Source organism: Streptomyces mesophilus (assembly GCF_040300965.1).
Lineage (GTDB): Bacteria > Actinomycetota > Actinomycetes > Streptomycetales > Streptomycetaceae > Streptomyces > Streptomyces mesophilus_A.
On sequence record NZ_JBEPEW010000046.1, the window covers coordinates 1 to 52,176 of the forward strand.

The 52,176-nt window shown below is 70.5% G+C and carries 36 protein-coding genes and 1 pseudogene; 16 read left to right on the top strand and 21 right to left on the bottom strand.

The window, feature by feature from the left end:
• The 3 genes from ABT367_RS18215 to ABT367_RS18225 form a co-directional block, all read right to left on the bottom strand.
• Positions 1-1,011 (bottom strand): Gfo/Idh/MocA family oxidoreductase (locus ABT367_RS18215; protein ID WP_352254095.1); only part of this gene is annotated, 1,011 nt, incomplete at its 3' end.
• Positions 1,008-2,120 (bottom strand): DegT/DnrJ/EryC1/StrS family aminotransferase, encoded by a 1,113-nt coding sequence (locus ABT367_RS18220; RefSeq protein ID WP_352254096.1) that lies wholly within the window; start codon positions 2,118-2,120, stop codon positions 1,008-1,010. The genes ABT367_RS18220 and ABT367_RS18215, both read right to left, overlap by 4 nt.
• 169 nt (positions 2,121-2,289) lie before the next feature.
• The gene (locus ABT367_RS18225) at positions 2,290-4,362 is read right to left on the bottom strand and encodes a bifunctional glycosyltransferase/CDP-glycerol:glycerophosphate glycerophosphotransferase (protein ID WP_352254097.1); all 2,073 of its coding nucleotides are present in this window, start codon (positions 4,360-4,362) and stop codon (positions 2,290-2,292) included.
• Positions 4,363-4,582: 220 nt separating this feature from the next.
• On the opposite strand from ABT367_RS18225, the gene ABT367_RS18230 reads away from it, so the two are divergent.
• Both ABT367_RS18230 and ABT367_RS18235 read left to right on the top strand, forming a co-directional pair.
• The gene (locus ABT367_RS18230; RefSeq protein WP_352254098.1) at positions 4,583-8,071 is read left to right on the top strand and encodes a bifunctional glycosyltransferase/CDP-glycerol:glycerophosphate glycerophosphotransferase; all 3,489 of its coding nucleotides are present in this window, start codon (positions 4,583-4,585) and stop codon (positions 8,069-8,071) included.
• Positions 8,072-8,190: 119 nt separating this feature from the next.
• Entirely contained in the window at positions 8,191-9,651 is a 1,461-nt protein-coding gene (locus tag ABT367_RS18235) for a hypothetical protein (RefSeq protein ID WP_352254099.1), read from the top strand.
• Positions 9,652-9,745: 94 nt separating this feature from the next.
• Here the strand turns inward: ABT367_RS18235 and ABT367_RS18240 are convergent, their stop codons facing one another.
• Together ABT367_RS18240 and ABT367_RS18245 are read right to left on the bottom strand one after the other, a co-directional pair.
• Positions 9,746-10,438 (bottom strand): hypothetical protein, encoded by a 693-nt coding sequence (locus ABT367_RS18240; RefSeq protein ID WP_352254100.1) that lies wholly within the window; start codon positions 10,436-10,438, stop codon positions 9,746-9,748.
• Between the two features lie 138 nt (positions 10,439-10,576).
• Complete coding sequence (locus ABT367_RS18245) at positions 10,577-12,433, bottom strand: glycosyltransferase family 39 protein (protein WP_352254101.1); 1,857 nt, start codon at positions 12,431-12,433, stop codon at positions 10,577-10,579.
• A gap of 91 nt (positions 12,434-12,524) precedes the next feature.
• On the opposite strand from ABT367_RS18245, the gene ABT367_RS18250 reads away from it, so the two are divergent.
• Positions 12,525-14,147 (top strand): glycosyltransferase family 2 protein, encoded by a 1,623-nt coding sequence (locus ABT367_RS18250; RefSeq protein WP_352254102.1) that lies wholly within the window; start codon positions 12,525-12,527, stop codon positions 14,145-14,147.
• Positions 14,148-14,300: 153 nt separating this feature from the next.
• On the opposite strand, the gene galE is transcribed toward ABT367_RS18250, so the two are convergent.
• Entirely contained in the window at positions 14,301-15,281 is a 981-nt protein-coding gene (galE, locus tag ABT367_RS18255; protein WP_352254103.1) for a UDP-glucose 4-epimerase GalE, read from the bottom strand.
• 157 nt (positions 15,282-15,438) lie between these two features.
• Positions 15,439-16,146 (bottom strand): TetR/AcrR family transcriptional regulator, encoded by a 708-nt coding sequence (locus ABT367_RS18260; protein ID WP_434975486.1) that lies wholly within the window; start codon positions 16,144-16,146, stop codon positions 15,439-15,441.
• A gap of 101 nt (positions 16,147-16,247) precedes the next feature.
• On the opposite strand from ABT367_RS18260, the gene ABT367_RS18265 reads away from it, so the two are divergent.
• From ABT367_RS18265 to ABT367_RS18290, 6 genes are all read left to right on the top strand, one after another.
• Complete coding sequence (locus ABT367_RS18265) at positions 16,248-17,165, top strand: ABC transporter permease (RefSeq protein WP_352254105.1); 918 nt, start codon at positions 16,248-16,250, stop codon at positions 17,163-17,165.
• A 52-nt stretch (positions 17,166-17,217) separates the two neighbouring features.
• Complete coding sequence (locus ABT367_RS18270; protein WP_434975488.1) at positions 17,218-17,997, top strand: ABC transporter ATP-binding protein; 780 nt, start codon at positions 17,218-17,220, stop codon at positions 17,995-17,997.
• A 119-nt stretch (positions 17,998-18,116) separates the two neighbouring features.
• Positions 18,117-19,217: an alpha/beta hydrolase gene (locus ABT367_RS18275; protein WP_352254106.1), complete on the top strand. Its 1,101-nt coding sequence runs from the start codon at positions 18,117-18,119 to the stop codon at positions 19,215-19,217.
• A 7-nt stretch (positions 19,218-19,224) separates the two neighbouring features.
• Positions 19,225-21,417: a bifunctional glycosyltransferase/CDP-glycerol:glycerophosphate glycerophosphotransferase gene (locus tag ABT367_RS18280; RefSeq protein ID WP_352254127.1), complete on the top strand. Its 2,193-nt coding sequence runs from the start codon at positions 19,225-19,227 to the stop codon at positions 21,415-21,417.
• Positions 21,417-23,057 carry a glycosyltransferase family 2 protein gene (locus ABT367_RS18285; protein WP_352254107.1) on the top strand — a complete coding sequence of 547 codons (1,641 nt, stop codon included), beginning with the start codon at positions 21,417-21,419 and terminating at the stop codon, positions 23,055-23,057. Before ABT367_RS18280 ends, ABT367_RS18285 begins: the two co-directional genes overlap by 1 nt.
• A gap of 23 nt (positions 23,058-23,080) precedes the next feature.
• Positions 23,081-24,157: an acyltransferase family protein gene (locus ABT367_RS18290; RefSeq protein WP_352254108.1), complete on the top strand. Its 1,077-nt coding sequence runs from the start codon at positions 23,081-23,083 to the stop codon at positions 24,155-24,157.
• 12 nt (positions 24,158-24,169) lie between these two features.
• On the opposite strand, the gene ABT367_RS18295 is transcribed toward ABT367_RS18290, so the two are convergent.
• The 4 genes from ABT367_RS18295 to ABT367_RS18310 all read right to left on the bottom strand — a co-directional run bounded on the left by ABT367_RS18295 (position 24,170) and on the right by ABT367_RS18310 (position 32,251).
• Positions 24,170-25,744, bottom strand: coding sequence for a hypothetical protein (locus tag ABT367_RS18295; protein WP_352254109.1), 1,575 nt, complete (start codon positions 25,742-25,744; stop codon positions 24,170-24,172).
• Complete coding sequence (locus tag ABT367_RS18300) at positions 25,725-26,204, bottom strand: GtrA family protein (RefSeq protein ID WP_352254110.1); 480 nt, start codon at positions 26,202-26,204, stop codon at positions 25,725-25,727. Before ABT367_RS18300 ends, ABT367_RS18295 begins: the two co-directional genes overlap by 20 nt.
• Before the next feature lie 39 nt (positions 26,205-26,243).
• On the bottom strand, positions 26,244-27,038 hold the full coding sequence (locus ABT367_RS18305) for a polyprenol monophosphomannose synthase (protein WP_352254111.1): 795 nt from the start codon (positions 27,036-27,038) through the stop codon (positions 26,244-26,246).
• Between the two features lie 260 nt (positions 27,039-27,298).
• Positions 27,299-32,251, bottom strand: coding sequence for an NAD-glutamate dehydrogenase (locus ABT367_RS18310; RefSeq protein WP_352254112.1), 4,953 nt, complete (start codon positions 32,249-32,251; stop codon positions 27,299-27,301).
• Positions 32,252-32,774: 523 nt separating this feature from the next.
• Between ABT367_RS18310 and ABT367_RS18315 the strand changes: the two genes are divergently transcribed.
• On the top strand, positions 32,775-33,341 hold the full coding sequence (locus ABT367_RS18315; protein ID WP_352254113.1) for a DJ-1/PfpI family protein: 567 nt from the start codon (positions 32,775-32,777) through the stop codon (positions 33,339-33,341).
• A gap of 23 nt (positions 33,342-33,364) precedes the next feature.
• Here ABT367_RS18315 and ABT367_RS18320 read toward each other — a convergent pair whose 3' ends face one another.
• Positions 33,365-34,024: an HAD family hydrolase gene (locus ABT367_RS18320; RefSeq protein ID WP_352254114.1), complete on the bottom strand. Its 660-nt coding sequence runs from the start codon at positions 34,022-34,024 to the stop codon at positions 33,365-33,367.
• Positions 34,025-34,394: 370 nt separating this feature from the next.
• Here ABT367_RS18320 and ABT367_RS18325 point away from each other — a divergent pair, with 370 nt between their 5' ends.
• Together ABT367_RS18325 and ABT367_RS18330 are read left to right on the top strand one after the other, a co-directional pair.
• Positions 34,395-35,495, top strand: coding sequence for an LLM class flavin-dependent oxidoreductase (locus tag ABT367_RS18325; RefSeq protein WP_352254115.1), 1,101 nt, complete (start codon positions 34,395-34,397; stop codon positions 35,493-35,495).
• Positions 35,492-36,160, top strand: coding sequence for a CE1759 family FMN reductase (locus ABT367_RS18330; protein ID WP_352254116.1), 669 nt, complete (start codon positions 35,492-35,494; stop codon positions 36,158-36,160). The genes ABT367_RS18325 and ABT367_RS18330 overlap by 4 nt, the downstream gene beginning before the upstream one ends.
• A 191-nt stretch (positions 36,161-36,351) precedes the next feature.
• On the opposite strand, the gene ABT367_RS18335 is transcribed toward ABT367_RS18330, so the two are convergent.
• Positions 36,352-36,858: a DUF6912 family protein gene (locus tag ABT367_RS18335; RefSeq protein ID WP_352254117.1), complete on the bottom strand. Its 507-nt coding sequence runs from the start codon at positions 36,856-36,858 to the stop codon at positions 36,352-36,354.
• A 299-nt stretch (positions 36,859-37,157) separates the two neighbouring features.
• Here ABT367_RS18335 and ABT367_RS18340 point away from each other — a divergent pair, with 299 nt between their 5' ends.
• Positions 37,158-37,595 carry an Rv3235 family protein gene (locus ABT367_RS18340; RefSeq protein WP_352254118.1) on the top strand — a complete coding sequence of 146 codons (438 nt, stop codon included), beginning with the start codon at positions 37,158-37,160 and terminating at the stop codon, positions 37,593-37,595.
• A gap of 140 nt (positions 37,596-37,735) precedes the next feature.
• Here the strand turns inward: ABT367_RS18340 and secA are convergent, their stop codons facing one another.
• A complete protein-coding gene (gene secA, locus ABT367_RS18345; protein WP_352254119.1) occupies positions 37,736-40,597 on the bottom strand; it encodes a preprotein translocase subunit SecA in 2,862 nt (953 codons plus the stop codon).
• A gap of 226 nt (positions 40,598-40,823) precedes the next feature.
• Between secA and ABT367_RS18350 the strand changes: the two genes are divergently transcribed.
• Positions 40,824-41,393 (top strand): GNAT family N-acetyltransferase, encoded by a 570-nt coding sequence (locus ABT367_RS18350; RefSeq protein WP_352254120.1) that lies wholly within the window; start codon positions 40,824-40,826, stop codon positions 41,391-41,393.
• Positions 41,394-41,518: 125 nt separating this feature from the next.
• Positions 41,519-42,700 carry a winged helix-turn-helix domain-containing protein gene (locus ABT367_RS18355; RefSeq protein ID WP_352254121.1) on the top strand — a complete coding sequence of 394 codons (1,182 nt, stop codon included), beginning with the start codon at positions 41,519-41,521 and terminating at the stop codon, positions 42,698-42,700.
• A 60-nt stretch (positions 42,701-42,760) separates the two neighbouring features.
• Here ABT367_RS18355 and ABT367_RS18360 read toward each other — a convergent pair whose 3' ends face one another.
• From ABT367_RS18360 to mtnA, 7 genes are all read right to left on the bottom strand, one after another.
• The gene (locus ABT367_RS18360) at positions 42,761-43,522 is read right to left on the bottom strand and encodes a response regulator (protein WP_199549334.1); all 762 of its coding nucleotides are present in this window, start codon (positions 43,520-43,522) and stop codon (positions 42,761-42,763) included.
• A 187-nt stretch (positions 43,523-43,709) separates the two neighbouring features.
• Positions 43,710-44,408 carry a ribosome hibernation-promoting factor, HPF/YfiA family gene (gene hpf / locus ABT367_RS18365; RefSeq protein ID WP_434975487.1) on the bottom strand — a complete coding sequence of 233 codons (699 nt, stop codon included), beginning with the start codon at positions 44,406-44,408 and terminating at the stop codon, positions 43,710-43,712.
• A gap of 352 nt (positions 44,409-44,760) precedes the next feature.
• Positions 44,761-45,528 (bottom strand): ComF family protein, encoded by a 768-nt coding sequence (locus tag ABT367_RS18370; RefSeq protein WP_352254122.1) that lies wholly within the window; start codon positions 45,526-45,528, stop codon positions 44,761-44,763.
• Between the two features lie 325 nt (positions 45,529-45,853).
• On the bottom strand, positions 45,854-47,725 hold the full coding sequence (locus ABT367_RS18375; protein WP_352254123.1) for an LpqB family beta-propeller domain-containing protein: 1,872 nt from the start codon (positions 47,723-47,725) through the stop codon (positions 45,854-45,856).
• Entirely contained in the window at positions 47,715-49,784 is a 2,070-nt protein-coding gene (gene mtrB, locus ABT367_RS18380; RefSeq protein WP_352254124.1) for an MtrAB system histidine kinase MtrB, read from the bottom strand. The genes ABT367_RS18375 and mtrB overlap by 11 nt, the downstream gene beginning before the upstream one ends.
• Before the next feature lies 1 nt (position 49,785).
• Complete coding sequence (mtrA, locus tag ABT367_RS18385) at positions 49,786-50,475, bottom strand: two-component system response regulator MtrA (protein ID WP_200904315.1); 690 nt, start codon at positions 50,473-50,475, stop codon at positions 49,786-49,788.
• Positions 50,476-50,637: 162 nt separating this feature from the next.
• Positions 50,638-51,798, bottom strand: coding sequence for an S-methyl-5-thioribose-1-phosphate isomerase (gene mtnA / locus ABT367_RS18390; RefSeq protein ID WP_352254125.1), 1,161 nt, complete (start codon positions 51,796-51,798; stop codon positions 50,638-50,640).
• A 149-nt stretch (positions 51,799-51,947) separates the two neighbouring features.
• On the opposite strand from mtnA, the pseudogene ABT367_RS18395 reads away from it, so the two are divergent.
• Positions 51,948-52,176, top strand: a pseudogene (locus ABT367_RS18395) (hypothetical protein); the annotation flags it as partial.

The window sequence follows — 52,176 nt, forward strand, 5'->3', positions numbered from 1 at the left end:
CGTCGCGGCCCGCCGGGCCCCCGGCAGCGGCACCACGCCCCGGCCGCGCGCCGCCTCGAGGACCGCATCAGCGACCTCCACGGTGCGCAGCCCCTCCGCGAGCGTCACGATCCCCGTTCCGTCCTTGCCGGCCACGGCGTCCCGGAACGTCTCGTGCTCCACGAGCAGCGGTTCCCGCTTGGGTGTCGCGAAACGGATCATGTCGCCCTCGCTGACCCCGCGGAAGGCCGCGATGGCCTCCCATTCGGTGGCGACGGCGCCGTTGGCGTGGAAGGTCAGGTCCGCGGTGAGGGTGTCCGCGACGAAGCAGCCGCGCTCTCCCGTCACCGCGGTGAAGCGCTCCTTGAGCGGGCTGAGCCAGTTGACGAGATGGCTGACAAGCGTGCCGTCGGCGAGGTCCCCGGTGACCATCACCATGTCCTCGTGCGGACGGCCGGACTTGGTGAGCGTACGGGCGGACACGCTCGTATAGGCCTGGCCGGTCACCCAGGCGGTGAGGTCGATGTCGTGCGTGGCCAGGTCCTTGACCACACCGACATCGGCGATGCGGTGCGGGAAGGGCCCCTGGCGGCGGGTGACGACCTGGAACAGCTCACCGAGTTCACCGGCCTCCAGGCGCCGACGGAGGTTCTGCAGCGCCGGGTTGAAGCGCTCGATATGGCCGACGCCGGCCACGAGACCGGCCCGCCCGAAGGCGTCGGCGAGGCCGCGCGCCGCCTGCGGGCTGTGGGCGAGTGGCTTCTCGATCAGGGCGCACACACCGTGCGCGGCGAGCGCGAGCCCCACCTCCTCGTGCAGCGCCGTGGGGCAGGCGACCACGGCATAGTCGAGGCCGAGAGCGAGGAATCCCGGCAGCGTCGCGACGACCGCCGCGCCCCGCGCCGCACCGTGCGGATCGCCCGCCGGGTCCATGACCCCCACCAGCTCCACACCGTCGAGACCGGCCAGGACGCGCGCGTGGTTGCGGCCCATCGCTCCGAGGCCGACGAGTCCGGCCCTGAGGGTGCTCATACGGTCGCCTCCGGCTGTGCCATGACCTCGTTCACTGCCTCGGCGATCCGCCGCAACTCCCCTTCCCCGACGCCGGGATGGACCGGCAGCGAGAGCACCGCCTCGCACGCCCGGTCCGTCTCGGGCAGCGGCGGGCGGGCGGGATCTTCGTACGGGCGAAGGCGGTGGATCGGGGTCGGGTAGTAGACCGCGCAGCCGATGCCGCGCTCCTGAAGCCGTGCGGCCAGGGCGTCCCGGCGACCGTCCGGCACCCCCACCGTGTACTGGTGGTAGACGTGCCGGGCGCCGTCCGCGACCTGCGGTGTCCGTACGCCTTCCAGGAGCGAGTCCAGGGTCTTGGCATTCGCCCTGCGCCGCTCGGTCCACTCGGGAAGCCGCCCGAGCTGTACGCGTCCGATCGCGGCGGCCACATCCGTCATCCGCATATTGGCGCCGACGATCTCGTTGGCGTACCGCTGCTCCATGCCCTGGTTGCGCAACAGCCGCAAGGTGCGGGCGAGTTCGGCGTCGGGCGTACTGATCATGCCGCCCTCCAGGGCGTGCATGTTCTTCGTCGGGTAGAAGCTGAAGGCCGCCGCGCCGCCGAAGCCTCCGACGGGCCGGCCGTGCAGCCGGGCGCCGTGGGCCTGGCAGGCGTCCTCGACGATGGCGAGGCCGTGGCGTGCGGCGAGGTTCACGATGCGGTCCATCGCGGCCGGGTGGCCATAGAGATGGACCGGCATCACGGCCACGGTCCGCGGCCCGATCACGGCGGCGGCGGCATTCGGGTCCAGGCAGTACGTGACGGGGTCGATGTCCGCGAAAACGGGTTCCGCGCCCACCAGGCGTACCGCGTTGGCGCTGGCCGCGAAGGAGAACGAGGGCACCACCACCTCGTCGCCGCGGCCGATACCGAGGGCCATCAGGCTCAACTGGAGCGCGGAGGTACCGGAGTTCACCGCGACACAGTGCAGCCCTCCGACGAGCTCCTCGCCGAACTCCTCCTCAAAGGCGGCCACTTCGGGCCCCTGGACCACCCGTCCGCTGCGCAGCACGCGTACGGCGGCTTCGATCTCGGCTTCGCCGATCACCGGCCGCGCGGCCGGGATGGCAGGGGCTGACCCGCTCATGGAATGGGCTCCGATTCGGCAGCAGGAAAAGCTGGGGAGAGCTGTGTGGACGGACTGGCTAGCTCTCAACTGCCGCCGGACACCTAATGTTGTGACCACTGTGAGGCGTTCCACCCCAAGTGATGATGCATACGATGAAACGACCCACCGGGGACACGGCGCACGGAGCTCACACCCCGAACACCGCCCGCACCACCCGCTCCGACGCCCGACCGTCCTCGTAGGGACAGAACCGCGCCCGGAACGCCTCCCGCAGCTTGGCCGTCTCCTCGGTGTCCCAGCCGCCGTCCCGCAGCAGCCCGATCAGTTCGTCCTCGGTCTGCGCCACCGCGCCCGGGGTCTCCCCCGCCGCACCCGACAGCAGGTCGAAGTAGGTGCCGCGGGCCAGCCGGTAGGCCTGCCAGTCGGGTGCGTACGTGATGATCGGGCGGTTCAGGCACGCGTAGTCGAACATCAGGGACGAGTAGTCGGTGATCAGCGCGTCGGCCACCAGGCACAGATCCTCCACGCGGGGATGGCCCGTGACGTCGAGGATCTGCGGGTGGGCGGCGAGGTCCGCGGAGGAGCCGTAGAAGTAGTGGGCGCGGACCAGGACGACGTAGGAGGGACCGAGCGTCCGGACGAGCCGGAGCAGGTCGAGGCGGGGCAGGAAGCCCTTCTGGTAGTCGCGGTGGGTCGGCGCGTAGAGCAGGATCTTGCGGCCCGCCTCCACACCGAGCGAGGAGCGGATGCGCGCGAGGTCGTGGGGGGTCGACGTGAAGTAGACGTCGTTGCGCGGATATCCGAGCTCCAGGGCCTGGTACGCGGACGGGTAGACCCGTTCCCAGATCTCCGTGGAGTGCGGGTTGGCGGAGAGGCTGTAGTCCCACTGGTCGGTGTGGTCGAGGACCTTCTGGAAGCTGATGCCGTGCGTGCCCGCGGGGTAGCGGCGCTGGTCCAGGCCCATCTTCTTGAGCGGGGTGCCGTGGTGGGTCTGGAGGTAGACCTGGCCCGGGCGCTTCACGAAACCGCCGGGGAACGAAGCGTTGTTGATGAGGTACGTGGCGCGGGCCATCGTCTGCCAGTAGCGGCGCGAGCCCTCGATCACATACGGGACGCCGGTCGGGACCTTGTCGCGGTGGCGGCTGCTGACCACCCAGACGCCCTTGATGTGCGGGGCGAGTTCGCGGGCCTTCTCGTAGACCGCGAGGGGATTGCAGGCCAGGCCCCGGTTCCAGTACGCGCTGTAGACGGCGAGGTGCGGGTCGAGCGCGCGGCGGCGGTCGGCGCGGTAAGCGAGCTTCATCACCCGCGCGCGCAGCCGCTTCTTGTGCCGTGCCATCGCCGAACGGGCCGCCCGCACACGTCCGTTGGCCGTACGGAGGGTTTCGAACGCGGTGTACGAGCCGGCGGCAAGCGCCCGCTGGGCGTCCCCGGACGGTTCGTGGCCGTCCGGGCGGTAGGTGCGGTGCAGCCGGGCGGCGGCGCGGAAGAAGTCGGCGCGGTCGGCGGGGCGGATCCGGCCCGGGTCGGCCAGAACGGTGAGCAGGTGGTCCACGGCGTACGGGAAGAGCCGCGCGCCGGTCGGTGAGCCGAGGAGCCGCTCGTACCGGTCCGTGATCGCGAAATGGGCGCGGCCTGGTGTGGTGGAGTGGCTGCCGCCCCGGCGCAGCCGCCAGCGGACGCAGACGCGGTCGAGCAGCCGCAGCCTCTCGCCCGCGAGCAGGGTCGCCCGGTGCACGGGGATCACGTCCTCGTACGGGCCGTCGTCGAAGCGCAGGGCGTGGGTCAGCCAGAACGAGCGGCGGATCACCCGGTTCCACGCGGCCGGTGTCACCGCGAGCGGATCGGCGGCGCCGGCGAGCCGGTCGCCGCCCGGCCGCACCGTCTCCCACCAGTCGACCCTGTCGTGCCCGAAGAGCAGGACGTCCGCCATCACGTCCAGGGCGTCGTCGATCGCGTCGAGCGCCCCGGGGAGCAGCAGATCGTCGCCGTCGAGGAAGAGCAGGAACTCGCCGTCCGCGCACTCGGCGCCCGCATTGCGGGCGGCGCCGGTGCCGCTGTGCCGTTCGAGTCGGACGAGCCGGACGCGTTGATCACGTTCCGCATACTCCGCGGCGATCGCCGCGGAGGCGTCCGGCGAGCAGTCGTCGACGACGATCAGTTCGATATCGCGAAAGGACTGCGCGAGGACGGATTCCAGGCATTCACGCAGGTAGCCCTGGACTCGATAGGCGGGTACGACAACAGAGAAGCGGGCCATACCTCACGAAGGTAGTCACGTGTGCGGGCACTGTCGAAGACATCGCAGGCCGTTGCGGAAAGGTTCCGCTTGGGAAGTTGGCGGCTGCGGTGTGCCTAATACGGCAATAGACCTCGCTCAGGTCACTCGTTCCAGGTAATGAGCGACAGGAGGTTGACGGAAACGGGCAAACAGGGCGGACGGCACCACCGGTCTCGCTCTGCGCAGAAAGGTCCGCCCCGTGCAGCACACGCCCGCCCCGTCCCTGCCCCGTCTCACCGTCGTCGTCCCCGTCTACAACGTCCAGGACTACCTCGAGGACTGCCTGCGTTCGATCGCCGGCCAGACCCTCAAGAACCTCGACGTCGTGCTCGTCGACGACGGCTCCACCGACGACAGCCCGCGGATCGCGCGCGCCTTCGCCGCCCGCGACCCGCGCTTCAGGTATGTCCGGCAGGAGAACGCGGGGCTGAGCGCCGCCCGCAACACCGGGGTGCGCCAGGCGGATCCGCAGGTGGAGTTCCTGACCTTCGTGGACAGCGACGACATCGTGCCGCACGACGCGTACGAGCGGATGGTCGCGAGCCTGGACGCCTCGGGCTCGGACTTCGTCAGCGGGAACGTATGGCGACTCAACGAGCGCGGCCGGCAGCAGGCCTGGCAGTACAAGTGGCTGACGAAGGACCGCACCCGCACCCACATCACCCGCGACCCCGAGCTGCTGGCGGACCGGGTGGCCTGGAACAAGGTGTTCCGGCGCGCCTTCTGGGACGCACACGAGTTCAGCTTCCCGGAGGGCCGGCTCTACGAGGACACCCCGGTGATGATCCCGGCGCACTTCCTCGCGGGGTCCGTCGACGTACTGGCCGACCACGTCTACTACTGGCGGGTGCGCGAGGGCTCGATCACCCGGCGGCGCACCGAGGTCAAGGGCGTACGCGACCGGATCGCGGCGTGCGACAGCGTGAGCCGCTTCCTGGGCGAGCGTTTCCCGAAGCACAAGAGGACGTACGACCTGTCGTGCCTGCGCGACGACTTCATCTACTTCCTGGAAGGCCTGCCGATGGGCGGGCCCGAGTACCGGACGGCCTTCCTCGAGGACACCGCTGCCTTCCTCGCGCGCGCCGACTCCTCACTGACCCGTGAACTGCCCGTCGATCTGCGGATCAAGTGGCAGCTGGTACGGGAGGGCCGCGCCGCCGAACTCATCGCGCTCCTGTCGTACGAGCAGCGCAACAAGACGGCCTTCGAGGTACGCGGGGGCCTGCGCAAGCGCGCCGTCTACCCGGGCGTCGAGGGCGTGCCCCGGCGCCTGTCCGGCCTGCGGAAGGGCGAACTGCCCGTCGTGGCACGGGTGAACGAGGCCCGCTGGGACGAGGACGGCAAGCTCCGGATCAGCGGATACGCGTATGTCCGCAATCTCGAAGCCACCCGGCCCGGACAGTCGGTCAAGGCCGGTCTGCTGAAGTCCGCGCACAGCCGTGGCCAGTTCCGCCGGGTGGCGACGCGGACCGTCCCGCGGCCGGAGGCGACCGTCAACTCCGGGCAGCAGCTGCACTGTTACGACTACTCCGGCTTCGAGATGACCATCGACCCCGAGCAGCTGAAGACCGGCGGCCGCTGGCGGCCCGGCAACTGGCTGCTCGGCGTGGTCGTCGCCGGCCACGGCGTGGTGCGCCGGGCGGCCGTGCGCGCCCTGGACGGCGCGTCCGCGCAGTCCGTCGTACGGGAACTCGGCGACGGACTGCGTCTCGTGCTCGGCTACTCGCAGGGGCGCCTCGTGCTGCGCGTCCAGGAGTACGCGGCCCGCGTCGAGGGCCATGAGCGCGACGGCGACGACCTGGTGCTGCGCGGCCGCCTTCGCGGGACCGCCCGGCCCGAGAAGCTGCGCCTGACGCACAAGGAGCACAGCTTCGACTATCCGCTGGCCCGCGCCGGCGACGAGTTCACGGTGCGGGTGCCGCTGATGGATCTGGAGCAGGTGCCGCCCACACCGCACCGCGCGCCCAAGGAGGTCGAACCGCAGCACGGCGACCGCTGGAGCGCCAACCTCGTCCTGCCCGGCGGCGCCCTCAAGTCCCTTGCGGCGAGCGCCGATCTGCCGCCCGGCCGCCATGCCACCGGCCGCGCCCGCTACGCCGTGGGCCGCGAACTGTGCGCCACCGCCAACGACAACGGGCAGCTGGTCGTCGAGCTGACCCGGCAGCCCGTCGCCGACGTGGCGCACTGGCCCGAAGAGGGCGTCCTGGTCATCGAGGGCACCGCGGCCCAGGACAGCTGGGGACCCGCCGAACTCGTCCTGCGGCACAGCACCGACCTCACCGAGGTGGCCGTTCCGCTGGAGCGCTCCGCGGGACGCTTCCGCGCCCGGCTCGTACCGGCCACCGCACACGGCGGCCTGCCGCTGCCCGAGGGCCGCTGGTATCTGTTCCTGCGCGAGAAGCACGAGGCGGGCGACGGGGTGCCGGTGCGCGTCCTCGCCTCGCTCGGCGCCGCGCTGCCGGCCGCCCGGGAGTGCGACGGCCGTGAGTTCAGCATCGGCCGGCGCTTCGGCGACCGACTGCTCATCGACTCGGGGTCGGCCCTCGCACCCACCGAACGCGGCGCCTACCGCCAGTCCCGGCTGCGCACCCGCCACTACCCGGTGCAGCGCGCCCTGCCGCTGCGCGAGGCGGTCCTCTACCTGGACGGCGAGTCACCCCGCGCGGTCCACGAGGAACTCCTCGTGCGCGGCGCCGAGTCGGAACACCTCTGGGTCACGCGCGACCAGCAGACCAAGGTCCCGCCGACCGCGCGCGGCATCGCCGAGGGCAGCCGCGAATGGTACGAGGCCCTGGCCCGCGCCCGCGTGATCGTCACCTCCGGTCACCTGCCCGACTGGTTCGAGCGCCGCGAGGGCCAGCGGGTCGTCCAGACGTGGCACGGCACCCCGCTCAAGCGCGTCGGCCTCGACCTCACCGACACCCTCTACGCCGACCACTCCCACCTCGACGCCCTGCCCCGCCTGTCCGCGCAGTGGAGCGTCCTGGTCTCCCCCAGCCGGCATGCCTCGTCGGTGCTGCCGCGCGCGCTCTCGTACGAGGGCGATGTCCTGGACGCCGGATCGCCGCGCAACGACGTGCTGTTCGCCGAGGACCGCGGGAAGATCGCCGACCGGGTGCGCGCGGAGCTGGGCCTGCCCCCCGAGGACGACCGCAGGATCGTCCTGTACGCCCCCACGTACCGTGACCACCTCGCCCACACAGCGGGCCGCTTCCGCCACGAACCGGCCCTGGACTTCCCGTCCCTGGAGCGCGCGCTCGGCGACGACCACGTCCTCCTCGTACGCCGCCACCCGCTCGCCGCGGGCCGGCTCCCGGGCGCGAACGCCCCCTTCGTACGCGACGTGACCACCTACCCGAACGCGGCCGAACTCCTCCTGATCGCCGATGTGCTGATCACCGACTACTCGTCGCTGATGTTCGACTTCGCACACACCGGCCGCCCGATGCTCTTCCACACCTACGACCTGGAGCACTACCGCGACACGGTGCGCGGCTTCACTCTCGACTTCGAGGCGGCCGCACCCGGCCCGCTGCTCACGTCGACCGGCGAGATCGTCGAGGCGCTGCGCGATCTGGACACGATGGCGGCGCGGCACGCGGACGCCTACGCCGCGTTCCGGCAGGCGTACGGGGACCTGGACGACGGGCGGGCGGCGGCACGGGTCGCGGACTGGATCCTGGCGTGAGCCGGACGGACCCCGCTCTCCCCGTAGGCCGGACAGACCCCTCCCTCCCGGGGGCCGAGCCCTGTCAAGGCTATCGGCGCCCACTGACAGCCGGCCTGGCCCGCGGCGCGACCGCCGTCATGGGCGGGCGCCGTTCGCTGCGGCCGAGCCCGTATCTGGTCTTCGGGACGCTGTTCTGGGTGCTGATGTCGGCGGCCGCCTGGCGGGTGCCGATCTGCTGCGACTTCGGACAGCACGCGGCCGTGGTCGAACGGCTCAAGGCCGATCTGTTCGACCCCGCGCACCCGATGGCCGCGGCGCCCGGCGACGGCAGCGCGTACTACTCCCCGTACGCCGTCCTGCAGGGCCTGTTCGCCGAGGTGACCGGGCTCGCGGGCTGGCAGGTCGTGAAGCTCTCCGGCCCGGTCAACCTCCTGGTGCTGCTCACCGGACTCGGCCGCTTCGTGAGGATGCTGACCCCCAACCGCTGGGCGCCGCTGCTCGCCCTGGCCTGCATGGTGTTGCTCTGGGGCACCAAGATGGCTTGGTGGAGCGGGTACTTGGGCCTGATGTCGATGACCGGGCACCTGCCGTTCCCGTCGACCTTCGCGATCGGTCTGACCTTCTGGGCCTGGGCGTTGACGGCACGGCTCGCGCGCGACGGCGGTTCGCTCCTCTCGTACGCGGGGCTCGGCGCGCTGTGCGGGGCGATCCTGCTCATCCACCCGATCTCGTCGGTCGCGGCGATGATCGGCGTGGTCGCGTTCGTGCTCGGGTGGGCGCGGCGCGTGGCCCCCGGCTGGGCACTGGCGGCCGCGGCGGCCGGCCTCGTCGTGATGACCTGGCCGTACTACTCGGTCTTCGCGCTGGTCGGCGACAGCAGCGTGGACGGTATCCACCGCCAGCTGTACGACGCGATGCCGGAGCGTTTCTGGCTCGCCTTCCTCGGGCTTCCCGCGCTCGTCGCGCGGTGGCGGCGGGACCGGCGCGATCCACTGGTGCTGATGTTCCTGCTCGGCTCCGCGACCATCGCGTACGGCTGGATCTCCGGGCATTACACGTACGGGCGGATCATGGGGCTCACACTGATCCCGCTCCAGTTCGCCCTCGCGATCGAGCTGACCGGGCCGCGGCCCTGGACCTGGGGGCGGCGGGTGCTCGCGGCGCTGTGCGGTGCGGGGCTCGCGCTGAGCTTCTTCTCCGTGCAGGCGGGCGCGGTCGTGCCGCGTGCATGGGACCCGGTGGGCTTCGACCAGCCGCCGCGCTGGCCTTCGTACAGCTGGGCCGCGCAGCGCATCGCACCGGGCGAGGTGGTCCTCACCAACAGCTATCGCGCCACGCGCTCCCTGCCCGGATACGGCCCGAACCTCCTCGCGCCCGCCTGGCCGGACGCTTCCATGACCGAGACGGAACGGGCACGGCGCTCGCAGGCCGTGGCGCGCTATCTGGATCCCGGGTCGACGCCTGCCGAACGGGCAACGGTGGTACGGCAGTTCGGCGTCCGCTGGCTACTGCTCACGACGGACCAGCGGGTGCCACGGGAGGCGCGTGTCGTGGCTTGGGGGCCTCGGACCGGTGAGGTGCTGGCGCGGGTGGGGTGAGTGAGTGTTCACGAGGGTGAGTGAGCGTTCACTGCGGTGAGTGAGCGTTCACTGCCGTGAGTGAATGCTCACTCCCGGTCCGGTGAGCATTCACTCACCGCAGCGAGCAGGACCCTCGGTCGTCACCGGCTCGTGTCACGTCGACGCCGCACAGCACCATCTGCCAGTGCAGCTCCAACGTGTACGGATGACCCTCGTGCCCGTCGAAGGTGTAGTCGATCCAGGCCCGGTCGATCACCGCGCCGCGTTCCGCGGCCTCCACCACGAAGAGCAGCTCGGTGAATCCTCGATCGCCCGCCGCGGCCTCCGCACAGGACTGCGTGATCCGGCGCCCCGGCATGAGCCGTTCGTAGCGGCCCGGTGCGCCCAAGAGGGTCCCGTGCTCGGGGTCCACGAAGTCCGGGGGCACTCCTCGGACGGAGATGATCCCGAACGACGGTGAGTCCACCGTGCGCAGCTGCCACGAGACATCGACCGGCCGCACGGACGCTTCGTGACGAACGCGCTGGAGCCTGATGCCCCTGCCATTCGTGCTGCAGAGCGTGTACGACCCGAAGGAAGCGGACCAGGGGTGCGTCCTCGGCTCGTCCACGACTATGAGTCCGCCGCCGGCCCGCGCGCTCAAGTACCCGGGGGCCACCTGCCTGCTGTCCGCCGCCGACGTGAAGGCCACGATGAGCGCCAGGAGCGTGAGCAGGGCGGGCGACCGCAGGCGGACGGCCCGTACGTCGCGCGCGCGAGGCGCACCGCGGCGGGGCGCCACTTCGGATGACGCGTTGACGGCCACCTGCCTCCCCCTTTGACGCGGGCGGCAAAGTAGCAGGCGCGAGGAACACTCACCAGGGCGTCACGGGCGGATGTGCCAGGTACCTGAGAGCCGGCCGTGAGGCGACCGGGCCACCGGGAAACAGGGAGGCCGCGAGCCTCAATGCGCATGCAACGGGGGCAGGTCCAGGTGGCCGGCCGCACCGGCCGCGGGCTCTCCGGGCGCAGGCTCTCCGACCGCGGGCGATCCGGGCGCAGCCGCTTCCGGCGCGGGCGCCTGTCCCGGTGCGCCCGCCGAGCCGACCGCGCCGCCACCCTGCTCGCGGCCCTGGTTCTTCTCGTACGCCTCGAGTACGGGATCCACGACCGGTACCGGCTTCCCCGCCGGCCAGTCGATCGGGCGCTCGGGAGCCCTGCGGACGTACATCCGCAGCACCCCGCTGCGCTCGGGGAACTCCCCGCGCAGCACGAACTGTTCGTTGATCACGGACAGTTTCGTGGTCTCCGTCGCGGAGGCGGGATTCCAGGACGGGTCCGCCGCACGCCGCTCGGTGAGCACCCAGACCCGGTCCACCCGGGCCAGCCTGCGCCGCAGTTCGATCGCGTCGGTCTCCTTGCCGTACAGCGTCCCGGACGCGGCCGGCGGCATTTGGAGCGCGAGGTCCTTGGTGCCCTCGAAGCCGGCCGGGTAGGTCAGCGCATGCCGACGGGCACCCGACGGCAGGAACAGCACCGGATCGCCTGGCCCCAGTTCACGTGCCGCGAGACGGGCGACCGCGGCCATGTCGTCCGGCCGCCCTTCGGCCGTCGCCTGGGCCCGGTGCTGCGGCAACTGCCACAGACAGGCCGCCGCCACCGCGGCCGCCCCGGTCAGCGCGGCCGTCGCGCGGTGCGGCGCCCGGCCCGGCGGCAGCAGCCGGCGGACCACAGCGGCGCAGCGCTCACCGCCCGCCGCCGCGAGCAGCGGCACTCCGGCGAGCGCGAACAGGACGGCGCCGCGGTCGTACAGCGGAGCCGACTGCGCGAGCACCATCAAGAGCGCGGGCGGCACCAGGAGCAGCGGCAGCGCGAGGGTGTTGAGCGAGATACGTCCCGTGCGCGGCAGCGGTGCGTTCAGGGCGATGCAGACCAGGAGCAGGGCCGCGGTGACCACGAGCGGCGCCGGTCCGGCGAAGGTCCGCAGCAGTTCCTCGGCGCTCGCGATGCCGGGCGCCGCGATCCCCTCGCCCTTCCCGCCGTACGTCAGGCTGATCAGCGGGACCAGCGCGGTGAGCGCGGCCGCTCCGGCGACCGCCCAGCCGCGCCACACTTCCGTGGAGACCCGCCGCCAGGAGACGAGCAGCGTGACGGCGTGCGCGGCGAGCAGCAGCGCGGCGAGCTGATGGAGATACGCGGTGCAGCCGACGACGGCGCCGTAGCGGCACCAGTCCCGTGGCCGGCCCCGTTCCACCGCGCGCAGGAACAGCCAGGTCGCCGCGGCGGCCCCCGCACAGACCAGCGCGTAGGGGCGGCCGTCGGTCGCGTAGTACCCGGTGGCCGGCGTCACCGCGTACAGCAGACCGGCCCACAGACCGACCCGTGCGCGCGACAGACGCGCGCCGATCGCGGCGACGAGCCCGGCGGTCAGCGCCACCGCGAGCACCGACGGCAGCCGCAGCATCACCTCGCCCGGGTGGACCTGGAGCACGAAGTGCATCAGCACGCAGTAGACGCCGTGCACCGCGTCGGCCGAGCCGATCAGCTGCGAGATCTCGGGCAGCGACCGCTGCGCCACCTGGAACGTGGCGCTCTCGTCCCGCCACATCGACCCCCGGTCGAGCCCCCACAGGCCGACCGCGAGCGCCGTGAGCGCCGGCACCGTCACGGCGACGACGGCCGGGCGGACGAGCAGCAGCCGGGCCAGAGTGCGCAGGTGCCCGGACGGAACGGCGGCCCTCGTCGGGGCCGTGGCCGGGTACGCGCGGTGCGCGGAGGCGGTCGGAGTGCCGGTGAACGCGGAGGCCTGCGTGCGGTACATGGAGTGGAGTTTGTGCGATTAACTGCCGATTGCTGCGTATTGACGCCCTCTTTAATCGGATAATTCAGGCATACGGCTAACATTTCCCTTCATGGAAAGCCTGCCGTCTCCCGAGCCACAGGTCTGCGTCGTGGTCATCGGCTACAACGACTCGGCCCATGTGGCCGACGCGGTGCGCTCCGCACTCGCCCAGGGCGGCGCCGTACGCGAGGTGATCGCGGTCGACGACTGCTCGGTCGACGACAGCCGCGAGGTGCTGCAGCGCCTCGCCGCCACCGAGCCCCGGCTCAGGGTGATCGCCCGCCCCACGAACAGCGGCGGCTGCGGCACCCCGCGCAATGACGGCATCGACGCCTGTACGTCCCCGTATGTGATGTTCCTGGACAGCGACGACGTGCTGCCGCCGGGCGCCGTGGACGCGCTGCTCACGGCCGCGACCGAGCACGGCACCCAGGTCGCGGCCGGTCTGTGTCTGCGCCGCGAGCTGCCGTCGGGCCGCGAGGTGCCCTGGGAGCCCGAGCTGTACGACACCCCGGCGATCGTCGAGCATCCCGGCCGGCGGCCGCGTCTGGTGCACGACACCCTCTGCGTCAACAAGCTCTACCGCACGGACTTCCTGCGCACCCGCGGCATCCGCTTCCCGGACGGCCGCTACGTCTACGAGGACTTCGTGTTCAGCGCGCGGGTGCTCGCGGCCGCGCCGAGGATCGCGCTGATCTCCAACCCCGTCTACATCTGGCACGTACGCCGCTCGGCCGCCAAGCTGTCGATCTCCCTCGACCGCGCGGGGATCGCCAACTGGCAGGCGCGGATGGACGCGCACCGCGAGGCCGTCGACATCCTCACCGACGCCGGCGAGAAGAAGCTGGCGCGGGCGGCGCGCGCCAAGTTCCTCGAGCGCGGCCTGCGGATGTACACGCGCGAGCTCGATCAGCGCACACCGGAGTACCGCGACGAGTGGTGGGGGCTCACGCGCGCCTATCTCGCCACGTTCGACGAGGCCGATGTGGAGCACGCCCCGGCCCCCGGCCGGGTGATCGCACGCGTGATCCTGGCCTCGCCGCAGCCCGTGGACCTGCCGCGCCTCCAGCAGGTCGCGGCCCGTCCGGCGCGCCTTGTGCCGCCGTACGCGCGCGGGGCGGACGGCACTCCGGTGTGGTCCGAGCGGCTGCCGCAGGTGGGTCTCGAGCATCTGCTCGTGCGCCCGATGCGGCTGCTCCCGCTCACCGTCGACGCGAGTCTGCTGCCTCGGGCCCGCAGCTCGGTGCTCACGCTCAGGCTGTACGAGTTGTACGGGCGCGTCGCCGGTGCCGGACCCACGACCGTGGACGTGGAACTGCGGGACCGGGCACGGGTCGCGAGCGGGATGCGACGGACGGCCGCCTGGCGTGCGGACGCGGATCCGCTTTCCCCGGACGGGAGTTGGACCGCCGAGGTGCTGCTCGATCTGGGTGCGCTCGATCCGACGGCCTGCGTGTGGGATCTGCGCCTGCGGGTGCGGTTCGCGGACGGTACGTACCGCGAGACCGCGGCGCGCGCGGTGGCCGGCCCCGGGGTGCTGCGGCGGACCGCGGTGCGCGATCTGCGGCGGGGGGTGCGCCTGGTGCAGCCGTACGCGACGAGCGGCGGGAACCTCGCGGTGCGGGTCGCGCCCGGGGTGCGCGGGGTGGCGCAGGTGGTGCGGCGGCGGGTGCGGCGGGTGCTCAGCCGGTAGCGGACGGGTGCCGAGCGCGCGGAAGGCGGCGCGAAGGGGCCGCCGCCCTTGCGGACGACGGCCCCTTCTGTGCCGAATGAGATGACTGGGTACGGGACCGTCGCGGACCGGAAGAGCGGAACGTCACGAACCGCAAGTCCCGTACAGGAAGCGCTAGTTGCGCGCCGCCTCGGGGTGCAGGCGCACCCAGCCCGCCCACGCCGACGTGATCATGTCGCGGACGTCGTGGCGGGCCTCCCAGCCCAGCTCGCCGGCGATGCGGTCGGCCGAGGCGACCACGCGGGCCGGGTCGCCGGGGCGGCGGGGGGCGACCTCGGGCTCGAGGTCGTAGCCGGTGACCTCGTTGATCAGATCGATGAGCTCGCGTACCGAAACACCTTCGCCGCGGCCGATGTTGACCGTCAGCTCGTCGCCGGGCGCGGTGGCGAGCTTGCGGGCCGCGGCCACATGCGCGTCGGCCAGGTCGGCGACGTGGATGTAGTCGCGTACGCAGGTGCCGTCGGGCGTCGGGTAGTCGGCGCCGAAGATCCGCGGGGCCGCGCCTTCGGTGAGCTTCTCGAAGACCATCGGGACGATGTTGAAGACACCGGTGTCGGCGAGTTCGGGGCTCGCCGCGCCCGCGACGTTGAAGTACCGCAGGGACGCGGTCGCGAAGCCGTGCGCGCGGCCGGCCGCGCGCACCAGCCACTCGCCGGCCAGCTTGGTCTCGCCGTACGGGTTCATCGGCAGGCAGGGGGTGTCCTCGGTGACGAGGTCGACGTCGGGCATACCGTAGACGGCCGCCGACGAGGAGAAGACGAAGGAGCGCACTCCGCCGGCGGCGACGGCGGCGAGCAGGACGCGCAGGCCCTCGATGTTCTGGTGGTAGTAGTGCAGCGGCAGTTCGACGGACTCGCCGACCTGCTTCTTGGCCGCCAGGTGGACGACACCGGTGACGCCGTGTTCGGCGATCGCCTTGTCCAGCGCGGCGCGGTCGAGCACCGTGCCCTCGACGAACGGGACGCCCTCGGGCACTCGCCCGGCGATCCCCGTCGACAGGTCGTCGAAGACGACCGCCTGCTCGCCGGCCGCGAGCAGGGCACGCACGACGTGCGCTCCGATGTAACCGGCGCCGCCGGTGATCAGCCAGGTCATGGTCACCCTGTTTCCGTAACGGTTTGTTCCAGTTTGTTCGACGCTTGGCGTGCGCTTCGGGTTCCGGCGGCGTTCGGCCGGTTCCGGCGGCGTTCGGCCGGTTCCGGCGGGGTCCCGCGGGTTCCGGCGGCGTTCCGCGGGTTCCGGCGCGGCAGGCTCAGACCCCGGGACCCGGCCCCCGCATCACACCCGGGCCCTGTATCGCCCGCAGCCCCGCCGCCGTGGCGGCGGTGAGCCGGTCCAGGTAGCCCTTCGGCAGCGGGGAGCGCGTGACCACCGAGCGCCAGTACAGCGGCCCCGAGATCAGGTCGAGCGCGAGCTCGTCGTCGACGCCGGCGTCCAGTTCGCCGCGGGCGACCGCGGCCTGGACGATGCCGCTGGCCACCGAGTGCTGGCCTTCGCGCAGCGCCTTCTCCAGGGCTTCGCGGATCTCCGGATTACGGGCCGCCTCGGCCTGCAGGTCCGGGATGATCTGGCCGGCCACGGGGTGGCGCAGGGCGCGCGAGGTGACCTCGTAGAGCAGCCGCAGATCGCCTTCGAGCGTGCCGGTGTCGGGGGCGGGCAGGCCCTGGACGGCGACGGCCGAGACCAGGTCGAGCACGAGGTGCAGCTTGGAGCGCCAGCGGCGGTAGACGGCGGTCTTGCCGACGCCCGCGCGGCGCGCGACGCCCTCGATCGACATCCGCCCGTAGCCGACAGCGGCGAGCTCCGCGAAGACCGCCGCCCGAATGGCTTCGGTCACATCCTCGCGCAGCACCGCGGCCCCGGCCGGAGCCCGGCGGCGGGCGGGCTTGGCCGCTTCCGCTCCGGGTGCGGAGAGGGCCGGATCGGGTGCGGAGGTCGAGGACGTCATGGCCCCCAGCATACGGCCGTGACGACGAAACGGTTGCGTTGCGACGTCGATCCGTCCTACGCTCCACGAAGCGACGATACGGGTCCGTCCCGACGTAAAAGCGAGGTAAGTCAGTGAGTCAAGTGCTCGAGGCGCCGCCGGAACACCCGGCACCGACCCCGGCCCCGTCCGCGCAGGAGCTCGCCGCGCGGTACGGGCTCGCCGTGAGCAACGCCCGTCCCTCACTGGGCCGTTACGCCGGCCAGCTGTGGCAGCGACGGCACTTCATCACCGCGTTCGCCACGGCCAAGCTGACGACGCAGTACAGCCAGGCGAAGCTCGGCCAGCTGTGGCAGGTGATGACCCCGCTGCTCAACGCGGCGGTCTACTACCTCATCTTCGGCGTCCTGATGAACGTCAAGCGCGGCGTACCGGACTACATCCCGTTCCTGGTCACCGGCGTCTTCGTGTTCACCTTCACGCAGTCGTCGATCATGGCGGGCACCCGGGCCATCGCCGGCAATCTGGGGCTCGTACGGGCGCTGCACTTCCCGCGGGCCGCACTGCCGATCTCGTTCTGTCTGCAGCAGCTCCAGCAGTTGCTCTTCTCGATGATCGCCCTGGTCGCGATCGTCCTCGGCTTCGGGCTGCCGCTCACACCCAGGTGGCTGCTCGTGATCCCGGCCCTCGTGCTGCAGTTCGCCTTCAACGCGGGCCTCGCGATGATCGTGGCGCGGCTGTGCGCCAAGACCCCCGACATCGGCCAGCTGATGCCGTTCGTGCTGCGCACCTGGATGTACATGTCCGGCGTGATGTTCTCGCTGCAACAGGTCACCAAGGGCAAGAGCGTCCCGCACGCGGTCCACTTCGCGCTCGAGCACAACCCGGCCGCCGTCTTCATCGACCTGATCCGGTACGCCCTGATCGACAGCTTCCACAGCAACCAGCTCCCGCACCACGTCTGGGCCTGGGCCCTGGGCTGGGCCCTGCTCGTGGGCGTCGGCGGGTTCATCTACTTCTGGAAGGCAGAGGAGACCTACGGCCGTGGCTGACACTCTGATCACCCCCCTGGTGAACCCGAACCCGCTCGCCGAGCCCTCCCCCGTGCCCGCCCAGCGGACCGGGGAGCGCGTCCCGACCGTGATCGTCGACGGCGTCGACATCGTCTACCGGGTCATCGGCTCGGGCGCGGGACGCGGCAGCGCCACCTCCGCCCTGAGCCGGATCGTCGGCCGCGGCAAGCGCCCCGGCGTGCGCGAGGTGCACGCGGTCAAGCGCGTCTCCTTCACCGCGTACCGCGGCGAGGCCATCGGCCTGATCGGCACCAACGGGTCCGGGAAGTCGACTCTCCTGCGCGCCGTCGCCGGACTGCTTCCCTGCGAGAGCGGCCGGATCTACACGGACGGCCAGCCCTCCCTGATGGGCGTGAACGCCGCCCTGATGGACGATCTGACCGGCGAGCGCAATGTGACCCTCGGCTGCCTGGCCATGGGGATGTCCCGCGAGCAGGTACGGGAGCGCTATGACGAGATCGTCGAGTTCTCGGGCGTGAACGAGAAGGGCGACTTCATCTCGCTGCCGATGCGCACGTACTCCTCGGGCATGAAGGCCCGGCTCCGCTTCTCGATCGGCGCGGCAAAGGACCACGACGTCCTGCTGATCGACGAGGCCCTCGCGACCGGCGACCGCCGCTTCCAGAAGCGTTCCGAGGACCGGATCCGGGAGCTGCGCACCAAGGCCGGCACGGTCTTCCTGGTCAGCCACAGCAACAAGTCCATCCGCGACACCTGCGACCGCGTCCTGTGGCTGGAGAAGGGCGAGCTCCTGATGGACGGGCCCACCGAGGAGGTCCTCGAGGAGTACGAGCGGTTCACCGGCAAGTGAGCGTCCGGCGGATCCACGGGCCCGTGACCGGCGTCACCCACGACTCGTAGAACCCAAATAGGACAATTAGCCTCTTCTTGTCGGGGGCAGCCCCTCGCCCCCAGCAAGGAACGCACCCGATGGGACTCACCAGCAAGAAGCTGCTGCTGCTCGCGGTCCTCGTGGCGATCGCGCTCTTCGCGCTCACCATGTGGCTCTGGCCGCGCCTGGCCAAAAGCAGTGTCCGGGCCCTGCTCGGCCGCTTCCTGCTGCTCGTCTGCACCCAGATCGCGGTGCTGTCCGTGGTGCTGCTCTATGTGAACGACAAGTTCGAGTTCTACGCCTCGTGGGACGACCTCTTCGGTACCGAGCAGGGCGAAGGCGTGGTCCAGGAGGTAGGCCCCGGCGGCAAGCTCGTGGCCCTCCAGTCGGACCAGGCGCTGAGCGGCGGCGGCCGCCTCGAGTCCGTGAAGATCACCGGCACGAGCTCGAAGATCGCCGCGGACGCCAAGGTCTATCTGCCCCCGCAGTACTTCCAGAAGGGCAACAAGGACAAGAAGTTCCCGGCCATCCTCGCCATCACCGGCTACCCGGGCACGGTCGACGGGATGATCAACGAGCTGGGCTTCGTGGACACCGCCCGCGACAAGGCCCGTACGGGCAAGATGCCGCCCGCGGTGATGATCTTCATCCGGTCGGCGGTGACCCCGCCACGGGACACCGAATGCGTGGATGTCCCGGGCGGCCCCAAGGTCCTGACGTATTTCGCGAAGGACCTGCCGAAGGCGATCACCCAGCACTACCGGGTGGGCACGGGCACGAAGCAGTGGGGCGTGACGGGCTACTCGACCGGGGGCTACTGCGCGCTGAAGCTCCCCATGACGTACCCGGAGAGCTTCACCGCGGGCGCCGCGCTCTCCCCGTACTTCGCGGCGAAGACCGACGACACCACGGGCGATCTCTTCCACGGCGACAGGAAGCTGGAGCAGGAGAACGACCTGATGTGGCGGATGGAGAAGCTGCCGCAGCCGCCCGTCTCGCTGCTCGTGACCAGCAGCGCCCGGGGCGAATACGACTACCACCACACCCTCGACTTCCTGTCGAAGCTCAAGGAGGGGCGCATGCGGATGGCGCGCATGATCCTGGACGAGGGCGGCCACAACTTCAACACCTGGAAGCGCGAGGTGCCGGCCGCCCTCGTCTGGCTCGGCGGCAAACTCGACAAGCCCGCGAAGGCGTGAGGACGACCTGGTGAAGCTCAGTGTGATCGTGACCGGGCCCGATGTGCAGGGCCATCTGCGGGAGTGCCTGGACAGCGCGGCCGGCCAGTCGGGCGCCGAGTCCGAGCTGCTCGTCGTGCCCGCCGACGAGGCGGCCCGGGACCAGTGCGACGGGTATGCCGCGCGCGTCCTGCCCGTGGAGCCCTCCGCCGCGGCGGCCCGGCACGCGGGCGCGGCCGCGGCGAGCGGTGAGTGGCTGCTGTTCCTGGACAGCAAGGACCTGCTGCTCCCGGACGCCGTCCGCACCCTCGTCGAGCACGCCGACACCCCGGCTGACGTACTGCTCTTCGACCATGTCCGCGCCTACTGGTGGGACCCCGCACGCCCCAGCACCGACACCAAGCTCCTGGCCGCGGCAGGCCACGAGGCACGGGCGCTCTCCGCCGCACCCGCGCTGCTCGATGTCACCCCGCTGCTCGGCAACCGCGCGCTTCGTGCCGGGTTCTTCCGCGAGCGCCTCGACAGCGGTCTGCTCGACGATCCGGCACCGGCCGGTGAACTCGCCACCGCCTACGCCTCGTTGCTGCTCGCCGAGCGCATCGCCTGCCTCGACACCGCACTGCTCGCCGAGCGCCGGCTGCGCCGCGCGAGCCTGCCGCCCCTCACCGCCGAGCAGCACTACGCGCTCTTCGACGAGTACGACGAGATCTGGGCGCTCGCCGAGAACGCCCCCGCGTCCGTACGCGGGGTGCTGTACGACCGGATGACGGCCGACTATCTGCGGATCATCGCCCGGCCGGGACTGCTGCCCGAGGAGCTGGCCCCCGAGTACTTCCGCCGCGCCTCCGAGCACGCCGTCCACTACCGTCCCGAGGGGCACGCAGCCCCCGACGGGCTGGCCGGGGTGCGGCAGAACCTGCTGGTCAAGGGCCAGTTCGCCGCGTATCGCACCCTGCAGAAGGCCAATCGCAAGCAGCGCGATCTGACGGCGACGCTGCAGAAGAGGAAGCGCAAGCTCGGCGCGAACGTGCGCCGCCGCCGCTACGACAAGGCGCGCAGCCGGCCGGTCGACCGGGAGCTCGCGCTGTTCTCCGCTTACTGGGACCGGGGCGTGGCCTGCAACCCGGGCGCGATCGCCGCGAAGCTCGCCGAACTCGCCCCGGAGATCCACCCGGTGTGGGTGGTGAGCGCGGACAAGGTGCCGCTGCTGCCGCCGGGCACGGACCATGTGGTGCCGGGCAGTAAGTCCTACCTCGACGTCCTGGGCCGCGCGGGCTTCCTGGTGAACAACGTCAACTTCCCCAACATGCTGGTCAAACGCCCCGAGCAGACCTACATCCAGACCCATCACGGCACCCCGCTCAAGCGCATGGGCCTGGACCAGATGGACTTCCCGGCGGCTTCGAAGGGCCTCAACTTCCGTGCGCTGCTCGCCCGCGTGGACCGCTGGGACTACAGCCTCTCGGCCAACAGCCACTCCACCCGGATGTGGGCGCACGCCTACCCCTCGCACTACACCCCGCTCGACTACGGCTATCCGCGCAACGACGTGTTCTACCGGGCGGACGCCGCCGACGTACGGGCCGTACGCGCGAAGCTCGGCATCGCCCCCGGCAAGCGGGCCCTGCTGTACGCGCCGACGCACCGCGACTACGAGGCCGGCTGGACCCCGCGCCTCGACCTCGCCGCGCTCGCCGAGTCGCTCGGCGAGGACACCGTGCTCCTGGTCCGCGGACACTACTTCTACGGCGGCAGCGCCTCGCCGCTCGCCCGGCTGCGCGGCACGGGCCGGGTCATCGACGTCTCCGCGTACGACCCCGTCGAGGACGTCTGCCTCGCGGCGGATGCGCTGATCGCGGACTACTCCTCGATCCAGTTCGACTACGCCAACCTCGACCGGCCGATCGTGATCTACGCCGACGACTGGGAGATGTACTCCCGCACCCGCGGCGTCTACTTCGATCTGCTCGCCGAACCGCCGGGCCAAGTGGCGCGCACCCAGGACGAGTTGACGGAGATCCTGCGCGGTGACGCCTGGCGCGACAGCGGCTCCGCCAAGCTGCGGGCCGCGTTCCGGCAGCGCTTTTGCGAGTTCGACGACGGGGCGGCCGCCGAGCGCGTGGTGCGCCGGGTCTTCCTCGGCGAACGGCCCGAGGCCCTGCCGAAGATCATTCCCGTCGAGGACCGTACGCCCGCACCGAGCCCACAAGAGGCGGCCTGATGAGCACCAAGCCGGATGTGACGGTCACCGTGATCGTCTACAACGACGCCGACCGGCTGCCCCGCGCGGTGGCCTCACTGCGCGAGCAGACGCACGCGAACATCGAGATCATCATCAGCGACGACTGCTCCACCGACCACACCCCCGAGGTGGCACGGCAGTTGGAGGCCGAGGACCGCCGGGTGCGCTATCTGCGCCTCCCGGTCAACAGCGGCGGGTGCAGCGCACCGCGCAACCGGGCCATGGAGATCGCGCGCGCCCCGTATCTGATGTTCCTCGACAGCGATGACGAACTGCCGCCGCGCGCCGTCGAGTTGCTGCTCGAGGCCCACCGCGAGCGGGAGATCGACTTCGCGATGGGGCAGGTGGAGCGGGTCCGCGTCGACACCGGCAGGCGCACCCTGTGGATGCCGGACCTGGTCGCCGAACGCCGTACGGTCGAGGGCATCGACGCCGAACCGCGGCTGCTCTTCGAGCACCTGTCGACGTCGAAGATGTACACCAAGGACTTCCTCGACCGGCACCAGCTGCGCTTCCCGGAGGGCATCCACTACGAGGACCAGCTGTTCTCGGCGCAGGCGTACTGCCTGGCCAAGGCCTTCACGATCGTCCCGGAGCCGGTCTACCGCTGGTACATCGAGCCGTTCGCGGCCGCCGGCGCCGCGTCCATCTCCAACCAGCGCCACAAGATCAGCAACGTACGGGACCGTATCCACGTCCAGACCCTGATCGACGAGTTCCTCGTCTCCAGCGGGCATGCCGGGCTGCGCGAGGACAAGGACTACAAGTTCCTCAAGCACGACTTCCGGATGTACGCGGGTGACCTGCCGTTCCGCGACGAGGACTGGATCCGTTCGTTCGCGGGCGCCGTCGTCCCGTATCTGGAGTCCGTCTCCCCCGCCGCGCTGGCCCGGCTGCCGCGCGCCGAGCGCGTGGTGATCCAGCTGCTGCGCGACGGGCGCCTGACCGATGCGCAGATCGCCGCGCGCGGCATGGGCCACGGCGTGGCACCGCGCGAGACGGTCACCGACGGGACCGGGCGGGTGTACTGGGGTGCGCGCATCCCCGTCACCGAGCAGACCAAGGGTGAACTCGACCTCAGCGACGAGGAGTTGTCGACCCGGCCGTTCACCACCGCGCACTTCCGCCATGAGATCACCTCGGTCACGGCGGGCGCTCCGGGCACGCTCGACCTGACGGTCCGCACCTACGACCCGGGCCGCCAGCTGGCCGTCGGCCCGCATGTGGCAGCCGTGCACATCGCGCCCGGCGGCCGGCGCCACACCGAGCGCTTCCGCCTCGACGTGGTGAGCCCCGGCGTCTACGAAGGTTCCGTACGCCTTGATCTGTCCGCGGCCGAACTGCCGCTTCAGGGCTTCTCGGGCGTCCGCCACCCGATCCTCGAGCTGGAGCAGGACCGGCAGCGCAATACGGGACTGCTGCTCGCGCCACTGGAGTTCACGCCGCTGACGACGGTGCTGCGGTCCCGGTTCGGGGTGCCGCATCGTGTGACGGTGGAGCCGGAGGGCCGTAACTCCGGGCGGCTTCAGGTGCGTTGGGCGCCGGTTGGCGCGGTGGTCAAGGCGCTGCGGCCGGTGAAGCGGCGGGCGGGCGCGCTGCGCAAGCTGGCGCTGCGCTAGGCGCGCGTTCCGGAGAAATCACTGTGTCTGTACTCACTGCCCCCTCCCTGTCCACGCGCGCGCCCGAAACGCCCCGCAAGGGCGGCCGGCTCCGCGTGCTCGACGGCCTGCGGCTGCTCGCGGCGCTGCTCGTCGTGCTCTTCCACTACACCCGCCTGGGCGGCTGGCCCGACGCCGAGCGGACCTTTCCCGTACTCGGCGCCATCGCCCCGTATGCCTGGCTCGGTGTCGAACTCTTCTTCCTCATCAGCGGGTTCGTCATCTGCATGTCCGCCTGGGGCAAACCGCTGACGGCCTTCGTACGCAGCCGGGTCGTGCGGCTGTTTCCCGCGTACTGGTTCTGTGTGCTCGCCACCGGAGCCTTCCTGCTGCTGCCGGGGCTGCCCGTCGAGGGCGACCGGCCGACGGTCAGCCAGATCCTCAGCAACCTGACGATGGCGCAGAGTTCGCTGGGCGTCGACGATGTGGACCACTCGTACTGGACGCTCTGGTCCGAGCTGCGCTTCTATCTGCTCTTCGCGCTGGTGGCCTGGTTCGGCGTGACCCGCAAGCGGGTCGTCGCCTTCTGCTGGCTGTGGACCCTGGCCGCGGTGCTCGCGCCGGCGGCCGGTCTCCCCGTGTTCTCCCTGCTCGCCAACCCGCTGTACGCGCCCCTGTTCATCTCGGGCATCGCCTTCTATCTGATCCGCCGGGACGGCCCGCGCCAGGGCTCGCCCTGGGCGCTGCTCGGGGTGAACTGGCTGCTCGCGCAGCACAGCATGATCGAGGTGGCCAAGGTCTACAGCACGGACACGCACCGTATGTCGTGGACAGTGTGCGTGGCCGTGGTGACGGCGTTCTATGTGCTGATGGCGGCGGTGGCGCTGGGGTATCTCGACCGGGTCGACTGGCGCTGGCTGACGACGGGCGGGGCCATCTCGTACCCGCTGTACCTGATCCACCAGGCGATCGGTGTGCACCTCATCCACCTGTGGCGCGAGCACTTCCCGCCGTGGACACTGCTGCTCACCACCGTCGCCCTGATGGTGGCGGTGGCCTGGCTGATCCACCGCTACGTCGAACGGCCGGGCGGGGCGCTGCTGCGGCGGGCGTTCGGCTGACCGGGCTGGTGCTCAGTCCACGACCCGGTACAGCACCTGCCCGTTCGGCCCTACGGCCACCTGTTCCAGCGCCGGGTCCGACGCCGGCAGACCACCATCGCTGCGCCACTGGAGCACCCACCGCGCCCCGTAGCGGTGCAGCGCGTCGAGGCGTTGCGCGCGGGAGGCGTCCGGCGCGAAGTACTCGGCCACCGTGGCCAGACGCTGCTCCTGGTCCGGCAGGAAGAAGTCCGGGTAGCCGGGCGCGACCGTATAGGGCCCGTACGCCGGGAGTTGGCGCGCCGCCCGCCCCTTGACCATCACCGTGTCCCCGTACGGCACATGGCGGGTGATCCACGCGTATCCGGCCCACGGCTGTCTGGTCTTCTCGCGCACGGCCGGCGGCAGGGCGTCCTGGCGTACGACATAGCCCAGCACGCCCGACTGGGTCCACGCGCCCGCGACCAGCGCCGCTCCCACCACGGCGGCGAACGCGTTGCGCACGAGCCGGGTGCCGCCCGTCACCATGGCGAGCGCGGCGGCCAGTTGGGCCGGAATCAGTACGGCGGGCAGCGCCCTGCCCCAGGAGTAGTGGCCGGTGAGACCGCCGGCCGTCACCATCAGCAGGCCGAGCGCGAAGAAGACCACCAGCGGATCGCGGCGGTCGCGCCGCAGGCGCAGGACCAGGGCCACCACACCGATCAGCGCGAACCCGAAGTGCGGCAGCAGATCGCTGTACAGCGGACGGTGGATCTCCTCGAGGCCGCCCACGCCGAGCAGCCCGAAGAACGAGTAGTACGGCCACCCGGCGAGCAGCACGAACCCGGCCGCCATGCCCGCCCCGAGCCTCAGCCAGGCACCGCGCTCGGGCCAGGGCCGCGCGCCGGTGAGCACACCGAGCGCCCCGAAGGTCGCGACCACCCCGGTGAACTGGTGGCTGAGCATGATCACGGCCCACAGCAGACCGAGTGCGACACAGACCGGCCAACTCGCCGAGGAGCGCACGGCCTTGGTGAGCAGGGCCCAGAAGTGGAAGGACAGGCCGAGCGCGAAGGTGCTCGGGTAGGCGACGGTGAGCGCGAGCGAGTTCAGTCCGAGGAAGCCGCTCCATTCGAAGACGGCGGGACCCCACAGGAGCAGTACGCAGAGGACGGCGAGCGCGGGCGCGGAGCGGCGCCGTGTGAAGGTCCGGATGAAATGCGGGATGCCGGTCAGCAGCAGGGCGAGCGAGACCAGAGCGGCGATCCGCAGGACGGTGAACGTACCGAGTCCGGTGAGCTTCGCGAGGATGCCGAGCAGCAGCATCCACGGCGAGTAGTACGGGCTGTCACCGGCGGCGTCGACCATCGGGTTGCCCGGCGACAGCAGATCCGTGCGCAGCCGCTCGATCGTCGCCGCATGGACACCGAGGTCGCCCACCCACGGCAGCCGTACCACCACGAGCAGCAGCAGGGCCCCGATGAGGAGCACCGCCCCACGTGCCACCGCCCGCGGCGCGGCCGAATCGGCGGCGGGCGCGAGCGGAGGGGACGCTGCGGGACGGTGCGGATCCGGCGCGCCGGGCTGTTCGGCCGCGGCGCGCGTCACCTCACCCCCGCTGCGCGTCATGCTGGAAGACCCAGGTCCGGTACACCAGGAAGCGGAACGCGGACGCCAGCACGATCGAACCGGCCTTGGCGATGTTCGAGCCGAGGGGTCCGTCCATCGCCATGCCGTGGTACGCCACGTAGAACAGGCCGCTCTCGACCGCGACCCCGATCCCGCTGAACACGAAGAACAGCAGGATCTGCTGCTTGGTGCGCTTGTCGCGGTCCCGGTAGGCGAAGAAGCGGAAGCCGAGGTAGTTGGTGCCCATGGCGATACAGCTCGCGAGCACCGTGGCCGTCATCGCGCCCCAACCGAGGCCGTGCAGCAGCAGGTTGAAGACGACGAAGTTGACGCCGACACCGCTGCCGCCGACGATCGCGAACTTCGCCAGCTCCTTGCCGTAGCGGACCATACGGCGCGCGCGAGGGCGCGGCGCCGCCTCCGGCAGCGCCACGGTGGGGGTGTCCTGCAATGTGGTCATCGTGGGATGCTCACCAACTCGTCTCTGCGCGGCGGGTGTTCAGCGCCGGCCCCGGGCGGCGGCACGCAGCTTCCACGGCATCGCCATGGACTCCAGCTGCACCGCGAAGTTCATCTTCGACTCGCCGACCGTGCGGTCCTCGAAGTGGATCGGCACCTCCATGACGCCGAAGCCGCGGCGCAGCGCCGCGTACTTCATCTCGACCTGGAAGCTGTAGCCCGCGCTGCCGACCGACGCGAGGTCGATCGCGCGCAGGGTGTCCGCACGCCAGAGGTTGAAGCCGCCGGTGATGTCGCGGACGCGGGTGCCGAGGATCGCGCTCGCATAGGTGTTGGCCCAGCGCGAGAGCAGCTTGCGGTGCGCACCCCAGGTGTCCGAGAGCGAGCCGCCCGGCACGTAGCGGCTGCCGACCACGACACCGGCGCCGGTGGACAGCGCGACGCCGAGCAGCTCGGCGATCTTCCCGGCGGGGTGGCTGCCGTCGGCGTCCATCTGCAGCACGTATGCGGCGCCGTTCTCGACGGCACGAGTCATGCCCGCCGCGTAGGCGCGGCCGAGGCCGTCCTTCTCGGTGCGGTGCAGCACGCGCATCCGGGTACGGCCGGTGTTGTAGCGCTCGGCCAGGGACTCGGCCAGGTCGCCGGTGCCGTCGGGGCTGGAGTCGTCCACGACGAGCAGGCTCAAGCCCGGCAGCTCCTCGCCGAGCGCCATCAGCGTCTCGGTCATCCGCGGCAGGTTGCCCGCTTCGTTGTACGTGGGCATGACGACGGTCAGCGCGGTGTCCGCCCAGGCCGCAGGCAGGGGCGTCGGTGACTCAAGGGTCTTCGTCAGCATCTGAGGTCCTCGGTGCGCGTACACAATCGCACCCACCTTAACCCAAATGCCCGATTTAACAGCATAAAGACCGTGTAGGGGCGTCAGCTCCATGGCACCCGGCGCCGGAAACCCAGGGACCTCGGCGCCGGAAACCCAGGGACCTCGGCGCCGGAAACCCACGGACCTCAGCACCGGAAACCCACGGCCATCCCCGCAAAAAGGGCCGAGCACCTCGGAGCGGTCGGCTCCGAGGTGCTCGGTCAGGAGGCGTTATCCCGTTACGAGTGCGTGCGCAACAGCGTCCGCATCGTGCGCATCGCCACCGACAGATTCGCCAGGTCGAACGAGTCCGAGCCCTGGATCTCGTCCAGGGTCGTCTTCGCACGGCCCAGGATCGCGGCGTTCTTCTCCTGCCAGGACTTGAACCGCTGCTCCGGCGTCGAGCTGCCGTTGCCCACGGACAGGACGTCCGAGGTGAGCGCCGCGTGCGCCGCGTACAGGTCCTCGCGGATCGCCGCGCGGGCCATGGACGACCAGCGGTCCGCACGGGGCAGGGCGCTGATCCGGTCCATCAGCTGCGTGATGGTGAGCCGGTCCCCGAGGTCGTAGTAGACCTCGGCGACGGCCATCGGGTCCTTGCCCACACGGTCGGCGATCAGCACGATGTCGAGCGTCGGGAACGCCGAGGAGAACCCGGCCACGCGCTGCGCCAGCTCCTCCGGGACGGCGGCCGCGGTCAGCTCCTCGAAGATCTGCTGGTACCACTCGAGGTCCGCGCCGCGAAGCAGCTTCGGCAGCTCGGCCCACACCTGGTGGACGCCCTCGCTGAAGAAGCCGATGGTCTCGGCCAGCTCGAGCGGCTGCGGGCGGTTGTTGAGCAGCCAGCGGGTGCCGCGCTCCACGAGCCGGCGCGAGTGCAGCCGGATCCGGGTCTGGACGTCGGCGGCGACCACGTTGTCCAGGGCCTCGACCGCGTCCCACACCTCGGAGAGCCCGAAGATCTCACGGGCCGCGGTGTGCGCCCGTACGACCTCTTCGAGCGAGGCGCCGGTCTCCTCACGCATCCGGTGCAGGAAGCTGGTGCCGCCCGCGTTGACCGTGTCGTTCACCAGGACCGTCGTGACGATCTCGCGGCGCAGCGCGTGCGCCTCGATCTGCTCGGTGAACTTGCTCCGCAACGCCGTCGGGAAGTAGGCGTGCAGCAGGCTCTGCAGATACGGGTCGTCGGGGAGCCCGGTGGAGATCAGCTCCTCGGCGACGGTGATCTTCGTGTACGCGAGGAGCACCGCCGTCTCCGGCTGGGTCAGACCCAGGTCGTTGCCGAGGCGCTCGCGGATCTGCCGGTCGGTCGGCAGGAACTCGATGGCCCGGTCGAGCCGGCCCTCGCGCACCAGCGTGCGCATGAAGCGCTGCTGGGCGTGGAGCATGGACGAGGACTGCGCGAGGGCGTTGGCCAGGGCGGTGTTCTGCGCGTAGTTGTTGCGCAGCACCAACTGGCCGACCTCGTCGGTCATTTCGGCGAGCAGCTTGTTGCGCTGCTTGACCGTCATGTCGCCGTCGGAGACGACCGCGTTCAGCAGGATCTTGATGTTCACCTCGTGGTCCGAGGTGTCCACGCCCGCGCTGTTGTCGATCGCGTCGGTGTTGACGCGGCCGCCGTGCTGCGCGAACTCGATGCGGCCGAGCTGGGTCAGGCCCAGGTTGCCGCCCTCGCCGACGACCTTGACGCGCAGGTCCGCGCCGTCGACACGGATCGCGTCGTTGGCCTTGTCGCCGACGTCCGTGTGCGATTCGGCGGACGACTTCACGTACGTGCCGATGCCGCCGTTCCACAGCAGGTCGACCGGCGACTTGAGGATCGTCTGCATCAGCTCGGCCGGGGTCATCTTCGCGATCCCGGACTCGATGCCGAGCGCCTCGCGGATGTGCGCGTTGAGCTGGATCGCCTTGGCCGTACGGGGGAAGATCCCGCCGCCCGCGGAGAGCAGCTCGGTGTTGTAGTCGGCCCAGGAACTGCGGGGCAGCTCGAACAGACGACGGCGCTCGGCGTAGGAGACGGCCGCGTCCGGGTTCGGGTCGATGAAGATATGCCGGTGGTCGAAGGCGGCGACCAGGCGGATGTGCTCGGAGAGCAGCATCCCGTTGCCGAACACGTCACCGCTCATGTCGCCGACGCCGACGACCGTGAAGTCCTCGGACTGGGTGTCGACACCGAGCTCGCGGAAGTGCCGCTTCACGGACTCCCAGGCGCCGCGGGCGGTGATGCCCATGCCCTTGTGGTCGTAGCCCGCGCTGCCGCCGGAGGCGAAGGCGTCGCCGAGCCAGAAGTTGTACGACTCGGCGACCTGGTTGGCGATGTCCGAGAACGTCGCCGTGCCCTTGTCGGCCGCGACCACGAGATACGTGTCGTCCTCGTCGTGCCGTACGACATCGGCGGGCGGCACGACCTCGCCGGCCACCATGTTGTCGGTGATGTCGAGCAGCGCCGAGATGAAGGTCTTGTAGCTGGCGACACCCTCGGCGAGCCACGCGTCGCGGTCCTTGGCGGGGTCGGGCAGCTGCTTGGCGACGAAGCCGCCCTTGGCGCCGACCGGCACGATGACGGTGTTCTTCACCATCTGCGCCTTGACCAGGCCGAGGATCTCCGTACGGAAGTCCTCACGCCGGTCGGACCAGCGCAGACCGCCGCGCGCGACCTTGCCGAAGCGCAGGTGCACGCCCTCGACGCGGGGCGAGTACACCCAGATCTCGTACGCGGGGCGGGGCGCCGGCAGGTCCGGGATGGCCTGCGGGTCGAACTTCATCGAGACGTAGGAGTGCGGCCTGCCGCCCGCGGCCTCCTGGAAGAAGTTTGTGCGCAGGGTCGCCTTGATGACCACGAGGAAGGACCGCAGGATCCGGTCCTCGTCGAGGGATGCGACCTGGTCGAGCGCGCCGTCGAGCTCTTCGAGGAGCCCGTCGGTCAGCTCGGTGCCGGCGCGCTGGCGGTCCGGGGACATCCGGGCCTCGAACAGCGAGACCAGCAGGCGCGTGGTGTGGACGTTGTTGCGGAGGGTGTCCTCCATGTAGTCCTGGCTGAACGTGGCGCCCGCCTGGCGCAGGTACTTGGCGTACGCGCGAAGCACCATCGCCTGCCGCCAGTTCAGACCGGCGCGCAGGACCAGGGAGTTGAAGCCGTCGTTCTCGGCCTCACCGGTCCACACGGCGGCGAAGGCCTGCTGGAAGCGCTCGCGGGCGTCGTCGGCGAGGTAGTCGCCGTTGCCGTTCGACTTCGGCATGCGCAGACCGAAGTCGTAGATCCAGGCGTCGTTGCTGCGGTCGCTGCAGCGCAGTTCGTACGGACGCTCGTCGACGACCTCGCAGCCGAGCCGCTGCAGCACGGGCAGGACCGCGGAGAGCGAGACCTGCTCGCCGGAGCGGTAGATCTTGAAGCGGCGCTCGCCGGGCCCTGCGCCCACGGGCTCGTAGAGCGAGAGCGCGAAGTCCTGCTCGCTCTTGCCGAGGGCCTCCAGGTGCACGAGGTCGGCGACCGCGGAGCGCGGCGAGTGGTCGGCCTTGTAGCCCTCGGGGAAAGCGCCCGAGTACTTGCGGAGCAGCTCGGCCGCGCGCTCCTCGCCGCACTCGGCGTTGAGCGCCTCGGCGAAGCCGTCGGCCCAGGAGCGGGCGGCCTCGACGAGCCGCGCCTCGATCCGCTCCTTGTCCGCGTCGGAGAGCTCCGGCAGCTCGGTGCCCGGCGCGACCCGGACGACGAAGTGCAGCCGGGACAGGATCGACTCGGTGTTCCAGGCGGTGAAGTCGACGCTGGCGCCGCCCAGTTCCTCCTTGAGGATGTCGATGATCCGCAGCCGCACACCGGTGGTGTAGCGGTCGCGCGGCAGGTAGACGAGGGCCGAGTAGTAGCGCCCGTACTCGTCCTTGCGCAGGTAGAGCCGCAGGCGCCGGCGCTCCTGGAGGTAGAGCACGCTGGTGGCGATCTCGCGCAGCTCGTCGACCGGCGTCTGGAAGAGCTCGTCGCGCGGATACGTCTCGAGGATCTGCATCAGGTCGCGGCCGTCGTGGCTGTTGGGCGAGAAGCCGGCGCCCTTGAGCACCTCCTCGACCTTGCGGCGGATCACCGGGACGCGGCGCACGGACTCGGTGTACGCGGCCGACGAGAACAGGCCGAGGAAGCGGCGCTCGCCGACGACGTTGCCCTCGGCGTCGAACTTCTTGACGCCCACGTAGTCGAGGTAGCTCGGTCGGTGCACGGTGGCGCGGCTGTTGGCCTTGGTGAGCACCAGGATCTTGTGCTCACGGGCCTTGGCGCGGGCGTCGGCGGGCAGCCGGTTGAACGACGGGCTGACCGGATGGGCCTCGTCGCCGCCGGAGTGCTGCGGGTCGGAGCGCAGGATGCCGAGGCCGGTGCCGGGCACGGCGGTGAGCGAGTCGTCGTCGGTGAGGTCGTACTCGCGGTAGCCGAGGAACGTGAAGTGGTCGGCGGCCAGCCAGCGGAGCAGCTCGCGGGCCTCCTCGATGTCCTGCTCGCGCAGGTCGTCGGCGGTGGGCTCGGAGGGCAGGTCCTCGGCGATGCGCAGCGCGGAGTCGCGCATCTTCTCCCAGTCCTCGACGGCCTCGCGGACGTCGGACAGGACGCGAAGGAGATCGTTGGTGATCTGCTTGAGGTCCGCGCGGTCGGTCTCGCGGTCGATCTCGACATGGATCCAGGACTCGACGAGCGTCTCGTGCCCGGCCTCCGCGGCCGCCTGCGCCGCGGTGTTGTCGGCGAGGACCTCGATCAGCTTGCCGGTGACATCACGGCGTACGACCACCTGGGGGTGGATCACGACATGGATGCCGCGGCCCTGGCGGGACAGCTCGTTGGTCACCGAGTCCACGAGGAACGGCATATCGTCCGTGACCACCTCGACCACGGAGTGGCTGGAGGTCCAGCCGTTCTCCTCGACGGTCGGGGTGTGCACCCGGACGTTCGCGGTGCCCTGCGGCCGGTTCTCGGCCAGGCGGTAGTGCGATAGCGCGGCACCGAAGACATCGACCGGGTCGCGGTCGGTCAGGTCCTCGGGCGCCGTGTGCAGGTAGTAGCGCTGGAGATACGTGAGAACGGTGTCGCCGTCCGGCTTGTCGTCCTCACGCGTGGCACCGGTCGGGAGCTGTCCCCCGACCGGGCTGTGCTCAGCGACTCGGGCGGCCCTTGCGAGCAGCTCGGCCTTGGCTTCGTCCAGCTTGGTCTGCATGTCCTCTGCTCCTGTCGCGCGCCGTTGCGTGACGTAGAAGGAATCGGTCGAACTCGGCGAACTCAGCAAACGCACTGAACTCACTGAACTCATGAAAATTACGGCACAACGTCGCGCCCGGGGTGGGGGTCGCTGTCGACGGTATGCCGCAATCGGAAGAGCGAGGGGCGTAATCGGCCAATGTCGCTGGCGCGCCCCGGAACGAGATCTCAACGGCCTCCCGCGCCCGGCGGTCGGCCGGGCGAAGGCAGGGGGCTCCGATGCCCCCGCGGCTTATCGCACTGATCACGCCCTACAGGCTATCGCTCTCTCCCCGGGGACCGGCATGTGCCGTATGGGCACAAAAGCTGGGGGTGAACTTTGACGTTCCGGACAGCGACGCGGGGTACGGAAGGGGCGTATCGGGCCGTTTCTGCGACGGCCCCTCTTGGCAAACGCCCGCCGCGGGGGCACGTTGACCGGGACGGCCCGGCCGTCCCACCGGGCGCCCGGGGTCCACATCTCATGGGGAGCGGGAGCGGCGATGTCAGCAAAAATCCTGATCGTGACGGGTGACGCGGCGGAATCCCTGGAGGTCCTCTACCCCTACCAGCGGCTGCGCGAAGAGGGCTACGACGTGCATATCGCGGCGCCGGCCCGCAAGAAGCTCCAGTTCGTGGTGCATGACTTCGAGCCGGGCTTCGACACGTACACGGAGAAGCCCGGCTACACCTGGCCTGCCGACCTGGCCTTCTCGGAGGTCGACCCCGGGCAGTACGTGGCGCTGGTGATCCCGGGCGGCCGCGCACCCGAGTACCTGCGCAACGACCCGGAACTCCGGAAGATCATCAAGACCTTCTTCGACACGGACAAGCCGGTGGCCCAGATCTGCCACGGCCCGCTGCTCACGGCGGCGATCGGCAGCCTGAGCGGGCGCCGCGTCACGGCGTATCCGGCCCTTGAGCTGGACATGCAGTCGGCCGGCGCGACCTTCCAGGACGCGGAGGCCGTGGTCGACGGCACGCTGGTGTCGGCGCGTGCCTGGCCGGATCACTCCCGCTGGATGCGCGAGTTCCTCACGGTGCTGCGGGCGAAGGCGCCGGTCACCTGACCGTCCGGCAGACCGGGGCGGGGCTACGCCACCAGGCGCTCCGCCTCGGCCACCGCGTCCGCCAGGGTGTCGACCACCGGCACCCCCGCCGCGGCCAGGCTGGCCCTGCTGTGCGACCCCCCGGTGTACAGCACGGCGAGGGCCCCCACGTGCGCCGCGGCCAGCGCGTCATCGACCGCGTCACCGATCACGACGGACCGCCCGGGATCGATCCCGGGCAGCGCCGCCAGATGGCGCGCCATCTGCAGCGCCTTGCCCTCGGTGGAGTCCCCCACGCGCCCGTCGACCCGCACGAACCGCTCCTCGATCCCGTGCGTACGGACGATCGGCAGCAGCCGCTCATGCGGCGCGAGCGAGCACATCGACTGGGTGAGCCCGGCCGACTGCCACTCGGCGAGGAGCCGGGACGCCCCCTCCGCGAGCCCCGCGGACTCGGCGAACGCCCAGTAGTGCCGGTGGAACGCCTCGTCCATGACGACCCACTCGTCGGCGGTCGGCAGCCGCCCCATCAGCCGCTCATAGAACTTGGGCACGGGCACGCAGTAAAGCTCCCGGTACCGCTCCAGCGTGATCGGCGCGAGCCCGATCTCGGCGAACGAGGCGTTGGTGGCCTGGATGACGGCGTCGATGTCGTGGAACAGCGTCCCGTTCCAGTCCCAGACGATGTGCGCTTGCTTCCCCATGCCTCGACGGTACCCACTCCCACCGACACCCTGGTCGGCAGGCCCTCAGGCGGTTTCGCTGCGTGGGTGCTGCGGCAATCAACCAGCCCCTGCGGCGCTTGAGCAGATCCGAACTTCGTTCGGATGCAGGGGTCCGGGGCGGAGCCCCGGTTTCGGGAAGGGGCGGGTAGGGGAAATCCCGCCCGCCGCAGGCGCCACCCGCACCCGGCAACGGGACCGCACCCCGGACCAAGCCCGACCGGACCGCACCGCACCGGACCAGGCCCACTGACACCCCCGCCCGCACGGGCAGAGCCCGGGAATAGCCGCACCCGCCGCACCGTTCGGCTGATATAGTTGAATCCTAAACAACCAGTGAAGGTGAGCAGCCATGCAGTTCGGGATCTTCACCGTCGGCGACGTCACGGTCGACCCGACCACCGGTCGCGCCCCCACGGAGCACGAGCGGATCAAGGCGATGCTCGCCATCGCACTCAAGGCGGAAGAGGTCGGCCTCGACGTCTTCGCGACCGGCGAGCACCACAACCCGCCGTTCGTCCCGTCCTCGCCCACGACGATGCTCGGCTACATCGCCGCCCGCACCGAGAACCTGATCCTCTCCACCTCCACCACACTGATCACCACCAACGACCCGGTGAAGATCGCCGAGGACTTCGCGATGCTCCAGCACATCGCGGACGGCCGCGTCGACGTGATGATGGGCCGCGGCAACACCGGCCCTGTCTATCCCTGGTTCGGCAAGGACATCCGCGACGGCATCGATCTCGCCGTCGAGAACTACGCCCTCCTGCGCCGGCTGTGGGACGAGGACGTGGTGACGTGGCAAGGCAAGTTCCGTACGCCCCTGCAGTCCTTCACCTCCACGCCCCGCCCGCTCGACGGCGTCGCGCCGTTCGTATGGCACGGCTCCATCCGCTCCCCGGAGATCGCCGAGCAGGCCGCGTACTACGGCGACGGCTTCTTCCACAACAACATCTTCTGGCCGGCGTCCCACACCAAGCAGATGGTGGAGCTGTACCGCCGGCGCTACGCCCACTACGGGCACGGCACCCCGGAGCAGGCGATCGTCGGCCTCGGCGGCCACGTGTTCATGCGCAAGAACTCCCAGGACGCCGTACGGGAGTTCCGCCCGTACTTCGACAACGCCCCGGTGTACGGACACGGCCCGTCCCTGGAGGAGTTCACCTCGCAGACCCCGCTGACCGTCGGCTCCCCGCAGGAGGTCATCGAGCGGACCCTGTCCTTCCGCGACTATGTCGGCGACTACCAGCGCCAGCTGTTCCTGATGGACCACGCGGGCCTGCCTCTGAAGACCGTCCTGGAGCAGCTCGACCTGCTCGGCGAGGAGGTCGTCCCCGTGCTGCGCAAGGAGTTCGCGAACCTCAAGCCGGCGAACGTCCCCGACGCACCCACCCACGCCGCCCGCGTGACCCGCGCGGCCGCCGAGAACAAGGAGGGCACGCACGCATGAAGCTCGTCGTCGTCTCGGCGGGGCTGAGCTCCCCGTCGTCCACCCGGCTGCTCGCCGACCGCCTCACGGCGGCGACCCGGGAGCACGTGGACGCCGAGGTCGAAGTGATCGAACTGCGCGACCTCGCCACAGAGATCGCCCAGCACTTCACCACCGGCTTCCCGCCCGCCCGGCTGGCCGCCGCGCTCGACGCGGTGGCGGCGGCCGACGGACTGATCGCGGTCACGCCCGTGTTCGCCGCGTCGTACAGCGGCCTGTTCAAGTCGTTCTTCGACGTCATCGACAAGGACGCGCTGACCGGCAAGCCGGTGCTCGCCGCCGCGACCGGCGGCACCGCCCGGCACTCGCTGGTCACCGAGCACGCGCTGCGTCCGCTCTTCACATACCTGCGCGCCCTCGTCCTGCCGACCGCCGTCTACGCGGCGTCCGAGGACTGGGGCGAGGAGGGGCTCGCGCAGCGGATCGCCCGCGCGGGCCGGGAGTTGGCGCGCTTCATGGCGCCCGCGGGGAACGGCGCCGTCCCCTCCGCCGCCCCGGACGTCGACACGGCCGCGGCGATCGCGCCCCGCTCGCTGCATGGTGCGATCACGTCGGTCGACTCGGCGGAGGGGTTCGAAGTCGTCCCCTTCGCGGAGCGGCTGGCGGCACTGCGCGTGGCGGACTAGCCGCCGGTACCGCGGTACGGACAGCCCGCTTGGCGAACCAGCCGTCCGTACCTCGTGGCTGACCAGCCGCTCGTACGGGGACGGGCGGAGCCCGACCGATCAGGTCGGAGCCCAACCGACCAGGCCGGAGCCCAACCGACCAGGCCGGAGCCCAACCGACCAGGCCGGAGCCCAACCGACCAGGTCGGCGCTCAGCCGATCAGGTTCGGGATCTCCTGCGTCGCGAACCACAGGAGCTCATGGTCCTCGGCGCCGTCCACGGTGAACTGGGCGTCGTCGTCGCCGAGATCCGCCGCCCCAAGCGCGGAAGCCGCGGCGGCGATGTCCGCCACCGCCTCGTCCGCGTCGACATGGACGGCCGCGGCCTTCGTGAGCGGTACGGCCTTGGCCAGGCGGACCTCGCCGAGCGCCCCGGGGTCGAGCCCGCGGTCGGGGTCCACGGCCGCGTCGGCGTCCGGTACGTCGACCGCCACGACGACCCGGCGCGGCACGGCCGTGGGATCCCCGGCGAGCAGCCGCAGGGAGGCCGCCGCGGCCCTGCTGAGCGCCGCGTACTCCAGCTCCTCGATGTCATCGGACACGTACCACTCCCGCAGCGCCGGCGTCACCGCGTACGCCGTCAGCGGTCCCGGTCCGAGCTCGGCCGCCTTGTGTGCCTGCACGAGACCGGCAAGTGTCAGGGGGACGTAGACACGCATGTATCCGCCGCTTTCGTCATCGGGATGGAGCTTCCACGTCACGTGGGAAGGCCTTCAGGATACGTGCGGGAGTCCCCTTTCGAGCTGCCGCCAGGACATCGCGAACCGTCAACCCGACGCCCACCGCGGGCCTCGCCCGGCCCGCCGCCCCGGGGCGCGGCCACCCTGATAGGTGAACTCTCCCGCCACCCTGGCCCACGCCCACCCGGCATTGCGGCCGCGCCCGCCCTGCCCGTACAAGAACCCCAAGAGCTACCGCCGGGTAACCACACCCGACCAGGCAGAACGGGGACCTTGCCATGACCGTAAGCAGCACCCGCCCGACGTCCCGCCGCAGCCCGGCACCCCGCGGGCCCGCCTCGCGCCGCGACCCGCGCCGCCCGGGGGAGCCGCGCCGCGTACCCGTCCAGCAGCGCCCGACGGTCATCCGCTACTGGTTCGCCGAACGGCTCCTGGCCGTCCTCAGCGGCCACCGCCCCGTGCACTGGATGCTCAGCCACACCGTGGGCGACGCCTACGAGCAGCTCGCACGGCTCGCTCCGCGCACCCCGCTGCGCACCCGGGGCACCCGTCCCGTCATCCGGGACTGCGGTGAGCACCGCCCCGAGGACGGCGTGATCGAAGCCTTCGCCCGTATCGCCGCCGGCGACCAGCTCAGGGCCATGGCCTTCCGCCTGGAGCAGGGACCCGACCGCCGCTGGAAGTGCGCCGCCGTCGAGGTCGGGGCTCCCGCGTAAGCCCGCCCAGGCCGATACGGAGACCGGGGCCCACACGAGAGCCAGGGCCCACACGAAAACCGGGGCCCCACACGAGCCAGGCCCCATACGAAAACCGGGGCCCCGCACAAATGCGGGACCCCGGCCACGTACAGCGAAAGCTACTTCTTGCGGCGGCGGCCGCCGCCCTTCTGCGCCTTGCGACGCTCCGCCCGGGTCATCCCGTCGGCAGCCGACCGCACCGGTCCGCCCGGACCGTCCTCGATCAGGTCGCCCTCGACGACGCCACCCTCACCGTCGACGGTCGGCGCCGAGAAGTGCAGCCCGCCACGGCGCTGCGGAGCCTCCAGGCCCTTGGCGCGGATCTCGGGGCGCGAAGCACTCGCGGGGACCGCGTCCTCCTTGTCGAGGGACGGCTTCGCGTCCTCGACCGGGACCTCCTCGACCTGCTGCTCGACCTGGACCTCCAGGTTGAACAGATAGCCGACGGACTCCTCCTTGATCCCGTCCATCATGGCGGTGAACATGTCGAAGCCCTCGCGCTGGTACTCGACCAGGGGGTCCTTCTGCGCCATCGCGCGCAGGCCGATGCCCTCCTGGAGGTAGTCCATCTCGTAGAGGTGCTCGCGCCACTTGCGGTCCAGGACCGACAGGACCACGCGCCGCTCCAGCTCACGCATGATGTCCGAGCCGAGCTGCTCCTCGCGCGCGTCGTACTGCGCGTGGATGTCCTCCTTGATCGCCTCGGAGATGAACTCGGCGGTCAGACCGGCGCGGTCACCGGCCTCCTCCTCGAGCTCCTCGACCGTGACCTTCACCGGGTAGAGCTGCTTGAACGCGCCCCACAGCCGGTCGAGGTCCCAGTCCTCGGCGAAGCCCTCGGCGGTCTCGGCCGCGATGTAGGCGTCGATGGTGTCGTCCATGAAGTGGCGGATCTGCTCGTGCAGGTCCTCGCCTTCGAGGACGCGGCGGCGCTCGCCGTAGATGACCTCGCGCTGGCGGTTGAGCACCTCGTCGTACTTCAGAACGTTCTTACGCGTCTCGAAGTTCTGCTGCTCGACCTGCGACTGCGCGGAGGCGATGGCGCGGGTGACCATCTTGTTCTCGATCGGCACGTCGTCCGGCACGTTGGCCATGGCCATCACGCGCTCGACCATCTGCGCCTTGAACAGGCGCATCAGGTCGTCGCCGAGCGACAGGTAGAAGCGGGACTCGCCCGGGTCGCCCTGTCGGCCGGAACGGCCGCGCAGCTGGTTGTCGATACGACGGGACTCGTGCCGCTCCGTACCGAGGACGTAGAGACCGCCGAGGTCGGTGACCTCGTCGTGCTCGTCCTTGACCGCCTGCTCGGCACGCTTCATCGCGGCGGGCAGCGCGGCCGCCCACTCCTCGATGTGCTCCTCGGGGTCGAGGCCCTGCTGGCGCAGCTCGGCCTCGGCGAGGTCCTCGGGGTTGCCGCCGAGCTTGATGTCGGTACCACGGCCGGCCATGTTGGTCGCGACCGTGACGGCGCCCTTGCGGCCGGCCTGGGCGACGATGATCGCCTCACGGTCGTGCTGCTTGGCGTTGAGCACCTCGTGCGGGATGCCCCGCTTGGAGAGCTGCTGCGAGAGGTACTCGGACTTCTCGACCGAGACGGTGCCGACCAGGATCGGCTGGCCCTTCTCGTGCTTCTCGGCGATGTCGTCGACGACCGCGTCGAACTTCGCCTTCTCCGTGCGGTAGATCAGGTCCGACTGGTCCATGCGGACCATGGGGCGGTTCGTCGGGATCGGCACGACGCCCAGCTTGTAGATCTGCTGGAACTCGGCGGCCTCGGTCATCGCCGTACCGGTCATGCCGGACAGGCCGCTGTCGTAGTCGTCGCGCTTGTAGAGGCGGAAGAAGTTCTGCAGGGTGATCGTGGCGAGCGTCTGGTTCTCGTCCTTGATGTCCACCCCTTCCTTCGCCTCGATCGCCTGGTGCATGCCCTCGTTGTAGCGGCGGCCGGCGAGGATACGGCCGGTGTGCTCGTCGACGATCATGACCTCGCCGTCGATGACGACGTAGTCCTTGTCCTTCTTGAACAGTTCCTTGGCCTTGATGGCGTTGTTCAAGTAGCCGACGAGCGGGGTGTTCACCGACTCGTAGAGGTTGTCGATGCCGAGCCAGTCCTCGACCTTGGCGACACCGGACTCGTGGATGCCGACGGTGCGCTTCTTCTCGTCGACGTCGTAGTCGCCGGTCTCCTCGATGCCCTTGAGCGGCTGGCCCGCCTCGCCCTTCTTCAGGCGCTGGACCAGCTTGGCGAAGTCGCCGTACCACTTGGTGGCCTGGTCGGCCGGGCCGGAGATGATCAGCGGCGTACGGGCCTCGTCGACGAGGATCGAGTCGACCTCGTCGACCACGGCGAAGTTGTGGCCGCGCTGGACGAGCTCGTCCTGCGACCAGGCCATGTTGTCGCGCAGGTAGTCGAAGCCGAACTCGTTGTTCGTGCCGTACGTGATGTCGCACGCGTACTGCTCGCGGCGCTGGGCCGGCGTCATGTTGGCGAGGATGCAGCCGACGCTCAGGCCCAGGAACTTGTGGACGCGGCCCATCATCTCGGAGTCGCGCTCGGCCAGGTAGTCGTTCACCGTGATCAGGTGAACGCCCTTGCCGGACAGCGCGTTCAGATACGTGGGGAGCGTGCCGACGAGGGTCTTGCCCTCACCGGTCTTCATCTCCGCGACGTATCCCATGTGCAGGGCGGCGCCACCCATGATCTGTACGTCGTAGTGACGCTGGCCCAGGACGCGCTTGGCGGCCTCGCGGACCGTGGCGAAGGCTTCCGGCAGCAGGTCGTCGAGGCTGTCGCCCGACTTGCCCTCGCTGTCGACGTACTCCTGGTAGCGCTCCTTGTACTCCTGGGTGAGCGCACGCAGCTCGGCGTCGGAGAGGCCTTCGAAGTCCTCTTCGATGGAGTTGACCTGGTCCGCAATGCGGTGCAGCTTGCGCAGGATCTTTCCTTCGCCTGCACGCATGAGCTTGTTGAAGACGGACACGAGGGTTGGTCTCCTTGCCGGTCGGGCGGCCTGGGGCGGTCGTTTTGTGGTGGTGCGGCGACGGCAGGAGCACCCCACCGCAACGGCCATCGTATGCGAGGAGCCCACCGCCTCGGGAGGTCCACCATCAGGTCCAACGGACAGGGGCCCCGGAAGGTGCCGCACTCCCTCAGCTCCCCGCGAAAATCCCTGGCCAAGAGTGAGCCCTCAGCCGGAGAATCCGTCAATGGACCCCGTGACCCTCACCACCGACCGCCTGACCCTCCGCCCGCTCGGCCCGCAGGACATCGACGCGGTGTACGAGGCCTGCCAGGACCCCGAGGTCGGGCGCTGGACGACCACCCCCGTTCCGTACCGCCGCGAGGACGCGGAGAGCTTCGCCGGGACGATCGCCCCCGAGGCCTGGGTCAGCGGCAAGGAGTACTGCTTCGCCGTACTCGACGAGCAGGGCCGGCTGGTGGCGGTGACCGGTCTGATGGAGCGTGTCGGCAACGCCCGCGAGATCGGCTTCTGGGCGGTCAAGGAGCACCGCGGCCAGGGCTATATGACCGAGGCCGTACGCGCGGTGACGCGCTGGGGCTTCGAGGAGCTGCACGTCGACCGCATCGAGTGGAAGGCCGAGGTCGGCAATCACGCCTCGCGCGCGGTCGCCGAGAAGGCCGGCTTCCAGCTGGAGGGCACGCTGCGCTCGGGCCTGCTCAACAAGGGCACCCGCAGCGACACCTGGGTCGCCTCGCTGCTGCCCAGCGATCTCGGGCTGCCTTCGCAGGACGCGTATCTGCCGGCCGAGAGCTGAACGGTCCTGGACGGAGACAGTCCCCTCCCGCCCGGGGGCCGAAGCCCTTTCCAGGCTATCGGCGGGCACTGACAACAGGACTGCCCCGACGGCCGGTTGTCAGTGCCGGCTCGTACCGTACGTACATGACCTCCACGCCCGACGTCGCCCTCTCCGCCGACGACGCCCGCCGTATCGCTCTGCGCGCCCAGGGGTTCCTCGGCGCTCCCGACCGGCGTGCGGGGGTGCGCGGGGTGCTGCGGCATCTGGGGTCGGTCCAGCTCGACACGATCTCGGTGCTCGCCCGGTCCCATGAGCTGATTCCGTACGCACGGCTCGGCGCCGTCGGCCGGGGGACGGTCGAGGACGCGTACTGGACCGACGGTCACGCCTTCGAGTACTGGTCGCACGCGGCCTGCATCCTGCCCGTCGAGGAGTGGCCGCTCTTCGCCTTCCGCCGCCGCGCGTACCGCAGCCGCCCGCACTGGAACCACCAGCTGGTCGACGGGGCGTACGAGCAGGTCATCAAGCAGCTGCGGGCCGAAGGTCCGCTCACGGCAACCGAGTTGGGCGGCGCGAAGAACAAGGGCGAGTGGTGGGACTGGTCCGACTCCAAGATCGCCGTGGAGCGCGCGCTGATGTACGGCGAGGTGGTCTGCACCGAGCGGCGCGGCTGGAAGCGGGTGTACGACCTGGCGGAGCGCGCCCTTCCCGGCCGGCTGCTGCATGACGACCTCGACGACGCGGAGTGTCTGCGGCGTCTGGTCCGGCAGTCGGGCGAGGCGCTCGGCGTGGGGACGCGCGCGGACATCGCCGACTATCACCGGCTCAGGAGCGAGCAGTTCGACGCGGTGGTCGAGGACTCGGGTCTGGTCCCCGTGGAGGTCGAGGGCTGGTCCAAGCCCGCCTGGGCCGACCCGGCGGCGCTGGCCTCGCAGCCTCGCGGACGGCACCGTACGACGCTGCTCTCGCCCTTCGACTCACTGATCTGGGAACGGGCGCGTACGGAGCGGATCTTCGGCTTCACGCACCGCCTCGAGGCATACGTTCCCAAGCCGAAGCGGGTGTACGGCTACTTCGCCATGCCGCTGCTCTCCGGAGGGCGGCTGCTCGGCCGCGTGGACCCGGCGCGTGAGGGCAGCACGCTCGTGGCCCGGCACGCCTCGCTCGACACCGCGAAGGCGGTGGAGCCGATGGCCTCGGCGCTGGTGGAGGCCGCGGGCTGGGTGGGCTGCACTTCCGTACGGGTGGAGAAGGTCACGCCCGTGGAGCTGCGGGCACCGCTGACGGCGGCGGTGAAGACGGCGGCGAAGGCACTCACCGCCTAGGGCCCGATCCACTGGACAGGCCATGGACCGCGCCCCGGGGCCCGGACGTGGGCCGGGATCTCACCGGATCTCGAGGATCTTCTCCCGCATCGCGTACACCACGGCCTCCATCCGGGAGTGCAGCTGCAGCTTCTCCAGGATGTTGCGCACGTGGTTCTTCACGGTGTTCTCGGAGATGAAGAGCTCCTTGGCGATGTCCCGGTTGTTCATCCCGGTCGCCACCAGCTTCAGGACTTCCAGCTCGCGGTCGGTCAGGCGCGGCGCGGGCACGAGCCTGCGCTCGTCGGTGCGCTGGATCATCGACTTGAACTCGGTGAGCAGCTTCGAGGCCATCGACGGACTGATCTGCGACTGCCCGTCCGCCACCGCGCGAATGGCCGTGGCGACCTCGTCGGTGGAGATCTCCTTGAGCAGATAGCCGGTGGCGCCGGCCTTGATCGCATCGTAAAGATCGGCCTCTTCGTCACTGATCGTCAGCATGATGATCTTCGCGCTGGGGGCCACCTCCTTGATCGAGGTGCAGGCCTCGATGCCGCCGCGCTTGGGCATCCGCACATCCATCAGCACGATGTCGGGCAGCAGATCGGCGGCCTTGTCCACGGCCTCCGCTCCGTCCCCGGCCTCCCCGACCACCTGGATGTCCTCCTCCTGGGCGAGGACGATCTCGAGGCCCCTGCGGAACAAGGCGTGGTCGTCCACGACGAGCACCCTGATCGGTTCCTTGCGCGCGGCGTCCAGGTCGGCGTCCTGGCCGATGCCCGCTCCGACGCGGACGCCGTCAACGGCATCCTCGTCACGCATCGGTCCGAAACTGTCCGCCATCGTTCCTCCCCCTGAAGGCCGAGGCCTGTGTGGTCCGCCAACCCGCTTCGGCAGTAAGCGGGTTGGTCTGCGAGCCCATGATTTCATGCCGGGACGTCAGTGCAGTGCCCCAAGGGGTCGCACACCGGTGCCCCCGGGGGCACATGGACGTCCCCAGGGGCACCGACGGTCGGATCACCGCGGAACATCAGCCGCCGAGCGCACCGCCCGCACCGGGCGACCCGTCCGCGTCGGCCTTGGCCACCATCGGGTCCGTGTTCAGGTGGATGACGCCGTAGTCGTAGGCGTGCCGCCGGTAGACGACACTCGGTTCCTTGGTCTCGGAGTCGACGAACAGATAGAAGTCGTGCCCGACCAGCTCCATCTCGTAGAGCGCCTGGTCGAGCGACATCGGGGCGGCCACGTGGGTCTTCTCGCGGACCACCAGCGGCCCTTCGCCCTGGATCTCGAGGGAACCGATGCGCTTGGTCGGCACCTGGTCCGACGCGTCCTCGGCGGGTGAGCCGTCCCCGTTGAGCGTCGCGGCGCCCGGGACGCGGTCGGCCACCTCGGCCGCCGACAGCCTGCCGTTGCCACGCCGGGAGGAGCGCTTGCTGTGCTGCTTGCGCAGCCGGGCTTCCAGCTTCTCCTGGGCCAGGTCCAGCGCCGCATAGGGGTCGCTCGCGGATGCCTCTGCCCGGATCACCGGCCCACGCGAACGGAGTGTGATCTCCACCCGGTCGCTGCGGTCGGCCTGACGGGGGTTGGGCTCCTTGGACACCTCGACGTCGAGGCTGATCACCTTGCCATCGAGCTTCTGGATCTTCTCCAGCTTCAGCTTCTCGGCCACGTGCTTGCGGAACCGCTCGGGCACCTCGGTCTTGCGGCCCTTGACGACGATGTCCACGCAGAACTCCGTTCCCGGATAGCTCCGCTCCTACAGGCGGAGCATCTCCCTTTTGCACCAGACTCCGGTGAGCCCCGGAGCCTCGGACTCGGTGACTTCCACCTCCTCCTCCCCCGTGGACAAGATCTCCACCCCACCGCTTACGGGTGATTGCCGTAACCCCTTCGGCAATCACGGCAGCGCGGCATTCGGATATACGAGGCGTACTTCCCGGAAAGGTTCTTGGAAGCTTCTCCGGAGTCCTCACAACCGAACATATCTCGCCCGGACGGATGTCGTCACCCTCTACTGCCGCGTACCTCCGTTCAGGTGAAAGCGCACTCTCACTACCTGCAACGATGCAAGTTCTCAGTCAGTTCCGGTTTATTTCGAAAGAATCCGGTGAAGCGGCAACGACCGCGGCCTGTGTTCGAAGTTTTCCCCCGCTTCCCGCGCTCCTCGGGCTTTCCGCTCCCGGCACGCACACCGCCCTTTCCGTCGGCGCGGCGGCGCGCAATGCGCGGGCCGCCTCGGTCAGCGAAGCGCCGGTCGTCATGAGGTCGTCCACCAGCACCACCCGTCCCGCCGCCAACAACCGTTCCCTACCCGGAACAACGTGCAGTGCACCCGTCAGGTTCATCAGCCTCCGTCGCGCGTCGAGCCCCGACTGGTCCGCCACCTCCCGCCGCTGCCGCAGCACGGGCAGCACCCGCGCCGGCACCCCGTCCCGCCGCAGCGCACGCGTCGCCGCCAGGGCGATCCGGCGCACCGGATCATGCCCCCGCGCCGCCGTGGCCCGCCGCGCCGACGGCACCGGGACGAGCAGCAGTGGCCCACCGTCCGGGTACGCACCCGCTCCCGCGCACACCGCGCGCGCCAGCGCCTCGCCCAGCGCTCCCGCAAGCGGCAGAGCGCCGCGCTCCTTGTGCGCGAGCAGCACCGCACGCACCGCGTCCGCGTAGGGCGCCGCCGCGTGCACGGCGGGCAGCCCCGGCGGCGCGGGCATCGGACGCACCCGGCGCGGAGCGGCTCCGTACAGCGCTCCGCGACAGGGCTCGCACAGCGCCGTACGGGCGCGACCGCAGCCACCGCAGTCCGCCGGCAGCACCAGGTCGGTGAAGTCCTGCCACCACCCCCGCATGTCCCCACTGTGCCAAGGAGCAAGACGTCCGACCAGCCCTGTGGATAACTGCACGGAACGTGACGGGACTGTGGACAACTCCCCTCGGGAAACGGGAGGTTGACACCCGCCTACCCGGCCCGCGGATGCTCATCCCGGGCGATTCCGTGGACGCTCATCCCGAGCGATCCCTGGACCCTCACCCCGGATAGACCGGAGCTCACCTCGGACAGACCGGAGCTCACCTCGGACAGACCGGAGCTCACCTCGGACAGACCGGAGCTCACCTCGGACAGACCGGAGCTCACCTCGGATAGACCGGAGCTCACCTCGGATAGACCGGAGCTCACCCCGGATAGACCGGAGCAGTCCCCTCCTTGACTACCACCTTCCAGTCCTCGCCCTCGGCACGCCGCACGATGCCGTCCTCGGAGTGCGCGACGAGCGCCAACTGCTCGTTCTCGGAGGCAGCGACCGCGGTGACGCCGTCCAGACCCGGCAGCGCGGGCTCGTCCGGCAGCGAACCGTCGCTCTGCACGAACCGCATCTGCTGCACCCCGCCGGCCTCCTTGCCCACCACGAGCAGCCGGCTGCCGCCGGCCCAGGACATGGCGGTGACCTCCATCTTGGGTGCGGCGGGCCGCAGTTCGGTGACGGAGAGCTCCGGCTTGCCCCCGGACGTCGTGCGCAGAACACGGCCGATTCGCAGCCCGGTCTTGCCGTCCTGCTCGACGAGCAGCGCGATCCGCACCCCGTCGGCCGCCACCCGTACCGCCTTGATCCGGCCTTCGCCGTCGGCTCCCAGCTGCCGGTCGAACGCGACCTCGACCGGCTCGCCCCGCCCCTTGTCCAGCCACAGCAGCCGCGGGTTCTCGGGGTCCTGGTCGGCCACCCACAGATCGCCGCGCCCGTCCCAACTGGGCGGTGCGAGACGCTCGTCCTCCTTGGGCGCCTTGCTGGTCACCTTCGCCTTGTCCAGGGAAGCGCCTTCGAGCATGGCGCCCACGAACAGCGAACTCCCGTCCCCGGACACCCCCGCGGCCCACTTCTCGTCACGCGATACGGCGGCCGAACGCAGCTCCTGCTCCCCCGAGCCGATCTCACCGTCCACCGGTTCGCTCACGGAGCTGCTCTTCGGCATCCGTACCAACTGGTGCTTCTTGTCGATGAAGTACTGGTAGCCGGGCTGCCCCGCCGGGTTGGGCGCGAGGGCCTTGGCCCCGCCCTCGTCGAGCACGCACAGCGAGGACTCCCCGTCCGAACGCAGCAGTTCCACCTGCTCGATCCCCGACGGCTTGGTCAGATCGTTCAGCGTGAAGTAGATCTGGGCGGCCATCTTCTTGCAGAGGTCCCGCTTGACTCCGTCGGCCTTGCTGTTGAGCGGCACCCGCAGCCGCTTCTGGTCGTCCGGGATGAGCTCCTTGGTGCCCTTGCGCAGGGTCGTATCGCTCGGGAATCGCGAGGTGACCACGGGATCGAGCCAGCTGGTGGGCCCCTTGAGGAGTGCCTTGACCACATCGGTCAGCGGCGGCTCCGGATCGCCGCGCACGTAGACCGGGTCGGCCACGAGCGGCGCGGGCTGCGGCTGCTCGTCGTCGCCGCGCGCCATGTTCGACGCGTAGTAGTACTTGTTGACCGACTCGTAGAGGCGCTGGAAATCGGTCTCGCCGAGCACCACACCGACCGGCGGCTTGGAGATCCGCCACTGGCCCCCGGTCTTCCCGCCGGTCTTCCCGCCCTCCTTCACGAGCTGGATGGACTCGCTGTACCGCTTGGCCTCCGGCTGGTACGCGTGGTCGGCGTCGATCGTCGCCACCGCGTTGCCGTCCAGCTCGTAGCCGTAGCTCTCGGCGGTCTCCAGTTCCTGCACGGGGCTCAGCGACGACGCCTTCGGCCCGTCCTCGAGGACCGTCGTCAAACTCTCGGGATTCCAGCTCTTCGCCGCTTCGGCGGTGAGGTACTTGCGCGCGATCGAGTAATCGGGGTCATCGCCCGTCAGCGTCTCGAGGAAACCGTCGAGGATCTCCCCGGGCTTGGCGTTGTCCTTGGGCGGCGCCGCGAAGACCCGGACCCGCGGCTCGTTCGGCGACGCGTCGACCGGCTCGGGCTCGCCGCTGCTGGGCATCGACGCACAGCCGACGAGCAGCACACCGCCACAGCCGAGCAGCGCGACCTTGCGGCCCAACAGCCGCCCGCGCCCCACACGTTCAGCGCCCACGCCTGCCCTCCCCTTCGGTCACACCTTCGTCCGCCACGTCCGCTTCCCGGGACACCTGCGGCCCTTCCCGTACGGGAAGTCCGCCGGGCTCGTCGTCCCGGCTGCGCGTCGGACGCGGCACGACACGCGCACCATTGCCGGGCAGCGCCGTGGGATCGACGGAGTGTCCCCTGGGAGGTACGGACGCGGCGGTGGGTATCGGCCCCGATACGCGCTCCTGGGCGGCCTGGGCCGGAACCGTGGCGCGCTTGCTCTGGCCGCCCGAGGGCAGCCCCGCCTCGCTGAGGCCGCGATTGCGGCGAGAGTCCTCCGGCTCCAGCGGTATGGGCGATCCGCGCAGCGGCTCGTCCGCGGTGCGCGGCAGCGTCAGCCGGAACTGCGAACCGCCGCCCGGCTCGCCCCACGCCTGCAGCCAGCCGCCGTGCAGCCGTGCGTCCTCCAGGGCGATCGACAGACCGAGTCCGGTGCCGCCCGTGGTGCGGGCACGGGCCGGATCGGCGCGCCAGAAGCGGTTGAACACCCGGGTCGCCTCACCCGGCTTGAGCCCCACGCCGTAGTCGCGCACGGCCACCGCCACGGCGCCGCCGGCCGAGGCCAGACGCACCACGACGTCCTTGCCGTCGCCGTGCTCCACCGCGTTGACCACGAGGTTGCGCAGGACGCGCTCGACACGGCGGGCATCCGCCTCCGCTATCACCGGCTGGCTGTCGCCGACGATCCGGACCCGGCTGCCCTTGCGCTCGGCCAGCGGTTCGGCGCCGCCGACGACTCTCCGTACGACCTCACGCAGATCTATCGGCTCGGCCTCGAGCGCGGCCGCGCCGGCGTCGAAGCGGCTGATCTCCAGCAGATCGGCGAGCAGCGATTCGAACCGGTCGAGCTGATCGGTGAGCAGCTCGGCGGAGCGCGAGGTCACCGGGTCGAAGTCGACGCGCGCCTCATGGATGACATCGGCGGCCATACGGACGGTCGTCAGCGGAGTACGCAGCTCGTGCGAGACGTCGGAGACGAAGCGGCGCTGCATCCGCGAGAGGTCCTCGAGCTGCTGGATCTTCAACTGGAGGTTCTGCGCCATCTTGTTGAAGGCCTCGCCGAGGCGCGCGATGTCGTCCTCTCCGGTGACCTTCATCCGCTCCTGCAGACGCCCGGCCGAGAGGCGCTCGGCGATCCCGGCGGCCATCCGCACCGGCGTCACGACCTGGCGCACCACCAGCCAGGCGATGGCGCCGAGCAGCACCACGACGAACAGGCCGGCGGTCGCGAGAGTGCCCTTGACCAGGGTCAGGGACTCCTCTTCCTGAGCGAGCGGGAAGACGTAGTAGAGCTGGTACGGATTTCCCTCGACGTCGTCGAGGCGCTTGCCGATGACGAGCCCGGGCTCGGGGGCGTGCCCGGCCTTCGGGGTGTAGACCACGGTGGAGAAGCTCTGGAAAGCGCTTGAATGCTTGTCGATCTGCTGCCGCAAGGCATCAGGGACCGTCTCGGTGGATACGTCGCCGGAGGAACGCGGCAACCGGTTGCTTCCCGAGCCGCCGCCCGCACTCGACGCGATGGCCAGGACGTGGAAGGCGTTCTGCCCACCGCTGGCCAGTTGGTACACGGTGTCGGTCAGCCATGCGTTGGCCTCCCCGCCCGAGCCGCCGCGCGTCGCACCCTCCGAGCCGTCGTCCCTGGACGCACCGGCCAGGCCCTCCGCCACCTTGAAGCCGCCGGTGGCCTGGATCTGCGCGGCATTCTTCTTGGCCTCGAGCAGCCCGTTGCTCACCTGGCTGATGACCACGAAGCCGAGCACGAGCACCACGACGATGGACATGAGCAACGTGCTGGCGACCACCCTCAGCTGGATGTTGCGCCGCCACAGCCGCATCACGGGCAGCAGCGGACGCCGCACCCAGCGCGTGAAAAGCCGCAGGAAGAGGCTGCTCTGCACCCCGTCCTGAAGCAGCAGTCCGCCCCTGCGGAACCGCCCGATCAGGGACGTGCGCCCGCCGGGGCCCACCGGCCGCTCCGGACGCCGGCCCTGCTGCCCGGACGCCGAAGCGGCACTGTCCCCGGGCACGTCAGCTCGGTCCGGCCTTGTAGCCGACGCCGCGCACGGTCACCACGATCTCGGGGCGCTCGGGGTCCTTCTCGACCTTCGAACGCAACCGCTGCACATGCACATTGACCAGACGCGTGTCCGCCGCATGCCGGTAGCCCCACACCTGCTCGAGCAGCACCTCACGGGTGAACACCTGCCACGGCTTACGGGCAAGCGCGACCAGGAGGTCGAACTCGAGCGGCGTCAGCGCGATCGACGCGCCGTCCCGCTTCACCGAGTGGCCGGCCACGTCGATGACGAGGTCACCGATGGTCAGCTGCTCCGGTGCGGGCTCCTCCGACCTCCGCAGCCGCGCCCGGATACGGGCCACGAGCTCCTTCGGCTTGAACGGCTTCACGATGTAGTCGTCCGCGCCCGATTCGAGCCCGACCACCACATCCACGGTGTCGCTCTTGGCGGTGAGCATCACGATCGGCACGCCGGACTCGGCCCGGATGAGACGGCAGACCTCGATGCCGTCCCTGCCGGGCAGCATCAGGTCGAGCAGCACCAAATCGGGCTTGGCCTCCCTGAAGGCAGCCAGCGCCTTGTCTCCGTCAGCTACGAACGACGGCTCAAAACCTTCTCCACGCAGCACAATGCCGAGCATCTCGGCCAGCGCGGTGTCGTCGTCGACGACAAGGACTCGTCCCTTCATAGACGACATCATCCCATTCTTGTAACGGCGGAGTAGGCCCTGGTGAGGTAGGTCACGGGCTCGTGACGCTAGTCGCCTGGAGCAGTCACTGTCTGCCCCTGTGCACGGACGCCGACACACGAGCCCTCGCGCGGGCCCAATCGGCGCTCTGAACCATGGAGTTCGGCCGAAACCTCACTCCTTGTGAACCCCTTCCTGCTCCCGAAGACCTCGCGCGCACAGCTCCGCCAGCGCATCGGCAGTGACCGGGGACACCACCCCATGCTCGGTGACGATCGCGGTCACGAGCTCCGCCGGTGTCACATCGAAGGCCGGGTTGTACGCCTGCGTGCCCAGCGGCGCCACCGGGATCCCGCCCCCTGGCTCCACTCCGGCCGTCGGCAGCTGCGGCGCGGCGAACTCCGTCACCTCCTGCCCTGCCCGCTGCTCGACCTCGATCGAAGCCCCGTCCGGGGTGTCCGCGTCGACGGTGCTCAGCGGCGCGACCACGATGAACGGCACATGGTGATAGCGGGCCAGCACGGCGAGCGGATAGCTCCCCACCTTGTTCGCCACAGCCCCGTCCGCCGCGATCCGGTCCGCACCGATCAGCACCGCGTCCACCTCCCCCGCCGCGAACAGCGAGCCCGCCGCGTTGTCGGTCAGCAAGGTGTACGGCATGTCATTGCGCGCCGCTTCGTACGCGGTGAGCCGAGCGCCCTGCAGCAGCGGCCGGGTCTCGTCCACCCAGAGCCGCCGCAGCCTGCCGCCCCGGTGGGCCTCGAGCGCCACAGCGAACGCCGTGCCCTCACCACCGGAGACCAGCGCCCCCGTATTGCAGTGCGTGAGGATCCGGTGCGTGCCGCCCGACAACAACTCGTCGAGCAGCTCGAGACCGTGCCCCGCCATCCGCCGCGAGGCCTCGGCGTCCTCACGGTGCAGGGCCCGCGCCTCGGCGAGCGCCGCCGCGGCCGCCTCGGCCTGGTCCGCGCCGTCCTGGAGCGCCGCCCGATGCGCATCGCGGGCACGCGCCACGCCCCGGGCGAGGTTGACCGCGGTGGGCCGCGCGGTGGCCAGGGCGTGCGCGGCCTCCTCGACGTCGAAGCCGCGCACCGCGGCCAGCGCCACTCCGTAGGCGCCCGCGATCCCGAGCACCGGGGCACCGCGCACCGCAAGCGACTGGATCGCCTGCACGAGAGCAGGGGCGTCGGTGCACACCCACTCGACTTCCTCGGCCGGGAGCCGGGTCTGATCGAGGAGCACGAGCACGGGGCCTTCAGGTGGCTCCTCCCACCGGATCGCAGGGATGAACTCGGGCCGGCCGTCCTTGAGGGATGGTGCGTACTGATCAGCCATCCGCCCAGTCTGCCCCGTACCCGATGGACAATTGAAGGTGCACAGCCATTGCAGTGCCCTGCCTGCCCGGCCCACGAACGGGTATGCCGTGGCACGATGGCTGCCAACCTGCCGCCGCACACGCGGACGGGCACCGTGAAGGAGCGACGATGAACGACACTCCGGGCTGGGCTTCGCCCGGATCTGCCCCCTCCGACGGGCAGCCCGACGGGCAGCCCTCTGGAGAAGGTCACACCGTGCCCCGCCCCGCCGAGCCCGCAGACCCGCAGGACGCCGCCCAGGACAAGTGGTCCAAGCAGCAGCCGCCCGCCGGCCAGTGGTCCGCTCCCGGCGCGCCGGGTCAGCGGCCCACGCCCGGACCTCAGCAGTGGGGCGGCC

What these genes read in the sequence shown, in the direction of transcription:
- ABT367_RS18220 (WP_352254096.1), bottom strand. Translation starts at nt 2,120, where the DNA reads ATGAGCGGGTCAGCCCCTGCCATCCCGGCCGCGCGGCCGGTGATCGGC.
- ABT367_RS18225 (WP_352254097.1), bottom strand. Translation starts at nt 4,362, where the DNA reads ATGGCCCGCTTCTCTGTTGTCGTACCCGCCTATCGAGTCCAGGGCTAC.
- ABT367_RS18235 (WP_352254099.1), top strand. Translation starts at nt 8,191, where the DNA reads ATGGGCGGGCGCCGTTCGCTGCGGCCGAGCCCGTATCTGGTCTTCGGG.
- ABT367_RS18245 (WP_352254101.1), bottom strand. Translation starts at nt 12,433, where the DNA reads ATGTACCGCACGCAGGCCTCCGCGTTCACCGGCACTCCGACCGCCTCC.
- ABT367_RS18250 (WP_352254102.1), top strand. Translation starts at nt 12,525, where the DNA reads ATGGAAAGCCTGCCGTCTCCCGAGCCACAGGTCTGCGTCGTGGTCATC.
- galE (WP_352254103.1), bottom strand. Translation starts at nt 15,281, where the DNA reads ATGACCTGGCTGATCACCGGCGGCGCCGGTTACATCGGAGCGCACGTC.
- ABT367_RS18260 (WP_434975486.1), bottom strand. Translation starts at nt 16,146, where the DNA reads ATGCTGGGGGCCATGACGTCCTCGACCTCCGCACCCGATCCGGCCCTC.
- ABT367_RS18275 (WP_352254106.1), top strand. Translation starts at nt 18,117, where the DNA reads ATGGGACTCACCAGCAAGAAGCTGCTGCTGCTCGCGGTCCTCGTGGCG.
- ABT367_RS18285 (WP_352254107.1), top strand. Translation starts at nt 21,417, where the DNA reads ATGAGCACCAAGCCGGATGTGACGGTCACCGTGATCGTCTACAACGAC.
- ABT367_RS18295 (WP_352254109.1), bottom strand. Translation starts at nt 25,744, where the DNA reads ATGACGCGCAGCGGGGGTGAGGTGACGCGCGCCGCGGCCGAACAGCCC.
- ABT367_RS18300 (WP_352254110.1), bottom strand. Translation starts at nt 26,204, where the DNA reads ATGACCACATTGCAGGACACCCCCACCGTGGCGCTGCCGGAGGCGGCG.
- ABT367_RS18305 (WP_352254111.1), bottom strand. Translation starts at nt 27,038, where the DNA reads ATGCTGACGAAGACCCTTGAGTCACCGACGCCCCTGCCTGCGGCCTGG.
- ABT367_RS18310 (WP_352254112.1), bottom strand. Translation starts at nt 32,251, where the DNA reads ATGCAGACCAAGCTGGACGAAGCCAAGGCCGAGCTGCTCGCAAGGGCC.
- ABT367_RS18315 (WP_352254113.1), top strand. Translation starts at nt 32,775, where the DNA reads ATGTCAGCAAAAATCCTGATCGTGACGGGTGACGCGGCGGAATCCCTG.
- ABT367_RS18320 (WP_352254114.1), bottom strand. Translation starts at nt 34,024, where the DNA reads ATGGGGAAGCAAGCGCACATCGTCTGGGACTGGAACGGGACGCTGTTC.
- ABT367_RS18325 (WP_352254115.1), top strand. Translation starts at nt 34,395, where the DNA reads ATGCAGTTCGGGATCTTCACCGTCGGCGACGTCACGGTCGACCCGACC.
- ABT367_RS18330 (WP_352254116.1), top strand. Translation starts at nt 35,492, where the DNA reads ATGAAGCTCGTCGTCGTCTCGGCGGGGCTGAGCTCCCCGTCGTCCACC.
- ABT367_RS18335 (WP_352254117.1), bottom strand. Translation starts at nt 36,858, where the DNA reads ATGCGTGTCTACGTCCCCCTGACACTTGCCGGTCTCGTGCAGGCACAC.
- ABT367_RS18340 (WP_352254118.1), top strand. Translation starts at nt 37,158, where the DNA reads ATGACCGTAAGCAGCACCCGCCCGACGTCCCGCCGCAGCCCGGCACCC.
- ABT367_RS18350 (WP_352254120.1), top strand. Translation starts at nt 40,824, where the DNA reads ATGGACCCCGTGACCCTCACCACCGACCGCCTGACCCTCCGCCCGCTC.
- ABT367_RS18355 (WP_352254121.1), top strand. Translation starts at nt 41,519, where the DNA reads ATGACCTCCACGCCCGACGTCGCCCTCTCCGCCGACGACGCCCGCCGT.
- ABT367_RS18360 (WP_199549334.1), bottom strand. Translation starts at nt 43,522, where the DNA reads ATGGCGGACAGTTTCGGACCGATGCGTGACGAGGATGCCGTTGACGGC.
- ABT367_RS18370 (WP_352254122.1), bottom strand. Translation starts at nt 45,528, where the DNA reads ATGCGGGGGTGGTGGCAGGACTTCACCGACCTGGTGCTGCCGGCGGAC.
- mtrA (WP_200904315.1), bottom strand. Translation starts at nt 50,475, where the DNA reads ATGATGTCGTCTATGAAGGGACGAGTCCTTGTCGTCGACGACGACACC.
- mtnA (WP_352254125.1), bottom strand. Translation starts at nt 51,798, where the DNA reads ATGGCTGATCAGTACGCACCATCCCTCAAGGACGGCCGGCCCGAGTTC.